This window comes from Flavobacterium adhaerens, from assembly GCF_040045115.1.
GTDB lineage: Bacteria > Bacteroidota > Bacteroidia > Flavobacteriales > Flavobacteriaceae > Flavobacterium > Flavobacterium adhaerens.
On sequence record NZ_JBDLZX010000005.1, the window covers coordinates 1 to 57,671 of the forward strand.

A 57,671-nucleotide genomic window follows, 5' to 3' on the forward strand; every position below is an offset into this window, starting at 1 on the left:
TACACCATCATCATCAATGAATAGGTCACATAAGCATAGATTATTTTTCCTTTTTCATCAAAATCAGGAGTGTAAAAAGTAAGTACCCCAATTATAGCAAAGGGAATGGCAGTCCATAGCAAATAGGGTCTAAATTTTCCCCAACGACTTTGGGTGCGGTCGGCCAAGATTCCCACTATAGGATCGAAACAAGAGTCCCAAATACGGGTAATTAGAAACATAGTTCCAACCACCGCAGGAGCTAAACCGAAGACATCCGTATAAAAAAACATCAGATACATGCTGAATATTTTCCAGAACATAGATGAAGCGGCATCTCCTAATCCGTAGCCTACTTTTTCTTTTAATTTTATTTTCTCTTCCATTATTTTCTTGGGGTTAATAGTCATAGCTTTTTACTTTTTATAAAGATTAAGTTTGGCAGCATCTTTCTCGAAAAGAGTGTTCTTTAGATTGTAAAAATCAACAAAATCCTTTTCGCTTACCTGTCCCTTAAATGGAGCATAGTAATGCATTTTTTGCTCTTTTTCTTGCCATCCGTGATTTCTCCAAACCAAAACATAAGAAAGCTTATAGTCTCCAATTGCTTTGAGCAACGTATCTGTCCACCATTTGGCATAAGGAACACCTTCATAACCTGTCTCGGCAAAAGCAGTGAGTTTGTTATGCTCTTTTGCAATTTGACCCATGATTCCGAATTGTTTTTGACAACTTTCTATAAATGAGTTGTCTTTGGTTGGGTCATTGTATTGGTATTTGTCAAAACTTAATATGTCTGCATAATTATCACCAGGATAATACTCTAAAAACTCTTCTTTAGAATTAAAATCGGCTGTATTGTAAACATATATTAAATTGTGAAGCCCTTTTTTCTTGAAATAATCAACAGTAAATTGCCAAAGTGTTTTAAACTCTTCTGGGCTACCGTTGTTTTTGCACCACCAGAACCAAGTTCCAGTTAGCTCATGGTATGGACGGTATAGAATAGGAATTAAATCTCCATTTTTGTCTTTTAAGGTAAGCATGAATTCGATACCTGTATTTAGCCATTTTATGTATTTTTCATGTTGGGCTCCACCAGGTAATACTGATGCCAATGATTTAGGAGTGGTATCCCAAGCATTTCCGTCGGTAAGCGGATTGTTGATGTGCCAACTTAGTGTGATTACACCACCTCTTTTATGGCCATCAATGATGTATTGTCTCATTTTATCAAAGGGAATGCCATCAATGTTTTTGTCAGATTTGATTTCAAGACCTGCTAAATCCCAACCGTAAACAGCTGGATAATCACCAGTAACCTCTTTTATATCACTTCTACCTGCTTCATACTTCCACTTTACCCCATAAGCAAGGTCATCTTGATGTCCGAATAAAATGCCTTTTTGAGTAGTTTTGGATAAATTTTTATACAACAAATTTGTTAACTCTGTAGATTTTGTATCTGATAATGATAAATTAGTATCATTTGCCTGTGAATACGATGGAGAAAATGCATTAAACGCAAATAAAAGAGTAAGTAGATATTTCGGTTTGGTCATAAATGTTTTTTTAATTGGTGTTGTGATATAAAAATGCAAAATGCTTAAAATTAAGTATTGTTTAATGGTGAATCTGTTTGTTGTTAAATTTTAAATTTTAATAATTTTTCTGATAAAATGATAAAAAAAATATCTGTTTAAAATAATATTTATTTTTTAATTGTATGATTTGTTTGGAAAAAGCAAATACATTTTTCAAAGATATATTAATAACATCTTTTGAATTAATATTATTTTGTCAATATTATATCTTATTATTGCAAATAAAATTTGAATTATGAACGCTTTAAAAAATTTCCATAGAGAGATTGTTCCGCTTGCTGCGCAAGATAGTTTTTTGGTTTTTGATCGAATCAAGGATGAGTTTGATTATCCTATTCATTATCATCCGGAATATGAAATTAATTTTATATTAAACGGGAAAGGTGTAAAGAGAGTGGTGGGTGATAATATAGAAGAGATTGATGATGTGGAACTTGTATTGGTAGGACCTAATTTGTATCATGGTTGGGAACAGTATAAGTGTAAGAATAAAGGTATGCATGAAATAACAATTCAATTTCATCATGATCTTTTTCATGAGTTTCTGTTATCGCGTCGAATTATGACCTCTATTAAGGATATGTTTAATCGCTCTGTGCATGGTATTTTATTTTCAAAACAGATAGCTGAAATACTTACTCCAAGATTAATGAAGCTATCGAAGTTAGATGGGATGGATTATTTTTTAGAGATTGTATCGATATTGTATGATCTTGCTAATTCTCGAAATCAAAGGCTCTTGTCAACTTTTACTGTTGAAAATGATACTTTTGAGGAGTATGACAAAATGAAATTGATTTATGATTATATTCAGAAGAATTTTGCTGAAAAGTTATCGCTAGAAGAAGTGGCTAGTGTGGCCAGTATGACTACAATTTCGTTTAATCGCTTTATCAAAAAACGCACTGGGAAGACTTTTGTCAATTATATTAATGACATCAGGATTGGGTATGCAGCAAGATGGTTAGTAGAAAAAGATTTGAGTATTTCGGAGATTGCTTTTAAATCTGGTTTTAATAATATTGCAAATTTCAATCGTAGTTTTAAGTCGTTTAAAAAGTGTACTCCTACTCAATATCGAGATGATTTTTCAGGTTTAAAAAGGATTTTATGAAAAAAAACAATTAGTTGTAAAAACCCCTTGGAGCTTTGTTCAAGGGGTTTTTTATTTGGTAATTATTCATAGTGTATAAATATTGCTTTTAAAAAACCAATAATTTAAAAAATTAGTATTATAATTTTCTAATATGTAATTTAATTTTTAAAATGAAAATATATTATCAACAAATGATATAATAATACCATTTTGATATAGGCCACTGTTATATTTTTGTTAAAACAAATTACTAATTAATGCCAAAAAGATAGTCTCAACTAATAACCTAGGGGCTATAAAACTTAACTAACAAATTTTTATTATGAAAAAACTAATGTTTAATTTAACACATTGGAACCTCAATCACAGGACAGTTCCTCTGATTTTGTTTTTATTATTATCATGCAATTTTATTGTTGCACAAACCAAAGTGCAAGGTGTGGTGTCTGATGATAAGGGTATGACTATTCCAGGAGCAAACATTCAAGTTGTTGGATCATCAAAAACAGTTTCATCTGATTTTGATGGAAAATACTCTATAGATGTTCCTGCAAATGCTACATTGTCTTTTTCTTTTATAGGTTACACTGTACAAAGAATTCCTGTAGAAGGAAGAACAACCATAAATGTTGTTTTGAGATCTAGTGCCGAAGATTTACGTGAAGTACTAGTAAATGTTGGGTATAGAAGTGTAAAGAAAAAAGATTTGACGGGTGCTATATCTACTGTAGGCGCTAAAGATATTGCTGATTCTCCTCAAGTGGCAGTAGATCAATTATTGCAGGGGCGTGCTGCGGGAGTTCAGGTCACAAATAATTCAGGTCAACCAGGAGGTAGTGTATCGGTTAAGATTCGTGGAACTACGTCTATTTCAGGGACTAATGAACCGTTGTATATCGTAGATGGTATTCCGATATCAGGTGATGCTACCAATACGAATACAGGAGGTTCTATTGTGACAGGATATTTAGGAGCAAATACTGGTAATGTTACGTCAAGTCCTATAGCATTTTTAAATCCAAACGATATTGAAACAATGGACATTTTAAAAGATGCTTCTGCTACAGCAATTTATGGTTCAAGAGCATCGAATGGGGTTGTGATTATAACTACAAAAAGAGGTAAAAAAGGAACGGGTAAAATTACTTATGATTCTTTTTTCTCTGTACAAAATGTGACAAAGTTATTAGATACAATGACTTTGAGTCAGTATGCTGTGCAACAAAATGCTTTAGCTGCTGTATATGGTGTAACGCCTAGAGATGAGTTTGCAGTTCCATCTGTTTTAGGTGATGGAACAAATTGGCAAGATGAGATTTATAAAACAGCCGTAATGAGTAATCATCAGCTTTCTTTTTCTGGTTCAAAAGAAGGTACTAGTTACTATATATCTGGAGGTTATGTAAATCAAGAAGGTATTGTTATTGGTTCAGGTTTTAAAAGGTATAATTTTAAAGCAAATGTAGATTCTAAAATCAAAGATTGGTTAACAGTTGGGGTTTCTATTGGAGCTGGTATAACAAATGAGGATATAACAATCAATGGTGCAAGTAATGGTATTATTAGTACTTCTATTTTATCAACTCCTGATGTAGCGGTAAGAGATACTGACGGAAATTATGCAGGACCACCAGCTGATGGATCAATCGGGGTTTGGATTAATCCAGTTGCTTCAGCTTTGATGAATACAAATGAGTTAAATAAGAAGAATTTCTTAGGAAATTTTTATGCTAATTTTAGATTAGCAAAAGGACTTGAATACAGATTTGATTTTGGTGGATCTACTAATATTGACAATTTTGAATCTTTTGAACCTACTTACACTTGGGGAGCAGCTGTTAGAGAAACGAATCAATTAATTGAGAGAGCTAATAATTGGTACGGAATCAATGTTAAAAACGTTTTGACTTATAAATTAGATTTAGGAGAACATCATTTAAATTTCTTGGCAGGTCAAGAGGCTAACGATAGTCATTGGTTTGGGAATTCACAATCTGTTGCTGATTTATTAAGTAATGATATTCATTCTATTAGTCTGGGTGATCCAGATACGCTTACGGCTTCTGAATATAAAGGAAGTTCAGCATTGTATTCTTTCTTCGGATCTTTCAATTATGATTATAATAATCGATATGGTTTGCAAGCAACTATGAGAGCTGATGGTAGTTCTAATTTTGGTGATGGTGAAAAATGGGGTTATTTTCCTTCATTTTCAGGATATTGGAAACTTTCAAACGAAAGCTTCATGGAAGGCACTAAAAAATATATTGATAATATTAAGTTTAGAGCTGGTTATGGAGAAACCGGAAATCAAAATATTGGAGGAGCAGGTTATATGAGTACTGTTCGTGCAATAAAATCAGCTTTGGGGAATTTCTTTACGGTTAATAATATTGCCAATCCAGGTCTAACATGGGAAACTTCTGCACAAACTAACTTTGGTTTAGATTTTAGCCTTTTTAACTCAAAACTGAATGCAACATTTGATGTGTATAGAAAACAATCAGAAGGATTTTTATTCGTATTACCATTACCATATTATGTAACGGGTACTGATGATTATCAAGGAGGTTTAGGAGCTCCAAAAGTAAATTTAGGAAGTTTAAGAAACCAAGGTTTTGAGATGACCTTAGATTATAATGAAAAGTTTGGAGATAATTTCAGTTGGAAATCAAAAGTAATTTTTGCTACCAATAAAAATAAACTGTTAGAATTGCAAGATAATTTTGATTTAACTAAAGATGTATTGCTTAATGATTATACTACTAAGGCGGTGACTAAAACAATTGTAGGTCAGCCAGTTGGTCAATTCTACGGATACCAAGCTGTTGGAATTATTAGAACTAACGAACAGTTAGCAAATGCTCCTATTCCTTTTACAGGTAATAAAGCTGTTAAAAGTCAATTGGGAGATATTGAGTATGTAGATCAAAATAAAGACGGTCTGATAGATGATAAAGATTTAACTTATATTGGAAATCCACAGCCTAAATTTACTTACGGATTTAATAATACATTTAATTACAAAAATGTTGATTTAGGGATCTTTTTGCAGGGATCTTATGGTAATAAAGTGATGAATCTAACTAGACGAGCTGGTACAAAAAATCAACGTTTATATGAAAACCAATTAGCCGAAGCAGTAGATTTTTGGACTCCAGACAATATTGATGCCAAATATCCAAGACCTGATGGTACAGACGGACATCCAAATATTGCAATTTCTGATCGTTATGTAGAAGATGGATCCTATTTGAGAATCCAACAGATGACTTTAGGTTATAATTTACCTTCAGATGTTATTTCAAAAGCAAGTATGAGTAAACTGAGATTTTATGTAGGTGTTCAAAACCTTTATACGTTTACAAAATATACTGGCTATGACCCAGAGGTAGGATCATACAATCAGGATGCTTTATTGTCTGGAATTGATTCAGGACGTTATCCAACCAACCGTACTTTTACTTTTGGATTGAATTTAGAATTTTAATTACTACTCTTATGAAAAAATATATCAATATAAAAGCCTTAGTTTTATCTTTAACAGTAGGTTTTACAATTACTTCATGTAACGATGACTTCTTAGATCGTCCGTCTGAAGATAGTTATAGCAGTGACGAATTTTATAGTTCTGATGAGCAAGTAGCTCGTACAACTTATGGAATGTACGGTGCAATGTGGGCTCCATATTATACTAAGAACTTTTACGCCTTATCCGAGTTATCTTCAGGGAATTGTTTGGCTTATGCCGATGGTCCAGAGTTAATCCAATTTAAATTAACTTCGGATAGTCCAATATTGTTAGATCCTTGGAGAGCTTGTTATGCTATTGTTGCTCAATCTAATAATTTAATTAATAATATAGAGAGTAATGCAGGAGCAGAAGTAAGTAAAGAGGTAATTAAAAACACCATTGCTGAGGCTCATTTTTTTAGAGCTATTGCTTATTTTTATTTAGTTCGTTTGTATGGCCCTGTGGTGATTGTAGAGGATAATTTGGCATTAGCAAAAGACCCAATGGTAAATACTAATAGAGTTGAAGATATTTATACATTTATTGAGAATGATCTAAAATATGCAGCAGCTAATCTTAAATCAAAAATCAGATCTAGAACCCCAGGGACAGAGAATGTTTTTGTAACAAGAGGTTCTGCCGAAGCCTTTTTGGCCAAAGTATATTTGTATCAAAAGAAATATGCTGAGTCTAAAGCAATGGCTGAGAAAGTAATAAATTCTGGTGAATTTGGATTATTACCAAGTTTTGCTGATTTGTTTTTAACCAGTAAAAATAATAACCACGAGTCTATTTATTCTTGGCAATGGTCTGGAGCTATCAATAGTTACGGAGGAGGAAATTTTTCAAATATTCAATATGGAATGGATGCTTTAAATGATAATGCTTCTTATGGTGCTACTTATATGCCATCAAATGATATTCAAGAGCAGTTTGAGATTGGAGATCTTAGAAGAAAGGAATCTTATATGGTTGACGGCGATAGTTATCCAGAGATGAAAGCGGATGGAGTTGTTGGGTTTGTTATGGATAAAGTTAAGTATCCAAGTCCTTTGGATCAAACAGGTGCTTTAGTGAAGAAATATGTTGTTGGTCAAGCAACTAGTGAAACAGGACCAGCAGATTCTTGGGGAGGAATGAATAATTGTAATTATATTATGCGTTATGCTGACCTTTTATTGATTCATGCGGAGGCAATTATGGCTGGTGCTGCAGAGACAAACAATGCCGCTGCTAAAGCATCTTTTAATTTAGTCAGAAAGAGAGCGGGGTTATCTGAATTAGATACTAATACACCTTTGACTCATGATAAATTATTTCATGAGCGTAGAGTTGAATTCGCTTTTGAGGGAGAATTTTGGTTTGATTTAGGAAGATTGCCACGTCAAGAAGCAATTGAGATAATTTCACAACAAAATAGAGGTTTTGATTCTCAAGGCGAAATACATTATACGCCGACAGCAACTGATTTCACATATCCAAAACCAGATATCGAAGTTAGAAAAAATCCAAAATTGAAAGAGGCACCAGTTCCTTACAATTTTAATTAATTTTTAAAAGTAAATCACTATGAAAAATATAAAAAATAGAATGTTATTGAAGTTGTCTTTTTTGGCTTCGATTTCAATTTTACTGTTTGCTTCTTGTTCTTCAGATGATTCTTCTTCAGGAGGTTCTGGTAAATTAGAGGTGACTAGTATTAGTAAATCTGTAATAGATGACCCATTAGTAGATGGAGATAGACAAGTAGATGTACCAACCGATGTTATTAATGCTGGGAACTATTATATCATTAGAGGATCAGGTTTTAAATCCTTAAAATCGATATCATTTAACGGGTTAGAATCTTATTTTAATCCAACTATGGTAACAGATAATGCTATTGTAATTTTGGTAGATCAAAAAACGCCATATTACAATGAAATGGATCAAATGAAAATCGTTACTAATTCAGGAACATTAAATTATACTGTAGCGATTAGACCACCTTCTCCTAATATTACTGGTTTTCCAATCAATCCAAATCCAGGAGATGTAATAACAATTACAGGTGAATATTTTTTACGTCCAGTAGTGAATTTTGGAGAAACTGCAGTTGAACCAATTTCATCTACTTTAACAGAAATAAAAGTGAAAGTTCCAGATAATATTCAGTTTAAGTATTTGTCTGTTACAAATGTTTCAGGAACTACAGTAGCTGGACAATCTTTAGGTTCTGCTATTTATGACGATGCATTTACTAATATTTGGGGTTGGCAATCGTTGTGGGATGGTACCAATGGTTTTGATAATGCTTATACTAAAGATTTTAGTCAGGGAGCTAAATGTATTGAATGGAAAGCAGGGGAATGGGACGGTTATGTAATTGGTATTAATAATTGGTCTTATCATGATACAGATAAATATAAAGCTGTAAGATTTTCAATTAAAGGAGAAAAAGCTGGGAAAGTAAAGTTCTTTGTTAATGGATCTACTGAAACTAATATTAAAATAGTTGAGTTTAATACTACATGGACTTATGTTGAAATTCCGTATAGTGAAGTTGGTGGGCCAACAGAATTGACTCAAATTGGATTCCAGGAATTCGGCGGTTTTGGAGGAAACAATATGTTGCTGGATGATATCGGATTAGTACTAAAATAATTGAAGTGGATTCTAAGGAATGATTTCAATAATTAATTGAGTTAATTTATTAGAATCCATTATTAAAAACTAAATGAGATTTTATGAAATGAGCATCACTTCAAATTGGTCGAAAAAACCAATAATGATATGCGAATTACATATGACCGATAAAAAACAATAAATATCAACTTATGAAAAATATATATAATAAATTAAAATATATTGCTGTATGTGCTTTTTTGGTAGCTACAGTTTCTTCTTGTGATAATGACATTGAAGATATTGGAGGTGCTGAACAAAACTATAGTACAGCTTACGGATTGCTAGAAGCAAATAGTAATTTAACTGTATTTACAAAAGCTATCGAATTAGCTGGATTGGAATCGACATTAGATACATCTGAAGATTATACCTACTTTGTTCCAAATGATACAGCATTAAATGCTTATTTGGTTGCAAACGGATATGTAAACGAATTGGGGTATCCAGATATTAATCTAGTTCCTGTAGAAGATTTGAAACAACTTGTTTTGAGTCATGTTGTTAAAGGGGTAAAAAAGAGAGTAGGAAAATTGGAAGGTGTAGAAGCAGATTATTTGGAATCGGGCGAATATACTACAATGGCTAACACTGCAAATGCTGATTTGTATTTATTAGGAATTGATGTAAACAATGGTACTTTAAAAGTAAACGGTTCTGACAAAGCAGCTCCAGGATTAGATTATTATGGAACAAACGGATTTGTAAATGTTTTAGATAATGTTATAGAATTAACACCGCCAGCTCCAGTAATTTCAAGCCTTTCTCAGGTTTTTGCTTCACCTGGAGATGTTATTACTATTTCAGGACAAAATTTTGTAAAAGTTCAAAATGTTATGTTTGGTTCAACTGCAGCAACATTTACTGTAGTATCTAAAACCGAAATACAAGCAACTGTTCCTGCTGATTTTGAATCAAGCGCACTTGTTACTGTTGAAACTGAATTTGGAACATCTGCTCCAAGCACTATTGGTGTTAAGTATTTATTATATGCAGATGACACTTCTAAGATTAGTTACCAATGGGATTGGGGAGGAAGTTATGAGATGTTAAATACAGAGCAAGTAAGTAGAGGAACATATTCTATTAAAAAAGTTACAGGTGCTTGGTCTGGTTTTTATATTGGATTTAAAGAAACTTTGAATACAGCCGATTATCAGTTCCTTAAAATGTCTGTGTATGCTACTGAGAGTACTAAAATATTAGTTAGTATTCATAGTAAAGCTAATGAAAATGATGAATTTGGTGTCACCATTCAATTGGTAGCTGGACAATGGAATAATATCTCAATTCCAATGTCTGATTTAAAATTAAATCAAGTTGGAGCTACATTTAATAATGTGTTTATTAAAGAATATTCGGGAATTTCACTGACTCCTGGTAACACTATTTATTATGATGATATTGGATTCTTATAATATTATTTTTTTGAGTTAGTTATTAAATATTCCCTTGTCGTAAGACTTGGGAATATTTTTTTATAAGTGGTGGATCTTTGTGCAAAAGGTATTTTTTAAATACATTTTTGAAAAAAAAGTATCAGTATTTGTGTGGACTATTTGCTAATATTGTGAGTTTGCTTTTTAAATTATCAAAAAAAAAAAAAACAGAATGAAAAAAAATAAATTAATTCCTTCTTTACTATCAATATTTCTTTGCTTTAGCGTTTCAATTTTTTCGCAATCAGCTTATGAAAAATCGTCTCGAGAACGTATTTCGCTTGATAAAGACTGGCGATTTGCTTTTGGCCATCCATCTGATGCTCAAAAAGATTTCAATACAGGAACAGCTTATTTCTCTTATTTAGCTAAAGCTGGATTTGGGGATGGAGCTTCAAAAGGAGATTTTGATGATCGCTCTTGGCGAAAATTAGACTTGCCACACGATTGGGCTGTAGAACAAGGTTTTAGTGAAAAAGCTAGCTTCAGTCATGGTTTTAAAGCTATTGGCAGAAATTTTCCAGACAAAAGCATTGGCTGGTACCGTAAAAAAATAACAATTCCAGAGAGTGATTTCGGCCGTCGAATTCACATTGCTTTCGATGGTGTTTTCCGTAATTCAATTGTTTGGATAAACGGTCATTATTTAGGAAATCAGGATAGTGGGTATCTTGGTTTTGAATATGATATTACTGATTATATTAATTATGGTGGCGAAAATACCATCGCCGTTCGTGTTGATGTAACGATGGAAGAAGGTTGGTTTTATGAAGGAGCCGGGATTTATCGCCATGTTTGGTTGAATAAAACCAATGAATTGCATGTTCCCGCCAATGGTACTTTTGTGCAATCCAAAATAAAAGATAATGCAGCCGAAGTCAATGCTTTGGTAACAGTTGCTAATGATGGTAAAGAAGCAAAATCATTCAAAATCATTCAAACTATTTTGGATGCCAATGATAAAAGCATCGTAGAAAAAACAATAAATTCCTGTAGTTTAAATCCGAGAGAAACCAAAGATTTTACTACCGATTTAACCGTTCAAAACCCAACACTTTGGTCTCTGGAAAATCCGTATTTGTATAGAATGTTGACCTTAGTTTATGAGGGAGAAAACTTAGTGGATCACTTTGAAACAACTTTTGGAATCCGTTCCATTCGTTTTGATGCCAACGAAGGTTTTTTTCTTAACGGTAAACATGTTAAAATCAAAGGAACCAACAATCACCAAGATCATGCTGGTGTTGGATCTGCAATCCCTGATGCCCTTCAGGAATTTCGAATCAAAACTTTAAAATCTTTCGGGAGTAATGCGTATCGTTGTTCTCACAATCCGCCAACTCCAGAGTTGCTGGAAGTATGTGATCGTTTAGGAATGTTGGTTATTGATGAAAACCGTTTGATGGGAAGTACTCAAGTGCAACTGAATGATGTGAAAAAGTTGATTGAGCGCGACAGGAATCATCCTTCAATTATTAGTTGGAGTGTTGGAAACGAAGAATGGGGAATCGAAAATGACATTGTTGGTGCCCGAATTGCCAGTTCGATGCAGTCTTATGTGAAATCGCTTGACGCTTCTAGACCTGCTACATATGCCTTTAGTGGAGGAATTGGCAGTAACGGAATAACAACCGTTATGGATGTATTGGGAATTAATTATATCGTAAATAAAAGCACCGACAAGCAACACGAATTATTTCCAAATCAATGCATTTGGGGAACTGAAGAGGGTAGTACCAATGCCACTCGTGGAGAGTATTATCGAGACAACGAAAAACACTATATGCCAGCTTATGACAAAGCGCCAAGCTCTAGTTTTATCAGTATAGAAAACGGTTGGAAGCATTATAATTCACGTCCGTATTTAGCTGGAATGTTTGTGTGGACAGGTTTTGATTATCGTGGCGAACCAACGCCATTTGGGTATCCTTCAATAGGTTCTTATTTTGGGATGGTAGATCAATGCGGGTTTTATAAAGATTCTGCATGGTACCTCAAAGCTTGGTGGCAAGACGAACCAGTTCTGCATCTTTTGCCACATTGGAATTGGGCAGGGAAAGAAAATCAAAGCATCGAGGTTTGGGCTTACAGCAATTGCGATGAAGTAGAATTGTTCCTAAACAAAAAAAGCTTAGGCAAAAAGAAAATGGAAAAGGACAGTCATCTCGAATGGAATGTCAATTATGTTCCAGGCACTCTTGAAGCGATTGGTTACAAAAACGGAAAGAAAATCTTAACCGAAACAGTGAAAACCACAGGAGAAGCCAAAGTTATAAACTTGAAATCGGATAAAAACACGATAGATGCCTCCAAAAATGATATTGCCATGATTACGGTAAGTGCCAATGATAAATCAGGTTTGGCTGTTCCGATTGCTGATAACGAAGTAACTTTTGCAATCTCAGGTCCTGGAAAAATTTTAGGTGTCGGAAATGGAAGTCCAATTTCTCTTGAACCTGATAAATATCTAGAAAGTATTGCTGTTGTTGACTTGGATTCGTTTAAAGAAAAATATGTGTCTGATCTCAATTCAGTTGAAGAAACAAAAGATATGATTGATATCACTTCTTGGCAAAATGCTTTTTCAGAAGATAGAAATGCTGATTTTGGCAAAAAAGTTAAAGCAATTACATACCGAACCGAATTTGAATTACCAGCTAATTTTGAATCGACTACTATTACTTTGTTTTATAAAAGCCTCGGAAAGCAACAGTCTATTTTCATTAACGGTCAACAAATCGCAACTAATTTGAATGAAAATAAAAATGGGGATACTTTTGTTTTAGACAAAAAAATGCTTCGTTCGGGTAAGAACACCATTGCGGTTGTGGCAGTTCCGTTAACCAAAGTAAATTCTTGGGATGTGCTCAATCAAAGTATAGGAAGTATTCAAATTGTTACCAAAGCCGAAGATTACAAGCGAAAATTATTCAACGGTTTGGCTCAGGTAATCGTTCAGACTACTGGTGAAACAGGAGAAATAAAATTGACTGCTACAAGTAACGGTCTGAAAACTGCAGAGTTAAAAATTGATGTAGTTAAAAAATAGAAACGTATCATCCTAACAGGTTTTCAAAACTTGTTAGGTATTATTATCCAAAGATTCTGAAGATTAAAAAAATAATAAATAATTAATAAAAATGAGAAAATTACTTTTAAGTGTATTGTTAGGTAGCTTGACTTTTCAAGGTTTTTCACAAGGGAATGTGTATAAACAAGAGGCTGTCAAATTTCAAGGATTGGCCACGACGCCACCTATGGGCTGGAATTCATGGAATACTTTTGCAACAGATATTAATGAAAAATTAGTAAAAGAAACGGCCGATATTATGGTGTCATCTGGTATGGCTGCAGCGGGATATAATTACATTGTTCTAGACGATGGATGGATGGCCAAAGAGCGTGATGCGAATGGAGATCTAGTGCCTGACCCAGTGAAATTCCCAAATGGAATGAAAACAGTTGTAGATTATGTGCATAGCAAAGGACTTAAATTCGGTTTGTACAATTGTGCAGGAACCAAAACCTGTGCTGGGTATCCAGGAACTCGTGGGTATGAATACCAAGATGCTCGCCTTTATGCTGGTTTAGGAATCGATTTTTTAAAATATGATTGGTGTAATACACAAGGAATTACTGCCAAAGAGGCTTATAATACGATGAGTAATGCTTTAAAAACGGCTGGTCGTCCAATTTTGTTTAGTATTTGTGAGTGGGGAGATAATCAACCTTGGGAATGGGCAGAGCCTATGGGAAATATGTGGCGTATTTCGGGGGATATTTATCCGTGCTTTGATTGTGAATACAAGCATCCCGAAAATTGGTCGTCTTGGGGTTTTATGAAAATTGCCGATATGCGCAAAGATATTCGTAAATACTCTGGTCCTGATCATTGGAATGATTTTGATATGATGGAAGTTGGTAACGAAATGAATGATATTGAAGACAAAACTCATTTTAGCCTTTGGTGTATGTTGGCTTCGCCATTATTTTCGGGTAATGATTTTAGAAAAATGTCTAAGGAAACTTTAGCTATTTTGACCAATAAAGAGCTCATTGCTGTAAATCAAGATAAGCTAGGAATTCAAGGATTCAAGTATTCTGCCGAAGACGGATTAGAGGTTTGGGTAAAACCACTATCTGATGGGAATTGGGCTGTTACTTTTTTGAATCGTAGTGATGCTGCTAAAAAAATTAATTTCGACTGGAAAAAGAACTCAATCAAAGATGCTGATTTTGGTTATGAAGCCGATTTTAATAAAGCAATTTTCAAAATCAAAGATCTTTGGAAAAACAAAGAGGTTGGTACAACCAAAAAGAATTTCACAGCAGATTTAGCTTCTCACGATGCAATTACATTAAGGTTAATTCCGTAATTGAAATTTGAAATACTTGTCCTAACAGGTTTCTAAAACCTGTTAGGTATTTCTTTTTAGACTTTTTAAATTTTAAAACAAATTGTAAAAATGAATTTCAAATCTCTAACCATATTATTCTTGGCTGTACTTAATTGCAGTTTAGCAAATGCACAATTTGTTAAAAAACACGGTCAGCTCAGCGTAAAAGGAACTCAATTGGTTGATAAAAATTTGACCCCAATTGTTTTACGAGGCGTTAGTTTGGGATGGCATAGTATGTGGCCTCGATTTTATAATTCTAAAGTTGTAGATTGGCTTAACAAAGATTTTAATTGTACTGTTGTAAGAGCTGCAATGGGAATCGAAGCTGGTAAATATGCTTACAAAAAAGACCCTGATTTTTCAAAAAAGAAGATAGAATCCGTCATAAAAGGTGCTATCAAATCGGATATTTATGTAATTGTAGATTGGCACAGTCACAATATTAATTTAGAAGAGGCCAAAGCTTATTTTAATGAGGTATCCAAAAAATACGGCAAATACCCCAATGTAGTTTATGAGGTTTTTAATGAACCTGATCATGAAACGTGGCCTGAAGTAAAGGCTTATGCCGAGGAAGTAATCAGAGTTATTAGAGCTAATGACCCAGATAATATTATTTTGATAGGTAGTCCTAAATGGGATCAAGATGTTCATCTACCGGCCGCTGACCCTATTAAAGGATATGAAAATTTGATGTACACTATGCATTTTTATGCAGCAACTCATAAAAAAGAACTTAGAGACAGAACAGATGAAGCTCTAAAGAGTGGTTTACCAATCTTTGTTTCTGAATCAGCTGGGATGGAAGCCTCAGGAGATGGTCCGATGGATTATTCCGAATGGCAGCGGTACATTGATTGGATGGAAGAAAAAAAGATAAGTTGGATTACTTGGTCGATTTCAGATAAAGTCGAAACCTGTTCGATGTTGTTAAAAACGGCTAACTCTGAAGGTAATTGGAAAGATTCTGATTTAAATGAATCGGGTATAAAAACTAGAGAATTACTTAGAAAATACAATGCAAGGATAAAAGAGTAAGGTGTATATTTCTTTTTAGACACGGAGTTGGTTTTTTTGTGAATTCTAAAAAAGGTTTATATTGCAATATATTTTAACAGAAATTGGATAGAATAAAGGACAACTTATTATTGGTTGGTTTAGAGTTTATTATCGAAAATGATTTAAGTAAAAAACCAACGCAATAAATGATTTAATAAACATCTTACTTGTATGAAGCTAACATTAAAATTGACAACTTATTTTAAATTAGTATTGTTAATTATTGGAATTAGTTCGCTTTTTATATTACTATTTAGTTCTCTATATCTCTACACTGTTCAACAAGAAAAAGATGTTTTCAAAATCAATACTGAGCAATACGAAACCGAAACCAATAGGTTGTTTGATTTTAATTCTAAAACCCAGATTGTTACTATAAATGATCTTACTTACTGGGATGCTTTAGTAAAATTCACAAAAGAGAAAGATATTGAATGGTTTGATAGATACATTGTAAATGAATTTCCTACCTATGAGGTTGATTTTATCTCAGTCTATGATATAGACAAAAAATTCATTACAAGTATAGCAAAACAGAATTTTACTTCTAAAGATTTTATTCCGAGACAAGCAATGGTTAATTTGTACGAAACCAAATTTACTAGGTTTTATATGAAAGTTCCTGAGGGAATTGTTGAGGTTCTTGGTGGAACGATTCATACCTCAAATGACCCAAAAAAAATAAAAACAAGACCATCAGGCTATATGTTTATGGTGCGTTTGTTAGATGAAAAATATTTTAAAAACCTAGAAGATATTTGCAGTTCAAAAATTAGTTTTTTTGACAGTTCAACTACTAAGTTCGATAATAATAAGAATGTTTTGTCTCTTATAGAACTTAGAGATTATAACAATCGAATTATTGAAAAACTATTATTTCAAAGACCTTCATATCTAAACTTCGAAAGAACCAAAGAGTTGCTATTGATTATAGTAGTGGCTACTTTGATTGGTTTGATTGCCTCTATTTATTATTCTAGAAAATGGGTATATAGACCATTGCGGTTGGTGACCAATATATTAGAAACAGATCGTGAAATCTCGATAAAGTTATTAAAACGCGAGCCAGGTGAGTTTGGTCATATTGGCAATTTGTTTGAAGATCATAGAAAAAACAGGTTTCAGTTAGAAAAATCTAAACAAAAAGCAGAGGAAAGTGACAAGCTAAAATCAACCTTTTTGGCAAATCTATCCCACGAAATCAGAACCCCTATGAATGCTATTATTGGATTTTCGGATTTGCTTTTGAATGAAAATCTAAGCGAAGAATTAAAAAGAAAATATTTAAAAATCATCAGTAGTAGCGGGAAAAGTTTGGTTTCTATTATTGAGGATTTAATTGAAATGTCAAAAATTGATGCCAAATTAATAACTCCAAATTACAAAGGTGTCGATATTGATAAATGTGTTAGAGAGTTGTATAATACTCTGAAAGTGACTGTTCCAGAAGATAAAAAGATTGATTTTTATATTCAAAAAAGCAACAACATTTTAGAAGGCGATGTTTTGACCGATGAAGTAAAGCTTAAACAGATTATAGTAAATCTACTTACGAATGCAATAAAATTTACAGATAATGGCCATGTAGTCTTTGGTTACTCTATAACAAAAGACAAGAGATTTTTAGAATTTAGGGTTGAAGATACTGGAATTGGAATCGTAAAAAAAGATTTAAAAGTAGTCTTTGATCGTTTTAGAAGGGTAGATGATGATTATTCTATATCACTTAGTGGATTAGGATTAGGATTGTCTATTTCGAAAGCTTATGTAGAGATGTTAGGTGGAAAAATTCAAGTAAAATCTGTCTATAGAGAAGGTTCTGTGTTTAAATTTACAATTCCATTAATTTACGATAATTCAGAAAACTTTGAAGATAATGTAAATGCCGAAAATTTAAAGGTGTATGATGAAACCAAAGTTATCCTCGTTGCCGAGGATGATAATATCAATTATCTATTATTAAAAACAATTTTAGAACTTAAAAAACACACGGTTTTGAGAGCAAGAAACGGCCAAGAGGTTGTCGAAATTTATGCGGCAAATTCTGCGATTGATTTAGTTTTTATGGATATTAAAATGCCTGTTCTGGACGGATATGAGGCTTTTGAAAGAATCAGAAGAATGAATCCAGAGGCTATTGTAATTGCCCAAACCGCACACTCATCATCTGAAGTGAAAGAAAAAATCATGAATTCTGGTTTTTCTGGATATATAACCAAACCTTTAGATAAAGAAAAAATATACGGACTTCTAAATGAGGTGTTTCAATGCTAGTGATTGTTTACTCCTTAAAACAATTGTGCTGTCAAAGCGTTAGATCATAACTGTGTAAAAAATCTTCTCGAACAAATCCCATCTTTAAATATAATTTTTGTGCAATCATATTGTTCTTAGCGGTTCTTAGTCTTACATCGTTTGCTTTAATCTCTTTAGCAAAATCTATCGTTTTTTGAATAAGTTCTTCACCTACTCCTTTTTTTCTAGCGGAAACATCAACAAAAATATCGTTAAGAATTATTATTTTGTTTAAAGCTAATGATGAAAAAGTTATGTAGTTTAAAACAAAACCATTAAGCTTTTCTGGTTTTTCTTCCTCGTACGAAACAAAAATTACGGCCTCGTTATTCTCTAATCTTTCTTTTAAATAGGAGTAATGTTTTTTAAAGTTTGTAGGTTTTTTATAAAAAACCACATATTGATCAAATAAATTCGTTAGTTGATCTAGATCTTGAATGTCAGCTTTTCGTGTCATATTTAATGGGGGATGTTAATTTGAATAACTAAATATACAAAAAATTGAAACAAAAAAATTTTTTGAACCTCTTTTTACAAGCTACTATTTGTTATAAAGGTACAAGTAAAGGGCTTTTTTTGAATTATAAACATAAATCAGCTTTGTTTTTGTGATTTGTTGAAATTCAGTCATTCAAAAAACACATTTTAGAAAACTTTTACAGCTAAAATTGATTGTAGTGTAGATTGATTTTAATAAGGTACTTCTGAGTTTTAAAATGAATTCTTTGATACAGCTTAAGTTATTTTAAATTGTTATAATGAGACAGAGCTTATTTTTTTTATAAAATAGAATACCCCTATAAAAATATGGGGGTATGTGTTTTTTATTGTTTTATTTTGGATAATTACGGGTTTTTAGTATAACTTTTTTTTATGTTGCATGTTTTTTTAGGGGGTAATATTAAAAAATAGCATTATTAAATTTGTAAAATATTTATCTTAAAATATGAATTTCGATATTATTTTATCTTGATTTTTGAATATTGATAATTCTTTATTGAAACATTCAAAAAAATTTTTATGTTAATCAAAAGTTAATAATTTCGCTAAAAAGAAAGAACAAAAAATAGCCAAAAAGAGGGTGAAATCTCTTGAAGAATTACTAACTAAAAACAAATTTAACATGAAAAAAATCTTAACCATTTTAGTATTAGCGTTGACAACAAGTATTGCATTTGCTCAAGATGATGCGCCTGCATCTACTCCATTAGAAATTTCTGGTTCTGGAGATTTATATTACAAATATGATTTTGCTAAAGTCCCAAATATTACAACTAGTTTTGGAACAGACCAAAATTCGGTTTCATTAGGGATGCTTGATATTGCTTTGAAAAAAACAATCAAAAATGTTTCTTTTGTTGGTGAAATTTCATTTGGTCCTAGAGGACAATATCAATCTCTACCAAATGGAGATGGTGGTTTTGATGGATTAGATACAAATTCATTCCACATTCAAAACTTATATGCTACTTATGCAGTTACAGATAAGTTGAGTTTTACTGCTGGGTATATGGGTACATTTATTGGATATGAGGTGATCTCTCCAGTGGCTAATTTTAACTACTCTACATCTTATTTATTTACAAATGGGCCTTTCCAAAACGCTGGAGTTAAAGCAAATTATGCAATAACTGAAAAGTTTGGAGCAATGATAGGTGTGTTTAATGATTCTTGGAATACTTATAAAGCCAATCCAGTAAAAGGATTAAATGCAATTGGAGGTCAATTGTCTTTTGCAACAGAAGGAGTTAGTGCCTATTTGAATTTTATGGACGGATCTGTTAGTGGTACTATTGTTGATTTGACAGCTACATTCCAAGTTACTGATGCTTTTAAATTAGGTTTTAATGCTGCAGATTTTTCTAATGAAGGCGACGTAGGTTATTCAGGAGCTGCAATATATCCATCTTATGCTTTTAGTGATGCTTTTGCTTTAGGTATTCGTGGTGAATATTTCAAATATAAAGAGGGTTCTGGAGATACATCGGTAACAGCTTTTACTTTATCGGGAAATTATAAAGTAAACGGTTTGACAATAATCCCTGAGTTTAGAATGGATACAAATTCTGATGAAGTTATGTTTGTTGATTCTGATTTAGCGCCTGCAAAGTCTGCCTCTCAAGTATTACTGGCTGTTGTTTACGGTTTCTAATCTAAAATTTTAGATTCAAAATTATTACAAGATATTTTTTTTTTGCTGTCAGAATCCTCAGTGGTTTTGGCAGCTTTTTTTTTGGTAATGTGGTCAAAAAAGAATGATGGTTTTGTTAGATTATTGTAGTAATTTAATAAAAACAGACCTTATTCTCTCCTTGTCTGTATCAGTCAAATTTGAGCTTGAAGGTAGGCTTAGCCCATTTTTAAATAACATTTCGGCAACATTATTTCCATAAAAGGGATACTTTTTATATAAAGGTTGAAGATGCATTGGTTTCCACAATGGTCTGCTTTCTATGTTCGAATCTAATAAGGCAAGTCGTATGGTTTCACGATTAATACCGTTTTTGGTTTTATTGGGATCTATTAGTATAGAAGTTAGCCAATAATTGCAAAAAATGTCTTTGTTGGTTGTAGAAAAAACGGTAATGCCAGGTGTGTTTTCAAAGAGGGTTACATAAAATTGATGCATACTTCTTCGTAATCTAATATGTTCGTCAAGAACTTTCATTTGGCCACGACCAATTCCTGCACAAATGTTACTCATTTGATAATTGTATCCCAATTCGCTATGTTGATAATGGGCTTCATTGTCTTTGGCTTGTGATGCTAAGAATTCAACTTTTTTCTTGAGTTGAAGATTAGGGGTTATAATGGCACCGCCTCCCGAGGTGGTAATGATTTTATTTCCGTTGAATGAAAAAACGCTAATATCTCCAAAAGTACCACACTTTTTACCTTTATATAGGCTTCCCAATGCTTCTGCACTATCTTCAAGAATTGGAATTTTGTATTTGTTGGCAATGCCTCTAATTTCGTCTATTTTATAAGGAACACCATATAAGTGGACTGTTATGATTGCTTTGGGCATTTGTCCTTTTGAAATGGAATCCAAAATTGCTTTTTCTAATGCAATAGGGCATAGATTCCAGGTTTCTAATTCGCTATCAATAAAAATTGGAGTAGCTCCTAAGTATAAAATGGGATTTGCAGATGCAGCAAAGGTTAATGATTGGCAAATGACAACATCATTTTGTTTTACATCCAAAAGAATTAAACCCAAATGTATGGCAGCTGTTGCTGAGTTTAGAGTGGTTACAAAAACAGGGCTTGATAGGTAATTTTCTATATCTTTTTCAAATTCAGTTATGTTTTCCCCGATTGGTGCAATCCAATTAGAGTCGAAAGCATTTTGTATATAGTTAAGTTCACTACCTCCCATATGTGGCGAGGAAAGCCATATTTTGGTATTCGTCATGCTTTGGATGTAACTTTTGTTCTTAATTTATAATCAATTTGTGTGTTTTGTAAATAAAAAATTATAGCGCAGCTACAACTTCAAATTTAATTTAAATTGAGAAAAAAGAAAGTTTAAAATAAGAATTTTGAATATAGTTTTAGAATAAAAAAGAAACGCTTTTTGGATAAGTCAAAAAGCGTTCAAGTATAAGTTGAAAATATTATTTTATATATATAGAATAGATCGTGTTTATTGTTTTTTCATCCAAAACATCATTTACTTCTGTTTGTATATAATGAAGTTTAAATGCGGTAATTGCAGCTGAAAGATTTTTGGTATCATAACCAATTACCTTTAATCCTTGTTCTACATTGAAATCTGATGGTGGACAAGGAAGGACTTCGTCTGGCCATAGTCCAAAACCATTTAGAGCTAATAATTTCCAAGGAAACAAAGCGCTTGGATCTTTTTTTCTAGTTGGAGCAATATCTGCGTGACCAATGAAATTTTGAGTCGGGATATTGTAGTCTTTTTTTAATTTGGTTAATAAGGCCAAAAGAGAATTTATTTGAGTGTCCGAAAATGGTTCGCTCCCGTTATTGTCTAATTCAATCCCGATAGAGCTAGAGTTTAGATCAGTGTTTTTTCCCCAGGATCCGTTTCCTGCATGCCATGCTCTAAGGTAGTCATTGAGCATATGAATTACTTTTCCGTCTCTCGAAATTACATAGTGAGCACTTACATTAGTGTGTTTTAAAGTAAATGTCTTTAAGGTTTGTTGTACAGAATCTTGTGCTGTATGATGAAGAATGATGAAATTTGGTTTCCTTAAATTAAAATTTACTGTACCGACCCATTCTGAAACAATACCATCTTGTAAAAGTTTGCTGTCTATTTTTGAAATTGTGTCTTTATAATTTATCAACTGTTGATTGTAACGATAAGCTACGCTATCAATAACTACTAATGGTTCGTTTTTTAAAGGCTGAGCTTCTTTAGCGGCTATAGTTTCTTTTAAAGTGTTTATTTGTTCGTTGTAAACTTTTTCGTTGGCTTTATTTGGATTTGTACCACAAGAAGTAGCAAAAAGAATAACAATTATATAGTAGAAGTAATTTTTCATTGGTTTTAGTCAAAGTGTTGAGTTACAAAATTTTTATCTTTTTCTTGCTTCCATTTTGCTTTTTCTGTCCTCAATCAAGTTTTTGAATTTTTCTTTTTGATCTTTATTTAGTACTCCGATTATCTCCATTTCGGTCATGTCATTTAGGACTTTGTATTCCTCTTTTTTTTCTTCGTCACTAATTTCTTTTTTCATCAAAATCTCTTCTTTTTTTAGAGATTTCGTATAAATATTTGTTAGCACGACTTCTTGTAAAGCATCTAAGTTGAGTTCTTTTTTGTAGTAAGCTACAATTTTTGCAGCGGTTTCTTCAACAGGAACTGGTTTTGGTGCACTTGGCTGAGATGGCATTTGATTCATTTGGTTTCTGCCATAGCCGTTATTTCCGTAACCATATCCATTGCTATATCCATTTCCGTACCCATTGTAGTATTGAGCGGAAATAGTGTTTGCCGATAAGAATCCAAAAACTATAAATACAATTGTTTTAAATGCTTTCATAAATAAGATCTTGATAAATTAAATTTTAAACTGGTTCTCCGTATAAATCAAATTCTGTGGCTTCTATTATTTTAATCATTGCAAATTCACCTGTTTTTACATAATGTTTTGTTGCGTCTATTAAAACTTCGTTATCTACATCAGGGCTGTCAAACTCTGTTCGACCTACAAAATGCCCTCCTTCTTTTCTGTCAATAATACATCTGTAGGTTTTGCCTACTTTTTCTTGGTTCAAATCCCATGAAATTTGAGATTGTATTTCCATTATTTCGTTAGCTCGATCTTGTTTTACATCGGCAGGAACATCATCTTCGAGTAAAAAAGCATGTGTGTTTTCTTCGTGTGAATAGGCAAAACATCCCATTCGGTCAAATTTCATTTCTTGAACAAAATCTTTTAAGATGTTAAAGTCTTCTTGAGTTTCTCCTGGATAACCAACAATCAAGGTTGTTCTAATTGCAATTCCAGGGACAGCTTCTCTAAAGTCTTTTAAAAGTTTTGTTGTTTTTTCTTGAGTTGTTCCGCGGCGCATTGACTTTAAAACCGAATCAGCAATGTGTTGCAGCGGAATATCGATATACTTGCAAATTTTAGGTTCACGTTTCATGATTTCGAGAACATCCATCGGGAAACCAGTAGGGAAGGCGTAGTGCAAACGAATCCATTCTATACCTTCTACTTTAACCAAGGCTTCTAATAATTCTCCAAGTGCTCTTTTCTTATACAGATCAAGACCGTAATAGGTCAAATCTTGAGCAATTAAGATCAATTCTTTTACACCATCTCTTGCTAATCCTTCAGCTTCTTTTACTAATTTTTCAATAGTTTGCGAAACGTTTTTTCCTCTCATCAAAGGAATGGCACAAAAACTGCAAGGTCTATCGCAACCTTCCGAAATTTTCAAGTAAGCATAATTCTTTGGAGTCGTTGTCATACGTTCTCCAAGTAATTCATGTTTGTAATCGGCTCCTAAAGCTTTTAGTAATGATGGTAATTCAGTCGTGCCAAAAAACTGATCCACATTTGGTATTTCTTTTTCTAAATCTGGCTTGTATCTTTCAGATAAACATCCTGTTACAAAAACTTTATCAACTAGTCCTCTGTCTTTTTTGTCAGCATATTCTAAAATCATATTTACTGATTCTGCTTTGGCATTGTCAATAAATCCACAAGTATTTATAACGATAATGTTTCCTTCATCTTCAGCTTTGGCTTCGTGAGTAACCTCTTTTCCACTCGCACGAAGTTGCCCCATTAGGACTTCGCTATCATACACATTTTTTGAACACCCAAGAGTGATCACGTTTATTTTGTTCTTTTTTAAAGACTTCGTTCTCATAAATATTATATTCCTTATCATTTAGGAATGGGCAAAATTACAATTTTTTGCTGAAACCTTGCCTCTTTCTTTCAAAATGCCTTGTTTTGTTTTTATTTGGAGCAAAAACAATAAGTTTTTTTTGTAAATATGGTTCCCGCTATCCGTTACAATTCCCGATTTAGAAAAAAACTAGACTTTAGTATTATTGTTTTTCTAAATCGGGAGATTTTCACTCCTATCGGGGCTAGGAACAAACATTTGGATTTGTCAGTTATGACATGAAAAAAAAACCATTTCGAATTGCTCAAAAATGGTTTCCTGTTTCTGTAATATTGGTTTTCTTTTACATCTCAAAGGTAAAAGTCATAGTGTAATTGTTTTTGCTGGTGTTGATTCTTGCACTTTCTGTAAAACCTTGTGCAAAAAACTGATCTCGATAGATTAAATGTGCGTGAACATAAGAAAAGTCAAGTTTTATTGCTCCAAAACTATAACCAAAACCACCAGAGAAACTATTTAAATCACCAATCATTGATGTATTTTTATAAGGACTTCCTTCAAATCGATAACCTCCTCTAAGTTTTAAGTTTTGTATTCGGTATTCGCCTCCAATTCTTATTTCGCTCGAACTGCCAAGTGTATTTTGCATGATATCGTTAAGAGATCTAAAATACGGATCGTTTTCTGGTTCAAATTGAGTGCAACTGTAATCTTTATATTTGTAATCAATACTTATTAAACCTGTTTTTCCAAAAACGTAAGCGAAACTTCCGCTTAAGCTGCCAGGGGTGCGCAATTCATAAGGAGCGTAATAATTAATTACAAATGGATCTACAACATCTGGAGGTAGCGAGTTTACGTTATTGCTGCTTATAGATGACAGTCTTTGTGATAATTCATCTCTCAAATTGTACCATGTAGGGGACTCATATGATAATCCTACGCGTACCGCTTGAGTTAATTTTGCAATGGCACCAACTTGAAAAGAAAATCCAGAGCCATAAGTATGTAAACTGTTTGAAAAATTTAAACTTTGAACCTCGTAATTTGTATCTAAGTCATTATTGTTGGATTCGTAAAAGTTTGTATTTTTTATATAATCAGTAAAATGAGAATTTAGGTTAAGTCCTAGAAATAGAAAGTCTTTGATTTGTACACCACTATTAAAAATTAATTTTCCGTTGTAACCACTAGTATATGTGCTGCTGGTTTGGTAATAATTTCCTCCAGACCTTACGTTAGAAGTGTATAAAGTATTGTTTTCGTCCTCTGTTACGGGGTTAATTATGTAAGCTTGATAGCCCAGAAATGCTTGTTGATCTCCATTGTCTAAATCTGCATAATAACCATTTTCTAATAACCCCAATGGGACACCATTTGCGTAACTTATAAAATAACCATCTATTGATTTTAAAGGACTAACGCCAGTTGAAAACAATGAATTATCAAAGTTGTTGGTGTTTTCATAATTGATTGCAAAAGAAATTTTAGTTAATGCGTTGTTGGGATTTCTAGTTTTAAAAACAAAAACACCACCAGCTTGATTGAGATCAAAATTATTTTGGCTTGCAGAACTTGCAGTCTCAAAATAATTAGAGTTGTTTTTAATGTCATAAAATCCCATTGTAGTGGCAAATTGATTGTTGTTGAAAACTGCTGATCCAGCAGGATTTACCTGTAAAGAAGATAAATCTCCTCCTAAAGCTCCAAAAGCGCCACTCATAGAGGTAAAGCGAGCTGTTCCTTGTAAATCGCTTTTGGCATAACGCAAAGCATCTTTGATTTCCTGTGAATGTACGATAGGAGTTATCAGTCCAATTGCTAAAAATAACAAGAGATTTTTTTTCATGGGGGTAAGGCTTAAGGTGAATTAATTATTGATAATTTGAATATCCAGTTTAAATTTGAGACTGAATTGGCTACGTTGTATGTGCTAACGATTTTGATTAGTCGTTAGCACGTTTGGGTTTTAAGAATTTGATATGAATGGTTTGTTGGTAAAAAGGGGGTTATCTTCTTCCTCCACCTCCAGACATTCTTCCACCGCCACCACCACTAGACATTCTTCCGCTAGACATACTACTGCCACTACTTCTATAAGAATTATTGCTTGGGGTGTAACTTCTTTGCGAATTTTGATATGAACTATTTGTTCTGCTTTGAGTGTAACTGCTATTTCTTCTAGATTGGTTGATACTGGAGTTTCTTGAGGTTACGTTGTAGTTTGAAGAACTATTTCTGTTAGTGTAAGTAGGAACTCTTCTGTTTACGATATTATTGGAGCTGTTTCTACTATAAACGCTATTTCTATTTGTGAAACTATTTCTGCTTGTAATATTATTTCTGTTGTAAGCAGTGATTCTAGTGTTGTTGTAACCGCCTCTATATGAAGAGCCTCTTCGGCTATAATTATAAGAGTAAGGTGATACTACTGGATATCCATAACCTGGATAACCCCAACCGTAACCTGGATACCCCCAGCCATAGCCAGGATATCCCCAGCCATAATATGGGTAGCCCCAACCATAGTATGGGTAACCCCATCCGTAATAAGGGTATCCCCAACCAAATCCGAATGACCAATAATTATCAGGATAAACAGTAATTGTGGTTTGTTCAGGAGAGCTTCCCCAAGCAGAATAGCCTGTTGATGGCGCTTGTATAGAATCATTTTCTATATCGTAACCACTATTATAGCTATTTACATCGGTAAATATATCGGTTGAATCTTCTGTAGTTTGTAAGGAATTAAAATATGCTTTGTATTGAATAGAGTTAGCTGAGGGTTGGTTGTCCTTTATAACTACTTTTTCTCCATTTGATGCATAAACACCATCACTGTCATAATAGGAACTGTTTTGATAAGACCCGCAAGAGGACATCATCAAGCCAATTAATCCAATTAGAAAATAAAGCGGGGCTTTTTGACTTATTAATGCATTTGTTTTCATTTCGGTAGATTATTTTATTGTTGGACAATACAAAATTAGTTAGTTTTGCGTAATTATTTAGTTAAATTATTAAGAAACAAATATTATGCCAAATTATTTAAAATGAGCAAGAACCTAACAACAAGAGCAGAAGATTATTCGAAATGGTACAATGAGTTGGTAGTAAAGGCCGATTTAGCAGAAAATTCAGGGGTTAGAGGTTGTATGGTGATAAAACCTTATGGGTATGCTATATGGGAAAAAATGCAAGCAGAACTTGATAAAAAGTTTAAGGAAACAGGACATCAAAATGCTTATTTTCCGTTGTTTGTTCCCAAAAGTATGTTTGAAGCGGAAGAGAAAAATGCTGAAGGATTTGCGAAAGAATGTGCAATTGTAACTCATTATCGTTTGAAAACAGATCCTGATCGAGCAGGAAAGTTAATGGTAGATCCAAATGCTAAGCTTGAAGAGGAATTGATTGTTCGTCCTACTAGTGAAGCTATAATTTGGTCAACATATAAAGGATGGGTGCAATCCTATAGAGATTTACCTTTGTTAATAAATCAATGGGCTAATGTGGTGCGTTGGGAAATGAGAACTAGATTGTTTTTGCGAACAGCTGAGTTTTTATGGCAAGAGGGACATACTGCACATGCTACAAGACAAGAAGCTATAGAAGAATCTGAGAAAATGATGAACGTTTATGCTGATTTTGTAGAGGATTTTATGGCTATTCCTGTTATAAAAGGATTGAAAACAGAAACCGAGCGTTTTGCTGGGGCAGAAGAAACATATTGTATTGAAGCTTTGATGCAAGATGGTAAAGCTTTGCAGGCAGGGACTTCTCATTTTTTAGGGCAAAATTTCGCAAAAGCATTTGATGTGAAATTTGCTAACGCCGAAGGGAAGCAAGAATATGTTTGGGGGACATCTTGGGGGGTTTCTACACGATTAATGGGAGCGTTAGTTATGACGCATTCGGATGATCAAGGATTGGTATTGCCTCCAAATTTAGCTCCGATTCAGGTAGTGATCGTTCCTATATATAAGAGTGATGAGCAATTGGCTTCTATCTCTGCTGAAGTAGATGTTTTGGTTAAAGCTTTGCGAAAATTAAATATTTCCGTAAAATTTGATGATAGAACGACTCAAAAGCCAGGATTTAAATTTGCAGAATGGGAATTAAAAGGGGTTCCTGTTAGAATTGCAGTTGGACCAAAGGATTTAGAAAATGGGACTTTTGAAGTTGCAAGAAGAGATACTTTGACAAAAGAAGTGGTTTCTAAAGATGGTATAACAACATATATTGGTGATTTGTTAGAGCAAATTCAAAAAGATTTGTTCGAAAAAGCATTAAATTATAGAAATACACATATTACAGAAGTTAATAATTTTGATGAGTTTAAAGCTGTTTTAGAAGGCGAAGGGGGCTTTGTATCAGCTCATTGGGATGGGACTGCGGAGACAGAAGAGAAGATTAAGGAGTTGACTAAAGCTACAATTAGATGTATTCCTTTGGACAGAGTAGAACAAGCTGGAAGCTGTGTGTTTACTGGGAAAGCATCGGTTGGGAGAGTGCTTTTTGCTAAAGCATATTAAAAAAATAAAAAAAAATGTGTTTAGCTATTGCGCAAACGAAAAATAGTTGTATTTTTGCATCCGCATTACAGAAGTAGTGTTGTTGAAGAAACAACGGTCCGTTCGTCTATCGGTTAGGACGCCAGGTTTTCATCCTGGTAAGGGGGGTTCGATTCCCCCACGGACTACAAGAAGTATTTAGATTAAAAGTTCTGATAATAAAATAAGAGGTCCGTTCGTCTATCGGTTAGGACGCCAGGTTTTCATCCTGGTAAGGGGGGTTCGATTCCCCCACGGACTACAATTTTTTTGATCTAGAAAGTTCCGAACTTAGAGGGATAATGGTCCGTTCGTCTAGGGGTTAGGACGCCAGAATTTCATTCTGGTAACAGGGGTTCGATTCCCTTACGGACTACAAAAAATGAAATAATTAAGATAAAAAATAATACAATGGCAAATCATAAATCAGCTCTAAAAAGAATTAGAAGTAACGAAAAGAGAAGAGTATTAAATAGATACCAACATAAAACTACTCGTAATGCTATTAAAGCATTAAGAATTGCAACTGATAAAGCTGATGCTACTGCTAAATTATCAAGTGTAATTTCTATGATTGATAAATTGGCTAAGAAAAACATTATTCATGATAACAAAGCTTCAAACTTAAAGTCTAAGTTAACTAAACATGTTGCTAAATTGTAATACATATAAAATTAATCAAAAGCTCCTTTTTTAAAGGAGCTTTTTTTTTGGCTATAATTTAATTTTATTTTTTAAATAGTTTAGCATTTCAATTGTTATGGGTTTGGAAAAAAACTCAATGACATTGGGATATTTTTTAGATTTTTTGATGTCCTCTGGGTCAATTGTTGAAGTTAAAATAATTATTTTGGTATTGTTTAAGCTCTGGTAATGGGAACTGTTGAAAATGTCGAGAAATTCCCAGCCGCTAATTATGGGCATATTGAGATCTAAAAAAATCAACTCGGGTTTTGTTTCAGTTTTACTAATATTGTTTAATACATTAATGGCTTCTTCTCCATTAGAAGCTTCAATTATTTTTTTTGCAAAAGAAGCTTTTTGAGCTATTTTTTTAAAAAGCATAAGTGTTACAGGGTCGTCATCTATGCATATTATTGAGTTTAACATTCTAATTAGATTTAAATGTTAATGAAAATTTTGTTCCTTTTTCAACTTCGCTTTGAATGCTGATATCGCCTCCCATAGTTTTTATTTGTGATTTTACTAAAAATAAGCCTAATCCTTTACTGTCTGGAAGATTGTGGAATCTTTGATAGAGGCCAAAGATTTTATTTTTGTGTTTTTCCAAATCAATTCCGATGCCGTTATCCTGAAAATGAATGGTAACAATTTGATCGGTTATTGAGAGATCAATATTTAAAACTAAAGGTCTATTGTGAGATCTATATTTAAATGAATTGGTAAATAGGTTTAGTAAAATGCTTTCAAGATACGATTTATTTGTATTGACTTTGGTGACATTTCCAAAGTTTATATTTATTTGAGGTTTTATGTTTTCGATTTTAATTGTTAATTGGTTTTGGATGTTTTTAAAAATCTCTCGAATTTCTATTTCTTCATTTTTTATTTGAATGTTGTCTTTTATCGTGATTACTTTGGTAAGATCATTAATTGTTTGATTGAGTTGATTGGTTGAGATTTTGAATCCGCTTAGGATTTCTTTTAACTCAGGATCTTCTATTGCGAAATCGTCGATAAGGTTTAAAAGGCCAGTCAGGTTTGATAGGGGGGCTCTTAAGTTGTGTGAAGTGATATAGGAGAATTGTTTTAAGTCTTTGTTGTTTCGTATTAATTCATTTATAAGGATTTCTTTTTCTTCTTCTGATTTTTTTTCTTCGGTGATGTCTCTTTGTATGGATATCCAGTGTGATAGATTTTGTTCAGTATTGTAAACAGGAATTAATGAGAGTCTAACTTGGTATTCGCTTTTGTTTTTTTTGTACAAAGTGATTTCTAGAGAGCATTCGGACTTGTTTTGGATAGCTTCTCTGATTTTTTTTATTGCTTTTTCGTTTGTTTTCTCTCCTGTAAAATAAATTGGTGATTTCCCTATGATTTCAGAATGTCTATAGCCTGACATTTTGCTAAAAGCGGGATTTGCATACACTATTTTAGGAATTTGATGTACATCTGAAGTGGCTTGAGTAATGAAAATTGAATCTCGGGCTTCTGTAAAGACGGTTTCTAATAATTTTAGTCTATTTTCTTCTTCTTTTTGTTTGGTAATGTCTTGAATTGATCCAATCATTCTGATGGCTTGGTTGTTTTGATCTTTTAAAATAAATCCTCTGTCAAGGACATATTTGTATGTGTTATCAGCACATTTAAAGCGGTATTCGTCTTGCCATTTTTCGGTTTTTTGCTCCAAAAAAGAATACAGTTTTACAGACATTTTGACGCTGTCTTCGGGGTGAATATTACTAAACCACCATTTAGAATTGTTTTCTATCTGATCTTGTTTGTAGCCAAAAATGCCTTTGATTCCTTTGTTCCAGGTAAACTTGTCTTCTTGTATTTTCCAATCCCAAATAGTGTCGCTGGTCGCCTTTGTTACAATATCGTATTTTTCGTTAGATTCCCTTAGTTTATTATTGACTTGTTTTAGGTTGTTGTAGATTTCGTTGTTTCTTTTATCATTTTTGGATAAGATGTATCTAAAAATAAGACCAGTGGTAATTATGAAGATAATGTCTTTGCAAAAAGTGTAATTGTAAAAGTTTAAATTAGGCGAATTTTGTTTGCCCAATTTAAAGCTTATGATAGCTATAAATAGTGCTGATACGATATAAGTTATGGTTATTTGGTCAGATTTTTTTTTCATTAATCAAATATAATTATTTAATGTTAATTTTTTTAAAATCAATTTAAATTTATCCAGATATTGTTGAGAGGTCGAAATTGTAATTATCTAATTGTAAACAAAATAGCAAACAATTGCTCAAAGGTTTTTTATATCAAAATAAAGTGTACCTTTGCACCCATTAAAAATCACAGATGGAAGCTATTAGAAACATTGCAATTATTGCCCACGTCGATCACGGTAAAACCACTTTGGTTGATAAAATTATGTATCACTGTCAATTATTTCGTGACAACGAAAACACAGGTGATTTAATTCTTGATAATAACGATTTAGAGCGTGAAAGAGGTATTACTATTACTTCAAAAAACGTTTCTGTTCAATATAAAGGAACAAAAATCAATATTATTGACACTCCTGGTCACGCCGATTTTGGAGGAGAAGTAGAACGTGTATTGAACATGGCCGATGGTGTATGTTTATTAGTAGATGCTTTTGAAGGGCCGATGCCGCAAACGCGTTTTGTATTGCAAAAAGCAATTGACTTAGGCCTTAAACCGTGTGTGGTTATTAATAAAGTGGATAAAGAAAACTGTACTCCAGAAGAGGTTCACGAAAAAGTTTTTGATTTAATGTTTGAATTGGGAGCTACTGAAGAGCAATTGGATTTTCCAACTGTTTATGGTTCTGCTAAAAACAACTGGATGTCTGAAGATTGGAAAGTTCAAACTCAAAACATCGAACCATTGTTAGACATGGTTATCAAAAATGTTCCTGCTCCTAAAGTTTCTGAGGGGACTCCACAAATGTTAATTACTTCATTGGATTTCTCTTCTTTTACAGGACGTATTGCAATTGGTCGTTTAGAAAGAGGCGTGTTGAAAGAGGGAATGCCTATTTCTTTGGTAAAAAGAGATGGAAAAGTTATCAAATCAAGAATAAAAGAATTACATACTTTTGAAGGTCTTGGACGTAAAAAAGTAGAAGAAGTTGTTGCGGGAGATATTTGTGCGGTTGTAGGTGTTGAAGGTTTTGAAATTGGTGATACAATTGCAGATTTTGAAAATCCTGAAGCTTTGCAAACTATTGCTATTGATGAGCCAACAATGAGTATGTTGTTTACAATTAACGATTCACCATTCTTTGGTAAAGAAGGTAAATTTGTTACTTCTAGACATATTCGTGAGAGATTGACAAAAGAATTAGAAAAAAACCTAGCAATGCGTGTTGCTGATACCGATTCTGCTGATAAATTCATGGTTTTCGGACGTGGAGTATTGCATTTATCTGTTCTTATTGAAACTATGAGAAGAGAAGGTTATGAACTTCAAATTGGTCAACCACAAGTAATCATCAAAGAAGTTGATGGTGTAAAATGTGAGCCAATCGAAGAATTAACTATCGATTTGCCAGAAAACCTTTCAGGTAGAGCGGTTGAGTTTGTAACGATTCGTAAAGGTGAAATGCTTTCTATGGAAGGTAAAGGAGAGCGTATGATTGTTAAATTTAATATCCCATCTCGTGGAATTATCGGTTTAAGAAATCAATTACTTACGGCTACTGCTGGTGAGGCTATCATGGCACACCGTTTCATCGGTTATGAACCATACAAAGGTGAGATTCCTGGACGTAATAATGGTTCTTTAATTTCTATGGAAAACGGAAAAGCAATTCCTTACTCTATTGATAAATTACAAGATCGTGGTAAATTCTTTGTTGATCCTAATGAAGATATTTATGAAGGTCAGGTAATTGGAGAAAACACTCGTTCTGATGATATGACGGTTAACGTTACTAAAACGAAAAAATTAACCAATGTACGTTCATCTGGAGCTGATGATAAGGCACGTATCGTTCCTGCTATTAAATTCTCATTGGAGGAAGCTTTAGAGTATATACAAAAAGACGAATATGTTGAGGTTACTCCAAAATCTTTACGTTTAAGAAAAATTTACTTGAGCGAGAACGACAGAAAGAGATTTAAATTCTAATTTTGTTTGTTATATAGCAAAGAGACTGTCCAATAAGTCTTAAAAGTAAAAATCCCGAAAAAAAAAATTTCGGGATTTTTTATGCCTTTATATCTTCTGTAATAAAACTTGGTTTTGGATGTTTCTTGAGTTGCAAATAAAATCCTAAAAATTGCGTCTTAGTACTTTATGAGGGTGTAATTTTGCAAAATCAGTATAAATAGAAACTTTGCCAAAAAATGCTTTTTAAAGTCTTTTTTACCGGACAATAATAAAAAACTTTCTAAAACCATTTTCATTAAATTTTAAAGCATCAAAAAATGCTGATTTCATCAAAATTGACCAAACTGAACAATTATACCAGATAGCTATTTAAAAAATAAAAATATTACAAACAAAAGAAGCTGTCCTCTTGGGACAGCCTCTTACAAAAAAATAAAAAAAACTAACCTAACAACTCAAAATATTTATTTCTATTTCAAAATAGCATATTGGAATTTTGGATAACCTCTTTCTCCAGTATCACTTAAGCCACTTGTGAATTTAACTTTATATAAGTTTCCTGCAGGATCTTTGACTACAAAAAAGCGATCTAGTTTGATAGCAAAACCAGAAATTGGTTCTCCATTTGCATTTGTTCCTCCTACTGTACTTCTCCAATTCGAACCAATATTTCTTTGGTCATTTGTGAATTTGGCATTGTCAACATTTGCCAAAGTAAAATTATCATATGTAAACTCTGAGGTAAGGACTTGGTATGTTTTTGCTTCACCTTTCAAATTATTTAAAATAAAATCAGGGTAAAAATACGGAACTAATGGTCCTCCCATAGAAGTAGTATTTGTAAAAGAAGTAAAACTCAAATCCCATTTTGCTTTTTGTGGCTCAACAGTTACTGTTTTCTGATCTAACAGACTAAAGAAAGTAAAGTTGTATGCAGCATCTTTAGAAATGGTCGCCTCGTTATGTGTGGTTGCATCAATTGTAGCGTATTGAATTTTGTAACCAGCTCCACTTCTTAATATTCTAATTTTCATCCATCCTCTTGAAGTTCCTCCTCCAGCTCCTTCTTTTCCTACAGTAGGAGTTGTAGTTGCTGGATTACTTCCCATATTAATTAAATAAACTTTATTTTCAGAATCGGTTGCAGAAACCTCTGCAATTGCTGTTTTTGTAATATCACCCGTAACATCATCAATTTGAGATGCTATTCCTTGGCCTTGATTAATAAGCATAGTGTCATCGGCAGCTTGAACTTCATCAATGTTTGTAGTTTCTAATTGTTTGGCAGCCATTCTTACGGTACTATTAATGATTACTCTAAATTCTGTTCCAGTATAAAAACCTAAATCCCAAGAAGTTCTTAAAGTGTTTGTCATCATTCCTGTACTTAGATCTACGAATACTTGATTCGGTTCGTTAGGTCCTCCAACTTCAGGAGCTAAAGCATTACCCAAAGAAGGTGTTTCATTGAAGCTTACTTGAATTGAATTATTTGCGGCAATTTGGATGTTTCCTGAAGCATCCGTTATTTTGAATGTAACGTTTTTTACTTCGCCTTCTATTGCGTCTATTAATTTGTTAAAAATAAATGTGACTGATATTGCATTTTTTTCAAAAGGTATTTTTAATGTGTTTGAAGTTGATGCTACTACTTTTGAAGTTGTTGAAGTTGTAGCTGCTGGAGAAGTTGTAAAATCTATACCATAATTTACACCAGTTGTTGTGAATGTTAGTGTTAGTAATCCAGCTTCAGATGTTGGTTTGTCAAATTTTATGACTACTGGGGTAGTTGCACTTTCGGTACTCAAGTTTATCGAGGGAGCTTCGAGAGCAACTGTAGTTTGCTCAACTGTATCATCGTCATTATTACAAGCTGTGAGAGCTAGTAAAGCAAAAGAAAGGAATAAGATAAATTTGTTTTTCATGTGTATTTATATATTAATTAAAATTTAGGTTATATGTGAGTTTAAGATAATAGGAGCGACCATAGCCTAAGAGCAAATCAGGAGAACCGCTAGAGTGAGCTCCTCCTGTTGCTCCACCCTGTATTTGTTGCACATTGGTAATATCAAATAGGTTGCGAGCTCCAGCTGTTACTTCAAAATTATTTTTAAAAAATGATTTTCTAATCGAGGCATCCATCCAACTGTAAGGATTAATTTCGTTAAGATAAAATTCTGCATTACCACTATCATTTGTTCCAGCTACAAACTGTTGTTGTTTTCCGTTATATTTGTAGTACAATGCCAGTAAAGTATTCCATTTAGGAATGTTATATGTTACACTTGAATTCAATTGTAGAGAGTATAAAAATCTATCATCTGATGAAACATTTAGAGCGGCTAAATCTAATTTTTGAGAAATACCAACCAATGCAGCTCCAAATTTTATATTCCAATTTTTATAACTGTATTGCTCTGTTGTTGAAATATTCCACATTTTGTATTTGTTGATATTGACATATTGATAATTCATCGTTGGTTGTACTTGCGTTAAAACCATATCTATTCGATCATTAACATCTAAAAAAGTTATAGCAAGATTATTTGCTATTTGTGCACCACTGTCAAAATAGCATGAGCGTTTAAAGCTTACCTCATAAGAAGTGCTGTTTTCAGGAATTAAATCTGGATTTCCTTGAATGTTATGATTAGAATCAACAAAATAGGTGTAGAGTTCGTTAAAATTTGGAGTACGATATGATTTTCCCATAGATGCTCTGGTTTCTAAGCCTTTTTTGAATATGTATCTCAAACCTAAAGAGCTTGCATATTGATTATCAAAAACCGTCTGAAATGAATAACGCAATCCAGGTCGAATAGAAAACTTATCTGAGAGATTAATTTCGGCAACGGTAAAAATATCATAATTCTCTAATCTTTTTTCAATGTCTTTTAGTTGATTGTTTTCATTAAAAAAAGCTCCAGAAGTTGCTGACGCATTCCCTAATTCATTATTAAATTCATAACCAATCTGAAAGTCAACTTTTTTATTATCAAAGAAATTACTTAATGTTCCGGTTGAATAGAAAACTTTATTAGATTGGTAGTTTTCTCTTGTTAGATCAAACTCTTCCTGGGTTTCTAATTGGTATTTGAAATTTTCCTGATCTCGTTGTTGTGTTTGATAAGAAACCGAAACATTATAATTTAATTTAGAAAACAATTTTCCATTCGAATTTAAATGGTTATAAAAACGATTGGTTATGAATCGTCTGTCTTTAGTATAATATGTTTCTGGAAAAGGATAATTATCTTGTGGATTCAAAGTTGGATTATAATAATCTACATTCTCGCCATAATAATCGAATTTGTAAAAAATATTAAAATTCTTTTTCTGATAACCAAGCATAGCATTTGCAACTAATTGTTCTTTTGGTAGCCAGCTATAGCCTCTTAGTCCGTCACTTACTGCATAATCTTTGCCTTTTTTGTTGTCATAAAAGCCATTAAAATTATTATGGTTTGCACCTACATTTATAAACCAATTATCATTTATGTTATGTGAAATTTTTATTGATTGAATATGGCGTCCTTTGTCTGATAAATTGTATTCATTTCCTATAGTTTCTTCTTGAACTGTAGCACTAATTTCCCATTTTTTTGCAGCGCTTTTTTTGGTAATAATATTTAAAATTCCACTTACAGCATTGGCACCATGCGTTACTCCCATAGAACCTTCAATAATTTCCAATCGTTCTACATCATCAAGGTTTATTTGTGTTAAATCTATATTGGTTCCCATTCCAGTATCACTTACCAATGGAATGTTATCTACTAATATTTTAAAATATTGAGCATCTAGCCCAAACATCGAAACTGTTGAACGTCCATCGCTACCACTATTTTGTACTGTAATATTTAAATATTGATTTAACACATCAGATAAATTATTTGCTGCTAGATTTTTGATATCCTTATTAGAAATAACTCTAACATTAAAAACTGATTTTTTTATAGATTGCGGGCTAAGTTGTCCTGTCATTACTACTTCTGAAAGCTTATTTACAGCTGTAGAATCTTTCTCTTGAGCAAAAGTAGATTGGTAAAAAAGAAACGCTGCAAATAAGGTAATCTTGTATTTCATTATTTTTATTTAGTCTTAATAATTTCGGCAAATGTAAAATATTATTTTTATTTGTTCTAAATAAAACTATATATTTGTAAAAAAATTTTAAATTAAAAATCAAATGAAGATTACAAAAAAGGCTTATTTATCTGCCGTAATGGCAATTACAACTCTAACAGGATTTAGTCAAGATTCGAAAAAAGAAGACATTAAAGCCATTAAATCTATGTGCGGATGTTATGAAGTGAAATTTAATTTTGTCGAAACGTTCGAATATTCAAAAGATACTGTAAACTATAAACCATCAACAACAAAACATGAATCAGGTTTAGAGTGGGTAGAGTTAGTTGAAGATAAACCAAACAAAATTGTATTGCAACATTTGCTAATTGTTGGAACTGGTGAGAATGATATTGTAAAACACTGGAGACAAGATTGGTTGTATGAGAATACCGATTTGTACTCGTTTTATAAAGACAACACTTGGAAATTCAACAAACTTTCGGCAAAAGATGTAAAAGGGCAGTGGACACAAAAAGTGTTTCAAGTAGATGATAGTCCTAGATATGAAGGAACATCAAGCTGGACTCATATTGATGGAAATAAGTATTGGATGAATACAGCAGATGCGCCTCTACCAAGAAGAGAGCATACCAAAAGAAATGATTATAATGTATTGAATAGAAGAAATATTCACTGGATTACTGCTACTGGGTGGAATCACGAGCAAGACAATAAAAAAATTGTAAGAGATACTAATGGTAAAGATACAGTATTAGCAGAAGAAAAAGGTTTTGATGTTTATACAAAAGTTGACGATAGCAAATGTTTAATCGCTCAAAACTGGTGGAAAATCAACAAAGATCTTTGGTTAAAAGTGAGAACTAAATGGGAAAAAGTATATGGTAACAATAAAGATTTGGCTTTGCAAAATAAAGTAAACAAGAAATCATTATTCTCTGTTTTGTTTGATTTAAAACCAACTGCTACTCAAGTAGAAGTAGATGCTATCATAGATTCTTTTGTTATCAAACAATAAAAAGTTGAGTTATGTGTTCATGCAATCTAAGAATATTAAATAGAACTTCGAATGGCATTTTAATGCATTGCCAGCAAAGAGATATGTATCAATTACTGTTTAATAATTTGACTTTTGATTTGAATAGTGTAGAAATGACAAGCTTTTCTAACTACTTGGAGCAAATTGATATTGATTATTGGGAAACAGAATACAAACATTCTATTTATGAGAAGAAAATTCCAATTCCAACACGGCAATCTAATTTTATTATTTTGCTCAACCGAAAGGAATTAGAGGAATTACGTTTTTTGATTGAATGTGCTAGTTGTTATAAAATTTTGAAACCAGTAGAGATTGATTACAGGGTTATTTTTAATTGAATTAGTTTTAGTTGCAAGACAAAAAAACCGAACTTTTTTATAGAGTTCGGTTTTTTTTATCGCAATATTCTAAACTCTCTTTCAAAGTCATCAGGTTTATCTTTTTAGTTAATTTTTACACTTTTAGTATCAATTTCAATCAAACGTTCTCTTTTGATGGATTATTTGATTTAATATGATTTTGAAAAAATAGTTAAAATGTTAAAAAAATAAATATACATAAAATTTTATTTAAAAATAAAGGCATTGATTTTTTTATTCGTAAAAAAAATACATAATTTTTATCAAATTGATAAATAAATATTTTGTGATTTAAAAAATAGATGATATATTTATACTGTCAAAAGGCAAAATATTTTTATCTGAAATTTAACATAAAAAAATAAAAATTATGAAAACTATTATCACCTTTGCTTTATGCTTAAGTATGTTTGGAGTAACGTATTCACAAGTTAAAAAAACTGAAGCTGTAAAAATTGAAGAATTACCAACAGTTGTAATTTCACAGAATAAGAAATATATTCCGGATAATAATCCTGATCCAGTAGTTAGAAATATTCAAAACGAATTCATTGCATATAAAGTAGATGATGAATGTAAAAATTTCTACGAATATTTAGTGACTTTTGAAAATAAAAAGGGGTATTTAATAGCAACCTACGATGAAAAAGGGGTGTTAATGAATGTTTCTGAAAAATATGTAAATGTAGAGTTACCAAGAGAGGTTAGTAATTCTGTTTATTTGTCATATCCTGAGTGGATAATTATAAAAAGTAAATTTGAATATTCTCAAGAAAAGGGACTAATGTTGAAAAAAACATACAGTCTAAAACTAAAAAAAGGAAATAAAACTCAAATTGTATCGGTTACACCAACAGGTGAAATAACAGGAACAACCAATGAATTAGCAATGAATTAAAATTGCATTTTACAAAAAAAAATAGATTCCTTAAATTGAAAACGACCTCCAATTGGAAGCCGTTTTTTAATTTTATATACCTCCTCTTATTTTACATACGCTCAGGAACATTTATTCCTAGTAAACTAAAAGCATCCGCTATAACATCGGCTACTTTTTTAGAGAGTTGAACTCTGAATATTTTTTTGTCTAAATCAGCTTCTCCTAATATAGAAACGGCTTGATAAAAAGAATTGTACTCACGTACCAAATCATAGGTAAAATTGGCAATTAAAGCTGGACTATGATTGTGAGCTGCATTTTGAATTATTTCTGGAAATAACTCTAATTGTTTTACTAACTCTTTCTCTTTTTCATGGATTTTTTCTAATGGGGCATCGGCTGTAAAATCAAAATCTGCTTTGCGGATGATGGATTGTATTCTGGCATAAGTATATTGTATAAAAGGACCGGTATTTCCAGCAAAATCAACCGATTCTTCTGGGTTAAACAAGATTCGTTTTTTGGGATCAACTTTTAAAATGTAATATTTAAGAGCTCCAAGTCCAATAGTATTGTATAATTTTGATTTCTCTTCTTCAGAATAAGAATCTAATTTTCCTAAATCTTCCGAGATTTTTTGAGCTGTATTGGTCATTTCTTGCATTAAATCATCTGCATCGACCACGGTTCCTTCACGACTTTTCATTTTTCCAGAAGGTAAATCTACCATTCCGTATGATAAATGATATAGATTTGAAGCCCAGTCAAATCCTAGTTTTTTTAATATCAAAAACAATACTTTGAAGTGATAATCTTGTTCGTTTCCAACGGTATAGACCATTCCGCCAACATCTGGCATATCTTTTACACGTTGAATTGCTGTTCCGATATCTTGTGTCATATAAACTGCAGTTCCATCTGAGCGCAACACTAATTTTCTGTCTAAACCTTCGTCTGTCAAGTCAATCCAAACTGAGCCATCAGGATCTTTTTCGAAAGTACCTTTGTCTAATCCAACTTGTACAACATCTTTTCCTAATAAATAGGTGTTACTTTCGTAATAGTATTTGTCAAAATCTACTCCCAAATTTGTGTAAGTAGTTGCAAAACCATCATAAACCCACTGATTCATTGTTTTCCAAAGTGCTATAACTTCAGGTTTTCCATTTTCCCAATCCAAAAGCATTTGTTGTGCTTCTAAAATAATTGGAGCTGTTTTTTTGGCTTCTTCTTCGGTTTTGCCTTCTGATAGTAATTGGTTTATTTCTTCTTTGTAAGCTTTGTCGAAAGCTACATAATAGTTCCCAACTAATTTGTCTCCTTTTAAACCTGTGCTTTCTGGAGTTTCGCCATTACCAAATTTTTGCCAAGCCAACATCGACTTGCAAATATGAATTCCTCTATCGTTGATGATTTGAGTTTTATATACTTTTTTTCCAGAAGCTTTGATGATTTCAGCAACGGAATATCCTAAAAGGTTATTACGAACGTGGCCTAAATGTAATGGTTTGTTGGTGTTTGGCGATGAATATTCGACCATTACAGCCTTATCATTTACCGAAGGTGTAACAAAACCAAAATGTTCACTGTTTCTGATGTTGTTGAAGAAATTTAAATAATAACTGTCAGAAATAACAATATTTAAAAACCCCGAAACCACGTTAAATCGAGCTACTTCAGGAACATTCTCTACCAAATAATCGCCTATTTTATTACCTAATTCGACTGGGTTGCTTTTTACCAATTTCAACAATGGGAAAATGACCATTGTAATGTCTCCTTCAAACTCTTTTCGCGTAGTTTGGAACTCAATTTTATCAACGGTAATATTAAATAAAGCTTGAATAGCTTTCTCTATAGATGGTGTAAGAATATTGGATAATGACATGGATGCTTTTTGTGTTTTAAGTCTGCAAATATAAGGCTTATTCGCCAAATATCGAAAGTGAAAAAAAACAACAATAAAAAACATTGTTTTTTTAATTTTGATTGTTACAAAAAAGCAAATAATGAGACTAATACTTTGACTTGAATGATGATCACTTAATTGTATTTTCTAATTGTATTGAATATAATGATTAAGGAGATTAATTAGTTTTGATAATAAACAAGAAACCCCAGAGAATGCCAACTCTGGGGTTTCTTAATTTAGGAGCCATTGTTACTTATTAAATATCTTAATGAAATATTAATAAAATAACTATTAGGAGCAAAAGTTTTTATTTTTGCGGAGTGTTGCAATCAATTAGAAATAGAAAAGGATTACGATTATTTTGTGCTTTTATGGCACTTTATATACTCAATTGTAGTGTTGATACTTGTGATTTTAATTCTAATTATATTTCTGAAGACTTAACAATTAACGATCAAGAAAGTTTAATAGAAATTATAGTCGAAAAAGTTTTAGGTTATGATGATGTCATTCCTGAAAATGAAGACTGTGATTTAGAAAATATTGTAATTCTTAAGAAGATCATCGTAGTAGATTTTTTTATTCTCCCATCTTTTAATTCATCTTTAAATGAATTCGAAAAAGAACAAGTTTTAGGAAATCGTTTTTTAAACGAATTCAACTTGTTGAAAACGTATTTCGAAATTCATTACCCGCCTCCTGAGGTTTAATTTGTCTTTTATGTTTTATACGATTTGTTTTCTCAAAAGGAAAGCAGAATAAATCTATGTTTAATAAAGTCACAAAAATTAAAATGACAAATAGTTTTTTAAAATTTACTTTCTATCCAATTATTGCAGGATTCATATTTAGTACAGATGCAAAGGCACAAATATCAAATGAACTTCAAAATTCAATAATAGATAGTATTTATATTCAGGAAGTTCAAGATAAAAAAGAGCCTATAAAAGTGTTGCATGCCGAACCGTTATATATTGATTTAATTCGAGATTTGGGAGCTCGCAAAGGGGAAAGAGAATGGAATGTTGGTTTCGGAATTACAGATAATACTACATATGATGAGTATTTAGGTTTGGTAGAGTATGAGTGGGCTCCCCTAAATCGTTTAGGGTTAGAAGTAGAGCTACCTTTTACCTTTTATCCATCAAATAGCAATCAAAATACTCCAGCCAGCAAATTGAATGGGTTGAAATTAGCTGCTCAATATTCCTTTTTTGTTTCCGAGAAAATGAAAACATCTATGGCAATTGGTTATATCAATGAATTTGAACTAACTGATTTTGGTAGTTATAATAGTAGTAAGTTGGTTATTGGGAATATTTATAATCCTTTTTTTGTAGTTGCAAAACGTTGGGGAAGTAATTTTCATACTCTTATCTATACAGGTCCTGCAATTCAGCAACATTTTGAAGATAATTCAGTGCATTCTTCTTGGGAAATCAATAGTAGTTTTCATTATATGATATCAGGTACACGAAATTTTATCGGAATAGAATTTAATCAGGAAGTTGTAAAAAAAGACTTTGATATGGTAATAAGACCACAAATGAGAGTTGGAGTAGCAGAAAATCTTATGATTGGTATTGTTACTGGAATTCCGATTAAACGGGAGAATGAACGTTTTAGTTCTTTCTTAAGATTAATTTACGAACCAAAGCATTGATGTGTTATACTGTTTAAAAAAAACCTCGAAGAGAACTTCGAGGTTTTGATTTTTACCATTTAATAATAGCACTCGCCCAAGTAAATCCACTACCAAAAGCGGCTAAAACAACAGTGTCTCCAGATTTTATTTTTCCTTTTTCCCAAGCCTCGGTTAAAGCAATTGGAATTGAAGCTGCGGTTGTGTTTCCGTATTTCTGAATGTTATTATAGACTTGATCGTCTGTAAGATTAAATTTGTTTTGAATAAATTGAGAAATTCTCAAATTGGCTTGATGGGGAATCAACATATCGATATCGCCAACATTCAAATTATTGGCTTCTAAACCTTCATTGATTACTTCAGCAAAACGAACCACAGCGTTTTTAAATACAAATTGTCCGTTCATGTAAGGGTAATAACTTTCGTCATTCGGGTCATTATCGGCAATAATATCGGTTACCCAACGCGCTCCCATTCCTGGTGCTTGTAATGCCAATTCTTCGGCATGTTGCCCTTCAGAATGCAAATGAGTAGAAAGGATTCCTTTGGTCAAATCTTCTTCTCTACTCAAAACAGCTGCTCCAGCTCCATCTCCAAAAATAACTGAAACACTCCTACCGCGAGTGGTCATGTCTAAACCTGTTGAATGAACTTCGGAACCAATAACCAATATGTTTTTGTACATTCCTGTTTTGATGTATTGATCGGCAACCGAAATAGCATAGACAAAACCCGAACATTGATTTCTTACATCTAAAGCTCCTACGGTTCTCAATCCTAAATCACGTTGTACTAGAACTCCAGGTCCTGGAAAATAATATTCTGGACTTAAAGTAGCAAAAATTACAAAATCTATATCGTCTTTAGAAACACCAGAACGCTCGATTGCAATTTTGGCTGCTTTTACTCCCATTGTTGTGGTGGTATCTTCTCCACGTATAATATGTCTTCTTTCTTGAATTCCTGTTCGCTCTTGAATCCATTCGTCATTTGTATCAATGATTTTAGATAAATCATCATTGGTCACTATGTTTTCTGGGACATAATATCCCAATCCTGCTATTTTTGAATGGTACATATTTGTAGTTTTATTAAAATCGAAGATGCAAATTTAAATATCTTTTAAAACAATCGATTATAAATCATTATTTTTTTGCAATAACAAAAATATCTGCTTTATTTTTTGTTGCTAAAAATAAAGAGTTTGAATGTATAGAGAGTGATATTTTACTTTTAATATGACAATAGATTGTCTTAGATTGCAATTCTAATTAAATGATTTTTAGTAAAACTTCTTGGTTAAAAGCCAATGCTGATTCATGTTCGAAGAAAATAACTCTTCTGTCAAAAACCGCTTTGACCAAAAATCGGCTTCCTTTAAAAAAAGATTCTTTTACAACTACTTTTACGGTACCGTTTGGATCAACTTTTAATTGGTGGGGATACAATAAAATAAGCTCGTCTTCTCCTTCAATAGACATCAATTGCGATAATCTAAGCTCATTTACTTCTCCAAATAAAGAGGCTACGTATTTATTCAGAGGGTACTTGTACACCTCTACAGAAGGTCCTTTTTCTATAATTTGACCTTGATATAAAACGATTGTTTCATCCGAAAACGAAAGTGCATCAGTGCTGTCATGGGTGGCTATAAAACAAGTAATCCCTTTTTTCTTCAAATAGGCAAATAGGTTTCTTCGAAGGGCGTTTTTTCGAAAATTATCAATATGGCTAAAGGGTTCGTCTAGTAATAATACCTCAGGTTCTAAGGCTAAAACTCTAGCCAAAGCTACACGTTGTTGTTGTCCTCCGCTCAAAAATTTTGCTTTTACATTTGCAAATTCAGACATTTCAACCATTTCTAGTAATTCCTGTATGCGTAATTTTTTCAGAGGCAAAAATCCGTTAGAAAGAAACTTACCTACATTTTCGGCAACGGTTTCATAAGGCATCAGATCAAAATCTTGAGCCAAATATTTCATAAAAGGCATTCCGGGGATTAAATTGTATTTGGGGCCTTTAATTTCGGTTTCATTGTAAAAAATTTTCCCTTCATTGAGGTCATACATTCCGTATATTAATTTTAAAAGGGTGCTTTTTCCACAACCGCTTTCCCCGAGGATCGCAATGTTTTGCCCTTTGGAAACGGTGAAAGATATGTTTTTTATAACGGGTTTATCTGTATAAGAAAAAGATATATTTTGAATTTGAAGCATTCTGTTTCATTAAAATTTTGAGACAACAAATATAACTTCTTTACTAAAGAAAATATGTTGATAATTCATTTATATCAAAAAAAAAACTGCTTTATCATAAAGCAGTTTTAGTAAGAGTGAAAGATTTTTTACTGCCCTTTTTTGGCATCTTCGATCATTTTATCATTTGCAGTAATCGCAAATTCTACACGTCTGTTTTGAGATCTACCTTCAGGAGTATCATTAGTAGCAATTGGATCCGCAATCCCGTTGCCATATGTTTTAAAACGACTGGCAACCAACCCTTTTGAAATTAAATAATCACGTACAGATTGGGCTCTTTTTTCAGAAAGAGTCAAATTGTATTCTGGTTTTCCAGTATTATCAGTATAACCAAATATCTGAATGTTGGTATCCGCATACGAATTGAATACAGGTATTAATTTGTCTAGGTTTGCTTTTGCTTGAGAGGTCAGAGTTGCTTTGTTTACATCAAATCGAACTGCATCTTCTTTTAAAGTTAATTTAATTCCTTCTCCAACTCTTTCAACATCGGCACCTGGTAATGCTTGATCTATTTCTCTAGCTTGTTTGTCCATTTTGTTACCAATCAAAGCTCCAGTTCCACCACCAATTGCAGCGCCGATTGCAGCACCACCAGCAGTTCCTATACCAGTATTGTTTCCTATAATAGCTCCAATTACACCTCCAGCAACTGCTCCAATTCCCGCTCCTTTTTGGGTGTTATTAGCGTTTTTTGTTGCTTCACAACTGGTAAAAAGCATACCAATCATTACAATTAGACTTAAGCTTAGAACTTTTATTTTATTGATCGTTATCATAATACTATTAATTTATTTTTTGAAATTGGTAAACTACATCAGTTGGAGTACTTCCTACATTGATTTTATCGATTAATTCAAATGAACTTTCAGTTTGGTTTCTAACAGCAAGGACAAATCCTGTTTTTACTTTTTTAGATTTTAGTCCTTCGTCTAATATTTTCAGTACAAACTGGCCTTCTTTGTTAATGTACCATGTAATTTCGGATGTAAAGGCAGAACAGTTTGAATTGTTTAAAGACATATTCCCTTTGTTGTTGTTTGAAACAAAATGCCAAGTACTTCCGATAAAACATTTGGAATCCGCCAGATTAAAAGAATTTACTTTGATATACTCAGAGCCTGGATAGCTCACATTGGTAATCTGCCAATCGCCTTTAATGGCAACCTGTGAAGATTTGTCTAATTTTGTCATCGGTGCATTAGAAACGGGTTCTGTAGATGTTGTGGAGGCTGATTTACAGGAGGACAGCAAAACAACAATTGCACTCATTAATATAATTTTTCTCATTTTTTGTTAGATTTTAAATTAATGTTCATGCAAAGATACATATCAAAAGGATAATAAAATATACTTTTTAGGTATAATTTACTTACGACAATTTGTCATAATGATGGGAAGTGGTACTTTATTTGAAATGAATATTTTCAAATATTAAAATTATTAAACAATTAAAATAAATTATATAAACTATGACAACAGGTAAAATTAATGTTTCGGTTGAAAACATCTTTCCCTTAATCAAGAAATTCTTATACAGTGATCACGAAATCTTTTTGCGTGAGTTGATTTCTAACGGAACGGATGCAACATTAAAATTAAAGCATCTAACGAGTATTGGAGAAGCTAATGTTGAATATGGTAATCCAATTATTGAAGTTAAAATTGATAAAGAAGGTAAAAAAATCCATATCATCGACCAAGGTTTGGGAATGACTGCTGATGAAGTAGAAAAATATATTAATCAAGTCGCTTTCTCTGGAGCTGAAGAATTTTTAGATAAATACAAAGATTCTGCTAAGGATTCTGGAATAATTGGTCATTTTGGACTTGGTTTTTATTCTGCTTTTATGGTAGCCGAAAAAGTTGAAATCATAACTAAATCATACAAAGACGAACCTGCAGCGCACTGGACATGTGACGGAAGCCCAGAATTCACATTAGAGCCAGCTGATAAAACCAGTAGGGGTACAGAGATTATTTTGCATATTGCCGAAGACTCATTAGAATTCTTAGAAGAATTTAAAATCTCTGGTTTGTTGACTAAGTACAACAAATTTATGCCTATTCCGATTAAATTTGGAACCAAAAAAGAAACTCTTCCTAAACCAGAAAACGCTCCAGATGATTATGTATCTGAGACTATAGAGGTTGATAATATTGTAAATAATCCAAATCCAGCTTGGACTAAACAGCCAACAGAATTATCAGATGAGGATTATAAAAATTTCTATCGTGAAATGTATCCAATGCAGTTCGAAGAACCATTGTTTCACATTCACTTGAATGTTGATTATCCGTTTAACTTAACTGGTATTTTGTATTTCCCAAAATTGGGTTCAGATATGCAAATACAAAGAGATAAGATTCAATTGTACCAAAATCAGGTATTTGTTACAGATAACGTAGAAGGAATTGTTCCTGAATTCTTAATGATGCTTCGCGGTGTGGTAGATTCTCCAGATATTCCTTTGAATGTTTCTCGTTCTGGTCTTCAGGCGGATGGAGCAGTTAAGAAAATTTCAAACTACATCACTCGTAAAGTTGCTGATAAATTGAAAGCTTTATTCAATGAAAACAGAGCAGATTTTGAATCAAAATGGAATGACATTAAAATTGTACTAGAATACGGAATGCTTTCTGAGGATAAATTCTATGAAAAAGCAGGAGCATTTGTATTGTATCCAACAGTTGATGAAACCTATTTTACTCTTGATGAATTGAAAGAGAAAATAAAAGAAAATCAAACAGACAAAGACGGAAAGCTAATTGTTTTATATGCTGGTAATAAAGAAGCGCAACACTCGTATATCGAAATAGCTAAAGACAAAGGATACGAAGTTTTATTGTTAGATTCTCCTATCATTTCTCATTTGATTCAAAAAATAGAAGGGGATAATAGCGGAATGCAATTTGTTCGTGTCGATTCAGATCATATTGATAATTTAATCAAGAAAGAGGAAAACGCTATTTCTAAATTATCCGATGATGAAAAAGCAAGCTTAAAAACGGTATTAGAAAATATTGTTCCAAAACAAACTTATACTGTACAATTGGAAGCTTTAGATAGTGATGCTGCTCCTTTTATTATTACGCAACCTGAGTTTATGCGAAGAATGAAAGAAATGAGTCAAACAGGTGGCGGCGGAATGTTCGGAATGGGGAATATGCCAGAAATGTATAACTTAGTTGTAAATACAAACTCTGATTTGGCAGCTAGTATTTTAAATAATACTGATAAATCAACCCAAGAAAATTTGGTAAAACAAGCATTGGATTTGGCCAAATTGTCTCAAAATCTATTAAAAGGTGAGGCTTTGACAGCTTTTGTAAAAAGAAGTTTTGAATTGATTAAATAACAATTCTTCAAATTAATCACTTACTTAGTGATGTAATAGAAACGAAACCCTGTAAATTACGATTTGCAGGGTTTTTTTATGTAAAGGTCTGAATAATAAGTATGTGATGATGTGAAATAAAGAATAGATTGCTTTTTGTTTTGTTTTTTTGGTTATTTTTAACAGTTTAAGAAAATACAGTTTTTTTATTGCCATCATAATTTTTATTTCGGATTCGATTTAGTACTAATTTAAACCTATCGATTATGATAAATGAGGAAATCAACAGTCAAAATGAAAGTGAATTAGACAAAGAAAAAAATACGGTAAAAGAAGCAGAAACCTCTATTTTGCTCACATTGTACATGGGGCTTTTTTTAGGATTGGTTCCAGTTGTAGGTTTCCCAGTAATGATTCCCGAAATGGGAGGAAAAATTCTTTTCATTGGTATTATTTTAGGTATTGCGTCTTTGGTCAGTTTCTTTTTTTTAGGGACACTTTTTGGAATGCCCAAACGAAATAATAGTGATGAGAATAAATATTCTTTGAACAATAGTTTAGTTGAAATATCAGAATGGTTAACTAAAATTATTGTTGGTTTAGGATTGGTAAATCTGAAGGAAATTCCAGGATTTTTAATTTTTTTAGGTGAATACGTAAGCGCTTCTTCCCAATATGATGGTCAATTATTGAATATTTACAGCATTGGAATCGTAATTTATTTTAGCTTTTTCGGATTGTATATTGGATACAATTATATGCGTCTTGTACTTTCTAATAAATACAAATACGCCGACGATAATTTAATCAGAAAAGAACTTGAAGTTGCCAATGAGATTATCAAAGTGGCAAAAGAAGAAATTAATCAAAAAGAAGAAATGATTAAAAATACGGAACAAGAAAAAGAAAAAATAGTGACCGATTTGACCGAGATGGGGAATAAGCACTTAAAAAATGAAAATGAACAGTACGATAAAAATGAAAAATCGGTTGTTGAAAAAATGCGATCCAATGCTAAACTAAAATTGAATAAAGGGTTGAAAGAAAATAAAGTAGATCCACAAAAAGGGCAATGGGGTTCTATAGCAATTGTCAACGATAGAGAACTCAAAGCAACTGTAAAAGAAGAAATAAAAGGGTTGTATAAAATTGATTTACAAATAGTGTCAACAAATCTGCAAAAACCGTTAATTGATGGAGAATATGTTCTATATGCTTTGCATGACACATTTGGGAAAGAACCATTCAAAGTAGTACGAATCGAAAACCAAGCAGCACCCCTTAATTTTTATAGTTATGGTTCATTTACCGTTGGAGCTTTTGTAGATAATGGAGCAACAGAATTAGAGCTTGATTTGGCAGAACTTCCAGGTGTTTCGGAGTATTTTAAAACCCATTAATTGATTTTTACTTCTTTTAAGAGTTGAAAATAAATTGACTAGCTAAATATTTAACGCTATTATTGTTTGATAATTCATATAAAATAATAATTTTGTCGCCTAATCAAAAAAACTTAACCTAAATAATGAATTTTATGAAAAACAACTTTTTGGTATTAATGGCTATTGCAATTAGTTCATGTTTTACTTCTTGTACAAAAGAAGATCTTTTGGAAGCTACAGATAACAGTGCAGTTGAAGCTTCTGCTTCTATAGAATTAGCTAATGAGTTAGATATTAAAACAGGAAATGAAATCTCACTAGACAATTCTACATCTAAAATAGCAACAGCAAAATCAGCATCTGTTTTGTGTTATACCATAACTTCCGATTCTGAATATTCAGAATTTCCTAGAACATTTTACGTAGATTTTGGTACAGGTTGTACAAATGCCAATGGTATTACACGAAAAGGAAAATTAAAAATAACATTTACAGATTATGTTGATGTTGTTGGAAGTACAATGACTATTGAAAGAGAAAATTATTATGTAAATAATAATAAGATTGAAGGAAAAATTGAATACAAAAACACTACTTTAAATGAAGTTCCACAATGGACTAGAACCGTTACGGGTGGAATCTTTACAGACACAGAAGGAGATGTGTATCTAAATTCAGGTTCTCATACCGTTAGATTAACGGAAGGTGCAGGAACAATTACATTAAATGATAATACGTATGAAATGATCGAAGGGACTCATAGTGTTTCTAAACAAAATGGAGGAAAGATCACTTTAACGGTACAAGAAACATTGGTTAAAAAATTTGATTGTGATTATATCTCAAAAGGTAAATTAAAAGTTGAGAATACTTTGTTTAGCGGAGTTATCGATTATGGTAATGGAGATTGTGATAGTAATGGAGTTTACAAACAAAACGGTATCGAATTTCCTTTTTCAATGTAAAATATAAAACACGAAGAGACTGCTTAAGCAGTCTTTTTTTTTGCTTTAAATAAAAACGATTTTTCAAAAGAAAAAATATTAAATTTGTTAAAAAACGCTTAATATGTACGAGTTAGACGCCAACGATTATCATGCTCCTTTTTTCTTAAAATCAATGTTCGTTAAAGTTTTTCTGATTGCATTTGTATTTAATGCACTTGCTTTTTTGAGTTTTCGAATAACGGTTTCACCAGATAATCTCTCGCCAATCTTTCCAGATGTAGGTTTTGCTTTTGCAGCCGTTCTAATCGTGGGCTACAAATCATTATATGGGGTTTGGTTGGGCTCGTTTATGGCCAATATGTTTTCATTTTGGGATGTTTGCAAAATGTTGGATAAAACATTGTTAGAAACTATACTTTCCTCTTGTACTGTAGCCACAGGAGTTGTTATAGCTGTAGCAGTTAGTGTTTATTTATTGAATATGCTAAACAAAGGGGAGTATCCATTAAAAACAGGATTGTCTGTAATACAATTTTTGACAGTTAGTGTTTTGTATTGCGGATTTTCGTCTTTGTTATGTGTTTTGGCGATTTCTTTTTGGGGCTTAAGTGAACCCAATACTATTATGTCTAACTGGATTACTTTGTGGCAAGGGGATTTGATAGGAACAGTACTTATTTCGCCTTTTATATTGTCTTTATTTTATCGTCATCATATAAAGAAAATTTTGACTTCAATTTTGGAAGCAGTTTTGCTTGTATTGGCAACTATTTTTGTATGCTTATTAATTGCTTTTAATAATCCCAATAGTATATTTTTATTTGTTTTGGTAATGATATGGGCTGCTTTTCGTTTTAGAATAAGAGGCGTTTCAGCCTTGGCTTCCATGTTTGCTCTATTGTCTTCTGTTTACGGATATTTAGGATATGGCTCTTTTGTAGAAATAGACTCCGAAGATTCACTGATATATGTAAATTCTTTTTACGGATTAGTTACCCTTATTGCTTTAATAGCTTCGGGTTATTATTCGGATTATTTACACAAAAAATCAGACATAGAATATTGATTCTGTTTTTGTGTTCAAAATTTACAAAAAAGTATTTTTGTTAAAATAGGTAAAAAAAACAGCTCTTTTGAAGCTGTTTTGATTTTTAGCTGTTTACAAAAAGATTAATTTGTATCTGCAACATTTTCATATTTCATTTTAAAATCTCCTTTGTAAACTTCTGCAATAGATTTTCTAGATAAAGTTGAAACTTCATTTGAAATCATGATTTCATGAGTTACTTTTTTAAGTTTGGTTTCAACTTCTAAATAATAAACTCCTTCAGGAAATTCTTCTAGACTATAGGTTCTTAAAAGTCCGCCTTTTCCTGTAAGTGTTTCGTTATATATCACATTGTGATATTTATCGTAAATCGTAACATTAGCTTTTTGGATATCATTTATCGAAAAACTAATTTCTTTTCCTGCTCCTTTTTTTACGTTAAGTAAAAAATCATCATTGCTAGCAAAAATATTCAAACTAAACATTGCTAGTAATACAACTAAACTTAATTTTAAATTTGTTTTCATGATAAAATCATTTTTAATTAGTAATTATTTCCATAGCTAAAGTAGTATCATAATTTTAATCAGAATGCAACTATATTTTCATATTTAGTTGTTATTTTAACAATACGAAAACGATATATTGATTTTGCTGATAATTCTGTATTGTTTTAGGGTAATTTAACATAGTGTATCAATTGGATAACTTGCCTTATTTTGGTATTCGATGTTTTGCAAGCGATTAAAAATGTCAAAATTGAATTATTTGGATTTTGTAGGATTAGTTTTCTTGGTTTTAGATGTTGTTTTTTGATGTAATTTTTCTATTAATTTCGTTTCAATACTTTAGTGCTTCATGACATTGTTTTAATGCTTCGTGCCATTATGTTGTAGTTTTGTTAAAATTTTAATACTTTTGATAAAGAGAAAGTTAAAAACGGATAAATACCACAAAATCCTAAAAACAACATTTTGGAAAAACAAAAAACTCCCCCCAGTTTTAAAGCTATAACAATACTATTTTGTTTATTAGCTATTCTGTCATTTGGTGTGTTTTATTATTCTAATGGAATGGAAAATAAAACCGAGTCAGAATCAATTAAGAAAGTATTAGGGAATCCTGCCCTGAATGGAAACGCACTAGAAAAAGAAACAATTCTAGTGGAGCTCAAGCTTTTGAAAAAGCATTACGATGAGATTATTTTTGAAAACCAGACCATGTCTTTAGAGTTGATCAAAGAAAGAGATAAGGTTATGGAATTAATGACCGATTTGGTTGATTTAAAAGATACCAAGGTTTCTTTGGATAGGTACAAAAATCAGGTAAAAACATTGCAAAATACACTGACTGATTTGACGGTTGAAAATGGAAAGCTTAAAGAGCAAAATATTTCCATAAAAAAGCAAAATGTAATAATAAAAGAACAAAGAGATATTACTGAAAAGATTTTAAAGGAAACACAAAGCAAAACAGAAGTTTTAAAACGCGATTTGCAAAATACTGTTGAAAAAGGTTCTAAACTTGAGGTTACCGGAGCAACGGTGGTTTCGTACAGATTAAAAAATTCTGGTGAATTGATTGTTACTGATAAAGCTAATAAAGTTGATGGTATCAATATTAGTTTTATGATTACCAAAAACGAAATAGCCAAAGCCGCAGATAAAGTGTATTATATACAAGTGGTGGATAGTAAAAATGTTGTTTTAGGCGATATTAGTGAAGGAGTTCATCAATACAAATCATTGAAGTATAGTATGGCTGTAAATGTGAGTTATGAAAGAAAAACAATTCGTGTTTCGGAAAATTTCTTAGGAAATAAGTATGTAAAAGGAACTTATTATGTCAATATTTATGATAATGAAGAATTGGTAGAGGAATCTACATTTGTGCTAAAATAGTTTTGCCCCCAATAAAACTAGTATGAAAAATGCCAAGATTTTGTTCTTGGCATTTTTTGTTTGAAAAATCGATTAATTTCCTCTTTTTCTAAATCTTGGATCCCCTTTTTTGATGAATTCAGTTCTGTTCTTAGGAGTTGGAGACTTTGGTAAGCTGGCTTCCTCAGTTTTACTAGAAGGTTCAATCAGTTGGTTTAATTCTTTGATTTCGGCATCGGTCAGGTCTCGGTATCGACCTACAGGAATATCGAGTGAAATGTTTATTATTCGGATGCGTTTTAGGGCAGTAACTTCGTAACCGAGGTACTCGCACATTCTACGAATTTGGCGATTGAGACCTTGTGTTAGGATGATTTTGAAAGTGTATTTGCTAATTTGCTCTACTTTACACTTGCGGGTTATGGTATCTAGAATAGGAACACCATTCCCCATTCGTTCAATAAAACGATCTGTTATGGGTTTGTTTACAGTAACGGTGTATTCTTTTTCGTGATTGTTTCTGGCTCTTAAAATTTTGTTTACAATATCACCGTCATCCGTCATGAATATTAAGCCTTCACTGGCTTTGTCTAATCGGCCAATTGGGAAAATACGTTTGGGATAATTGATATAATCTACAATGTTATTACGGACTTCGAGATTCGTAGTACATTCTATCCCGACAGGTTTGTAAAAGGCAAGATATATTGGTTTTTCTGTTTTTTCACGAATCAGTTTTCCGTCTATACGGACTTCATCATCAGGGGCTACTTTTGTCCCTAGTTCTGGTATAGCTCCATTAATCGTTACTCGGCCTTCTTCGATGTATTTATCGGCTTCACGACGCGAACAAAAACCCGTTTCTCCGATAAATTTATTAAGACGTTTTAGATTTTCTTCCATACCACAAAAGTAATGATTTTGAAGAGATGTTTCCAAAAAAGCTTGATGTCTTTCTTTAGCCCCGACAGAAATGACATCTCCCGATTTGGTAAAACAATATTTCTTTCCTTAATTTTCGTAATCGGGAATATAATGGATGGCGGGAACCCATAATAGCCAAAAGGCCTATTGTTTCGCTCCAAATAAATAGTTGTAAATTTCCTGATATAAATAGTCGTCGTGCATAGAATGACCAAGATTCTTGGTGGTTATAAAGCGACTTTTTTTCCAATTTGAGGCTATTTTTTTTCCCTCTTCAAATGCTACTACGCTGTCGTTTTGATCGTGAGCGATGATTCCTTCGATTTTGATTTGTTTTGCCAAAGTCGCAACAGAGAAAGTTTTTATTTTGTTTTTGAAATTTGCTAAATAACGATTTTCTATTAACGAAAACATTTTGCGGCTCAGACTCAACATATTGATATAATTATCGAGTAAGGTTTTTAAATCGGATGGAGAGCCTAAAATGATCATTTTTTGGATGCTGGTTTCCGGGTGCAAGTATTGATGGTACAGACATGCCGAACCGCCAATGGAATGTCCGATAATGATATTGGGTTGGTGCTTTTCTACGGTTTTATGAATGAATTCGACATAAAGAGGAACATTAAATTCTATTCCGCTACTTTGTCCGTGTGCTGGTGCATCAATAGCGATAATGGTGCTTCCTGATTGTTGTAAATAAGGTACAATTTTTGCCCAGCGACCTGAATTGCTTTCCCAGCCGTGAACCAATAGGATTTTGGTGTCATTTCCTTTCCAACAGTAGGTTTGAAAATGATGTTCGTTGTGTTGGATTCTTTCTTTGTGCGTATTTTCTAGAATAGATGGGATGTTTTCTTTGGTGATTCTCCCTTTTTTGGGTTGTGTAAAAAAGCCGTAGGATAAATGTAAAGCTTTTTTAGGGTGAACAATATTGAGGATATTGATGTATTGTCCAACAGATTTTACAACAATAAATCGGATGCTTTTTTTTAGGCTCAAAATTTGGAATACAAAAAAAAGTCCCGATTTAATCGGGACTTGGTTATTTTTAGAATGACGCAAATAATTGTTGCATTTTTTCTCTTTCTTCTTCAGCTAAAACACTGTCAACTAAAATTCTTCCAGAGTGCTCATCGATTAAGATTTTCTTTCTAGCAGCAATTTCTACTTGAGTTTGTGGTGGAATCGTAAAAAATGAACCTGCAGATGCACCTCTTTCGATAGAAACTACAGCCAAACCGTTACGAACACTACTTCTAATTCTTTTGTAAGCTACTAATAAACGCTCTTCGATTAATGCTTCAAATTCTGCTGATTTCTCACTTAAGAAGATTTCTTCTTTTTGAGTTTCGGCCATGATAGCATCTAATTCTGATTTTTTATGTTTTAAGTGAGATGACTTAGATTCTAATTTTTCTTTAGAAGAATTGATTACCTCTTTTTTGTGCTCAATAGAAGCTTTCATTTCTTTGATTTGCTTTTCAGCTAATTGAATTTCTAATTCTTGAAATTCGATTTCTTTTGTCAAAGAGTTGAATTCACGGTTGTTGCGAACGCTTTCTTGTTGTTTGGTGTATTTTTTAACAGCCTCTTTGTGTTCGTCAATTGCATTCTTTTTGTCTTTGATAAGGCTTTCTATTACTTCAAGTTCACCTTTCAATTTCTCTGAACGAGCGCTTAAACCAGCAACTTCATCTTCTAAATCTTCAACTTCCAAAGGTAGTTCACCTCTTACGTTTCTGATTTCGTCAATTCTTGAGTCAATAAGCTGTAAATCATATATTGCTCTTAACTTGTCCTCAACACTTAATTCTTTCGTATTCGCCATATTTTATAAGTACTTAACTGGATTTGTATTTTCTTCTGATAAAATGATTGCAAAATTATGAATTTTTTTTCTAAGATAATCAACAATATACTCTTTTGTATAACGTTCGCTCTCAAAATGTCCAATATCAGCTAATAAAATTTGATTTTCGGCCTCGTAATATTGATGGTATTTTAAATCTGCAGTCAAATAGATGTCGGCACCAGCTGCAATTGCGTTAGGAATAGCAAAACTTCCTGTTCCTCCTAATACGGCTACTTTCTTGATTTTCTTTCCAGTAAAAGCCGAGTGTCTAATGCCTTCTGCCTTCATTTTGTCTTTGGCATACAGTAAAAAATCTTTTTCATCCATCGGCTTTTCTAATTCTCCAATCATTCCTAGGCCAATATGATTAAAAGTGTTTTTCATATTGTAGATT

General features: G+C 32.4%; 46 protein-coding genes and 3 tRNA genes (1 of these 49 running past the window's edge). 26 read left to right on the plus strand and 23 right to left on the minus strand.

Going from position 1 to position 57,671, the window contains the following annotated elements:
* The coding region (locus ABEB18_RS08020; protein ID WP_348798733.1) for an MFS transporter at positions 1–389 on the minus strand (389 nt) is incomplete at its 3' end.
* 6 nt (positions 390–395) lie between these two features.
* Positions 396–1,541: a glycoside hydrolase family 26 protein gene (locus ABEB18_RS08025; RefSeq protein ID WP_348798734.1), complete on the minus strand. Its 1,146-nt coding sequence runs from the start codon at positions 1,539–1,541 to the stop codon at positions 396–398.
* Positions 1,542–1,818: 277 nt separating this feature from the next.
* Between ABEB18_RS08025 and ABEB18_RS08030 the strand changes: the two genes are divergently transcribed.
* The 9 genes from ABEB18_RS08030 (at position 1,819) to ABEB18_RS08070 (ending at position 18,029) form a co-directional block, all read left to right on the plus strand.
* On the plus strand, positions 1,819–2,697 hold the full coding sequence (locus ABEB18_RS08030) for a helix-turn-helix domain-containing protein (RefSeq protein WP_348798735.1): 879 nt from the start codon (positions 1,819–1,821) through the stop codon (positions 2,695–2,697).
* Positions 2,698–3,001: 304 nt separating this feature from the next.
* Entirely contained in the window at positions 3,002–6,169 is a 3,168-nt protein-coding gene (locus tag ABEB18_RS08035; RefSeq protein WP_348798736.1) for a SusC/RagA family TonB-linked outer membrane protein, read from the plus strand.
* A gap of 11 nt (positions 6,170–6,180) precedes the next feature.
* Entirely contained in the window at positions 6,181–7,743 is a 1,563-nt protein-coding gene (locus ABEB18_RS08040; RefSeq protein WP_348798738.1) for a RagB/SusD family nutrient uptake outer membrane protein, read from the plus strand.
* A gap of 19 nt (positions 7,744–7,762) precedes the next feature.
* Positions 7,763–8,836, plus strand: a complete 1,074-nt coding sequence (locus ABEB18_RS08045; RefSeq protein ID WP_348798739.1) for an IPT/TIG domain-containing protein — start codon at positions 7,763–7,765, stop codon at positions 8,834–8,836.
* Positions 8,837–9,009: 173 nt separating this feature from the next.
* Entirely contained in the window at positions 9,010–10,275 is a 1,266-nt protein-coding gene (locus ABEB18_RS08050) for a fasciclin domain-containing protein (RefSeq protein WP_348798740.1), read from the plus strand.
* A 193-nt stretch (positions 10,276–10,468) separates the two neighbouring features.
* Positions 10,469–13,345 (plus strand): beta-galactosidase GalA, encoded by a 2,877-nt coding sequence (gene galA, locus ABEB18_RS08055; RefSeq protein WP_348798741.1) that lies wholly within the window; start codon positions 10,469–10,471, stop codon positions 13,343–13,345.
* A gap of 91 nt (positions 13,346–13,436) precedes the next feature.
* Positions 13,437–14,672 carry a glycoside hydrolase family 27 protein gene (locus ABEB18_RS08060; protein WP_348798742.1) on the plus strand — a complete coding sequence of 412 codons (1,236 nt, stop codon included), beginning with the start codon at positions 13,437–13,439 and terminating at the stop codon, positions 14,670–14,672.
* A 90-nt stretch (positions 14,673–14,762) separates the two neighbouring features.
* Positions 14,763–15,734 carry a glycoside hydrolase family 5 protein gene (locus ABEB18_RS08065; RefSeq protein ID WP_348798743.1) on the plus strand — a complete coding sequence of 324 codons (972 nt, stop codon included), beginning with the start codon at positions 14,763–14,765 and terminating at the stop codon, positions 15,732–15,734.
* 192 nt (positions 15,735–15,926) lie between these two features.
* Complete coding sequence (locus ABEB18_RS08070) at positions 15,927–18,029, plus strand: ATP-binding protein (RefSeq protein ID WP_348798744.1); 2,103 nt, start codon at positions 15,927–15,929, stop codon at positions 18,027–18,029.
* 31 nt (positions 18,030–18,060) lie between these two features.
* Here the strand turns inward: ABEB18_RS08070 and ABEB18_RS08075 are convergent, their stop codons facing one another.
* The gene (locus tag ABEB18_RS08075; RefSeq protein ID WP_348798745.1) at positions 18,061–18,507 is read right to left on the minus strand and encodes a GNAT family N-acetyltransferase; all 447 of its coding nucleotides are present in this window, start codon (positions 18,505–18,507) and stop codon (positions 18,061–18,063) included.
* Positions 18,508–19,173: 666 nt separating this feature from the next.
* Here ABEB18_RS08075 and ABEB18_RS08080 point away from each other — a divergent pair.
* Positions 19,174–20,202: an outer membrane beta-barrel protein gene (locus ABEB18_RS08080; RefSeq protein WP_348798746.1), complete on the plus strand. Its 1,029-nt coding sequence runs from the start codon at positions 19,174–19,176 to the stop codon at positions 20,200–20,202.
* 120 nt (positions 20,203–20,322) lie between these two features.
* Here ABEB18_RS08080 and ABEB18_RS08085 read toward each other — a convergent pair whose 3' ends face one another.
* The 6 genes from ABEB18_RS08085 to ABEB18_RS08110 all read right to left on the minus strand — a co-directional run bounded on the left by ABEB18_RS08085 (position 20,323) and on the right by ABEB18_RS08110 (position 27,343).
* Complete coding sequence (locus ABEB18_RS08085) at positions 20,323–21,465, minus strand: DegT/DnrJ/EryC1/StrS family aminotransferase (protein ID WP_348798747.1); 1,143 nt, start codon at positions 21,463–21,465, stop codon at positions 20,323–20,325.
* A gap of 202 nt (positions 21,466–21,667) precedes the next feature.
* Positions 21,668–22,570: an N-acetylmuramoyl-L-alanine amidase gene (locus ABEB18_RS08090; RefSeq protein WP_348798748.1), complete on the minus strand. Its 903-nt coding sequence runs from the start codon at positions 22,568–22,570 to the stop codon at positions 21,668–21,670.
* Between the two features lie 33 nt (positions 22,571–22,603).
* Entirely contained in the window at positions 22,604–23,071 is a 468-nt protein-coding gene (locus ABEB18_RS08095) for a hypothetical protein (RefSeq protein WP_348798749.1), read from the minus strand.
* A gap of 25 nt (positions 23,072–23,096) precedes the next feature.
* On the minus strand, positions 23,097–24,410 hold the full coding sequence (rimO, locus tag ABEB18_RS08100) for a 30S ribosomal protein S12 methylthiotransferase RimO (RefSeq protein WP_348798750.1): 1,314 nt from the start codon (positions 24,408–24,410) through the stop codon (positions 23,097–23,099).
* A gap of 325 nt (positions 24,411–24,735) precedes the next feature.
* A complete protein-coding gene (locus tag ABEB18_RS08105; RefSeq protein WP_348798751.1) occupies positions 24,736–26,241 on the minus strand; it encodes an OmpP1/FadL family transporter in 1,506 nt (501 codons plus the stop codon).
* A gap of 160 nt (positions 26,242–26,401) precedes the next feature.
* Positions 26,402–27,343 (minus strand): hypothetical protein, encoded by a 942-nt coding sequence (locus ABEB18_RS08110; RefSeq protein ID WP_348798752.1) that lies wholly within the window; start codon positions 27,341–27,343, stop codon positions 26,402–26,404.
* A 102-nt stretch (positions 27,344–27,445) separates the two neighbouring features.
* Here ABEB18_RS08110 and proS point away from each other — a divergent pair, with 102 nt between their 5' ends.
* The 5 genes from proS to rpsT all read left to right on the plus strand — a co-directional run bounded on the left by proS (position 27,446) and on the right by rpsT (position 29,605).
* A complete protein-coding gene (gene proS, locus ABEB18_RS08115) occupies positions 27,446–28,924 on the plus strand; it encodes a proline--tRNA ligase (protein WP_348798753.1) in 1,479 nt (492 codons plus the stop codon).
* A gap of 95 nt (positions 28,925–29,019) precedes the next feature.
* Positions 29,020–29,091 (plus strand) — tRNA-Glu (locus tag ABEB18_RS08120).
* 41 nt (positions 29,092–29,132) lie between these two features.
* Positions 29,133–29,204 (plus strand) — tRNA-Glu (locus ABEB18_RS08125).
* A gap of 42 nt (positions 29,205–29,246) precedes the next feature.
* A tRNA-Glu gene (locus ABEB18_RS08130) sits at positions 29,247–29,318 on the plus strand.
* A 35-nt stretch (positions 29,319–29,353) separates the two neighbouring features.
* On the plus strand, positions 29,354–29,605 hold the full coding sequence (gene rpsT / locus ABEB18_RS08135; RefSeq protein WP_035633930.1) for a 30S ribosomal protein S20: 252 nt from the start codon (positions 29,354–29,356) through the stop codon (positions 29,603–29,605).
* Positions 29,606–29,656: 51 nt separating this feature from the next.
* On the opposite strand, the gene ABEB18_RS08140 is transcribed toward rpsT, so the two are convergent.
* Positions 29,657–30,052 (minus strand): response regulator, encoded by a 396-nt coding sequence (locus tag ABEB18_RS08140; RefSeq protein ID WP_348798754.1) that lies wholly within the window; start codon positions 30,050–30,052, stop codon positions 29,657–29,659.
* Position 30,053: 1 nt separating this feature from the next.
* Positions 30,054–31,766: a PAS domain-containing protein gene (locus ABEB18_RS08145; protein WP_348798755.1), complete on the minus strand. Its 1,713-nt coding sequence runs from the start codon at positions 31,764–31,766 to the stop codon at positions 30,054–30,056.
* Positions 31,767–31,939: 173 nt separating this feature from the next.
* On the opposite strand from ABEB18_RS08145, the gene typA reads away from it, so the two are divergent.
* Complete coding sequence (gene typA, locus ABEB18_RS08150; RefSeq protein ID WP_348798757.1) at positions 31,940–33,736, plus strand: translational GTPase TypA; 1,797 nt, start codon at positions 31,940–31,942, stop codon at positions 33,734–33,736.
* A gap of 452 nt (positions 33,737–34,188) precedes the next feature.
* Here typA and ABEB18_RS08155 read toward each other — a convergent pair whose 3' ends face one another.
* A complete protein-coding gene (locus ABEB18_RS08155; RefSeq protein ID WP_348798758.1) occupies positions 34,189–35,643 on the minus strand; it encodes an HmuY family protein in 1,455 nt (484 codons plus the stop codon).
* 13 nt (positions 35,644–35,656) lie between these two features.
* Positions 35,657–37,804 carry a TonB-dependent receptor plug domain-containing protein gene (locus ABEB18_RS08160; RefSeq protein WP_348798759.1) on the minus strand — a complete coding sequence of 716 codons (2,148 nt, stop codon included), beginning with the start codon at positions 37,802–37,804 and terminating at the stop codon, positions 35,657–35,659.
* A gap of 103 nt (positions 37,805–37,907) precedes the next feature.
* Here ABEB18_RS08160 and ABEB18_RS08165 point away from each other — a divergent pair, with 103 nt between their 5' ends.
* The 3 genes from ABEB18_RS08165 to ABEB18_RS08175 all read left to right on the plus strand — a co-directional run bounded on the left by ABEB18_RS08165 (position 37,908) and on the right by ABEB18_RS08175 (position 40,106).
* Positions 37,908–38,825: a DUF6607 family protein gene (locus tag ABEB18_RS08165; RefSeq protein ID WP_348798760.1), complete on the plus strand. Its 918-nt coding sequence runs from the start codon at positions 37,908–37,910 to the stop codon at positions 38,823–38,825.
* A gap of 11 nt (positions 38,826–38,836) precedes the next feature.
* Positions 38,837–39,187 (plus strand): DUF6686 family protein, encoded by a 351-nt coding sequence (locus ABEB18_RS08170; protein WP_348798761.1) that lies wholly within the window; start codon positions 38,837–38,839, stop codon positions 39,185–39,187.
* Positions 39,188–39,578: 391 nt separating this feature from the next.
* Positions 39,579–40,106, plus strand: coding sequence for a hypothetical protein (locus ABEB18_RS08175; protein WP_348798762.1), 528 nt, complete (start codon positions 39,579–39,581; stop codon positions 40,104–40,106).
* Positions 40,107–40,197: 91 nt separating this feature from the next.
* On the opposite strand, the gene argS is transcribed toward ABEB18_RS08175, so the two are convergent.
* Positions 40,198–41,976, minus strand: coding sequence for an arginine--tRNA ligase (argS, locus tag ABEB18_RS08180; protein WP_348798763.1), 1,779 nt, complete (start codon positions 41,974–41,976; stop codon positions 40,198–40,200).
* Between the two features lie 395 nt (positions 41,977–42,371).
* Between argS and ABEB18_RS08185 the strand changes: the two genes are divergently transcribed.
* Together ABEB18_RS08185 and ABEB18_RS08190 are read left to right on the plus strand one after the other, a co-directional pair.
* Positions 42,372–42,710, plus strand: coding sequence for a hypothetical protein (locus ABEB18_RS08185; protein ID WP_348798765.1), 339 nt, complete (start codon positions 42,372–42,374; stop codon positions 42,708–42,710).
* 83 nt (positions 42,711–42,793) lie between these two features.
* Entirely contained in the window at positions 42,794–43,663 is an 870-nt protein-coding gene (locus ABEB18_RS08190) for an HAEPLYID family protein (protein WP_348798767.1), read from the plus strand.
* Positions 43,664–43,715: 52 nt separating this feature from the next.
* On the opposite strand, the gene ABEB18_RS08195 is transcribed toward ABEB18_RS08190, so the two are convergent.
* The 4 genes from ABEB18_RS08195 to ABEB18_RS08210 form a co-directional block, all read right to left on the minus strand.
* The gene (locus ABEB18_RS08195; RefSeq protein ID WP_348798768.1) at positions 43,716–44,723 is read right to left on the minus strand and encodes a 3-oxoacyl-ACP synthase III family protein; all 1,008 of its coding nucleotides are present in this window, start codon (positions 44,721–44,723) and stop codon (positions 43,716–43,718) included.
* A gap of 193 nt (positions 44,724–44,916) precedes the next feature.
* A complete protein-coding gene (locus tag ABEB18_RS08200; protein ID WP_348798769.1) occupies positions 44,917–45,861 on the minus strand; it encodes an ABC transporter ATP-binding protein in 945 nt (314 codons plus the stop codon).
* Between the two features lie 128 nt (positions 45,862–45,989).
* Positions 45,990–46,673: a YiaD family glycine zipper/OmpA-like lipoprotein gene (locus tag ABEB18_RS08205; RefSeq protein WP_438861442.1), complete on the minus strand. Its 684-nt coding sequence runs from the start codon at positions 46,671–46,673 to the stop codon at positions 45,990–45,992.
* 16 nt (positions 46,674–46,689) lie between these two features.
* A complete protein-coding gene (locus tag ABEB18_RS08210) occupies positions 46,690–47,193 on the minus strand; it encodes a lipocalin family protein (protein ID WP_348798771.1) in 504 nt (167 codons plus the stop codon).
* Positions 47,194–47,375: 182 nt separating this feature from the next.
* Between ABEB18_RS08210 and htpG the strand changes: the two genes are divergently transcribed.
* From htpG to ABEB18_RS08230, 4 genes are all read left to right on the plus strand, one after another.
* Positions 47,376–49,262: a molecular chaperone HtpG gene (gene htpG, locus ABEB18_RS08215; RefSeq protein ID WP_348798772.1), complete on the plus strand. Its 1,887-nt coding sequence runs from the start codon at positions 47,376–47,378 to the stop codon at positions 49,260–49,262.
* A 245-nt stretch (positions 49,263–49,507) separates the two neighbouring features.
* Positions 49,508–50,641, plus strand: coding sequence for a pYEATS domain-containing protein (locus ABEB18_RS08220; protein WP_348798773.1), 1,134 nt, complete (start codon positions 49,508–49,510; stop codon positions 50,639–50,641).
* A 134-nt stretch (positions 50,642–50,775) separates the two neighbouring features.
* Positions 50,776–51,588 carry a hypothetical protein gene (locus ABEB18_RS08225; RefSeq protein ID WP_348798774.1) on the plus strand — a complete coding sequence of 271 codons (813 nt, stop codon included), beginning with the start codon at positions 50,776–50,778 and terminating at the stop codon, positions 51,586–51,588.
* Between the two features lie 103 nt (positions 51,589–51,691).
* Positions 51,692–52,636, plus strand: a complete 945-nt coding sequence (locus tag ABEB18_RS08230) for an MASE1 domain-containing protein (protein WP_348798775.1) — start codon at positions 51,692–51,694, stop codon at positions 52,634–52,636.
* A gap of 104 nt (positions 52,637–52,740) precedes the next feature.
* Here ABEB18_RS08230 and ABEB18_RS08235 read toward each other — a convergent pair whose 3' ends face one another.
* Entirely contained in the window at positions 52,741–53,145 is a 405-nt protein-coding gene (locus tag ABEB18_RS08235) for a T9SS type A sorting domain-containing protein (RefSeq protein WP_348798776.1), read from the minus strand.
* 447 nt (positions 53,146–53,592) lie between these two features.
* Here ABEB18_RS08235 and ABEB18_RS08240 point away from each other — a divergent pair, with 447 nt between their 5' ends.
* The gene (locus ABEB18_RS08240; RefSeq protein WP_348798777.1) at positions 53,593–54,519 is read left to right on the plus strand and encodes a DUF8428 domain-containing protein; all 927 of its coding nucleotides are present in this window, start codon (positions 53,593–53,595) and stop codon (positions 54,517–54,519) included.
* Positions 54,520–54,591: 72 nt separating this feature from the next.
* Here ABEB18_RS08240 and rluF read toward each other — a convergent pair whose 3' ends face one another.
* The 4 genes from rluF to ABEB18_RS08260 form a co-directional block, all read right to left on the minus strand.
* Positions 54,592–55,401, minus strand: a complete 810-nt coding sequence (gene rluF, locus ABEB18_RS08245) for a 23S rRNA pseudouridine(2604) synthase RluF (RefSeq protein WP_348798778.1) — start codon at positions 55,399–55,401, stop codon at positions 54,592–54,594.
* A 165-nt stretch (positions 55,402–55,566) separates the two neighbouring features.
* A complete protein-coding gene (locus ABEB18_RS08250) occupies positions 55,567–56,424 on the minus strand; it encodes an alpha/beta fold hydrolase (RefSeq protein WP_348798779.1) in 858 nt (285 codons plus the stop codon).
* Between the two features lie 49 nt (positions 56,425–56,473).
* Positions 56,474–57,253: a zinc ribbon domain-containing protein gene (locus ABEB18_RS08255; RefSeq protein WP_348798781.1), complete on the minus strand. Its 780-nt coding sequence runs from the start codon at positions 57,251–57,253 to the stop codon at positions 56,474–56,476.
* Positions 57,254–57,256: 3 nt separating this feature from the next.
* On the minus strand, positions 57,257–57,671 hold the 3' portion of the coding sequence (locus tag ABEB18_RS08260) for a Nif3-like dinuclear metal center hexameric protein (protein WP_348798782.1). It continues 683 nt past the right edge of the window; only the last 415 of its 1,098 coding nucleotides appear in the window; its start codon lies off the right edge, out of view; the stop codon is at positions 57,257–57,259.

Coding starts and splice junctions, on each gene's coding strand:
- rimO (WP_348798750.1), bottom strand. CDS start 24,410: ATGAGAACGAAGTCTTTAAAAAAGAACAAAATAAACGTGATCACTCTT.
- ABEB18_RS08070 (WP_348798744.1), top strand. CDS start 15,927: ATGAAGCTAACATTAAAATTGACAACTTATTTTAAATTAGTATTGTTA.
- proS (WP_348798753.1), top strand. CDS start 27,446: ATGAGCAAGAACCTAACAACAAGAGCAGAAGATTATTCGAAATGGTAC.
- ABEB18_RS08105 (WP_348798751.1), bottom strand. CDS start 26,241: ATGAAAAAAAATCTCTTGTTATTTTTAGCAATTGGACTGATAACTCCT.
- htpG (WP_348798772.1), top strand. CDS start 47,376: ATGACAACAGGTAAAATTAATGTTTCGGTTGAAAACATCTTTCCCTTA.
- ABEB18_RS08075 (WP_348798745.1), bottom strand. CDS start 18,507: ATGACACGAAAAGCTGACATTCAAGATCTAGATCAACTAACGAATTTA.
- ABEB18_RS08065 (WP_348798743.1), top strand. CDS start 14,763: ATGAATTTCAAATCTCTAACCATATTATTCTTGGCTGTACTTAATTGC.
- ABEB18_RS08025 (WP_348798734.1), bottom strand. CDS start 1,541: ATGACCAAACCGAAATATCTACTTACTCTTTTATTTGCGTTTAATGCA.
- ABEB18_RS08110 (WP_348798752.1), bottom strand. CDS start 27,343: ATGAAAACAAATGCATTAATAAGTCAAAAAGCCCCGCTTTATTTTCTA.
- ABEB18_RS08230 (WP_348798775.1), top strand. CDS start 51,692: ATGTACGAGTTAGACGCCAACGATTATCATGCTCCTTTTTTCTTAAAA.
- ABEB18_RS08255 (WP_348798781.1), bottom strand. CDS start 57,253: ATGGCGAATACGAAAGAATTAAGTGTTGAGGACAAGTTAAGAGCAATA.
- ABEB18_RS08030 (WP_348798735.1), top strand. CDS start 1,819: ATGAACGCTTTAAAAAATTTCCATAGAGAGATTGTTCCGCTTGCTGCG.
- ABEB18_RS08155 (WP_348798758.1), bottom strand. CDS start 35,643: ATGAAAAACAAATTTATCTTATTCCTTTCTTTTGCTTTACTAGCTCTC.
- ABEB18_RS08190 (WP_348798767.1), top strand. CDS start 42,794: ATGACAAATAGTTTTTTAAAATTTACTTTCTATCCAATTATTGCAGGA.
- ABEB18_RS08060 (WP_348798742.1), top strand. CDS start 13,437: ATGAGAAAATTACTTTTAAGTGTATTGTTAGGTAGCTTGACTTTTCAA.
- ABEB18_RS08170 (WP_348798761.1), top strand. CDS start 38,837: ATGTGTTCATGCAATCTAAGAATATTAAATAGAACTTCGAATGGCATT.
- ABEB18_RS08085 (WP_348798747.1), bottom strand. CDS start 21,465: ATGACGAATACCAAAATATGGCTTTCCTCGCCACATATGGGAGGTAGT.
- ABEB18_RS08080 (WP_348798746.1), top strand. CDS start 19,174: ATGAAAAAAATCTTAACCATTTTAGTATTAGCGTTGACAACAAGTATT.
- ABEB18_RS08040 (WP_348798738.1), top strand. CDS start 6,181: ATGAAAAAATATATCAATATAAAAGCCTTAGTTTTATCTTTAACAGTA.
- ABEB18_RS08160 (WP_348798759.1), bottom strand. CDS start 37,804: ATGAAATACAAGATTACCTTATTTGCAGCGTTTCTTTTTTACCAATCT.
- rluF (WP_348798778.1), bottom strand. CDS start 55,401: ATGGAAGAAAATCTAAAACGTCTTAATAAATTTATCGGAGAAACGGGT.
- ABEB18_RS08175 (WP_348798762.1), top strand. CDS start 39,579: ATGAAAACTATTATCACCTTTGCTTTATGCTTAAGTATGTTTGGAGTA.
- ABEB18_RS08195 (WP_348798768.1), bottom strand. CDS start 44,723: ATGTACCATTCAAAAATAGCAGGATTGGGATATTATGTCCCAGAAAAC.
- ABEB18_RS08210 (WP_348798771.1), bottom strand. CDS start 47,193: ATGAGAAAAATTATATTAATGAGTGCAATTGTTGTTTTGCTGTCCTCC.
- ABEB18_RS08165 (WP_348798760.1), top strand. CDS start 37,908: ATGAAGATTACAAAAAAGGCTTATTTATCTGCCGTAATGGCAATTACA.
- ABEB18_RS08145 (WP_348798755.1), bottom strand. CDS start 31,766: ATGAAAAAAAAATCTGACCAAATAACCATAACTTATATCGTATCAGCA.
- ABEB18_RS08045 (WP_348798739.1), top strand. CDS start 7,763: ATGAAAAATATAAAAAATAGAATGTTATTGAAGTTGTCTTTTTTGGCT.
- argS (WP_348798763.1), bottom strand. CDS start 41,976: ATGTCATTATCCAATATTCTTACACCATCTATAGAGAAAGCTATTCAA.
- ABEB18_RS08200 (WP_348798769.1), bottom strand. CDS start 45,861: ATGCTTCAAATTCAAAATATATCTTTTTCTTATACAGATAAACCCGTT.
- galA (WP_348798741.1), top strand. CDS start 10,469: ATGAAAAAAAATAAATTAATTCCTTCTTTACTATCAATATTTCTTTGC.
- ABEB18_RS08225 (WP_348798774.1), top strand. CDS start 50,776: ATGAAAAACAACTTTTTGGTATTAATGGCTATTGCAATTAGTTCATGT.
- ABEB18_RS08095 (WP_348798749.1), bottom strand. CDS start 23,071: ATGAAAGCATTTAAAACAATTGTATTTATAGTTTTTGGATTCTTATCG.
- ABEB18_RS08090 (WP_348798748.1), bottom strand. CDS start 22,570: ATGAAAAATTACTTCTACTATATAATTGTTATTCTTTTTGCTACTTCT.
- ABEB18_RS08050 (WP_348798740.1), top strand. CDS start 9,010: ATGAAAAATATATATAATAAATTAAAATATATTGCTGTATGTGCTTTT.
- ABEB18_RS08220 (WP_348798773.1), top strand. CDS start 49,508: ATGATAAATGAGGAAATCAACAGTCAAAATGAAAGTGAATTAGACAAA.
- ABEB18_RS08035 (WP_348798736.1), top strand. CDS start 3,002: ATGAAAAAACTAATGTTTAATTTAACACATTGGAACCTCAATCACAGG.
- ABEB18_RS08235 (WP_348798776.1), bottom strand. CDS start 53,145: ATGAAAACAAATTTAAAATTAAGTTTAGTTGTATTACTAGCAATGTTT.
- ABEB18_RS08185 (WP_348798765.1), top strand. CDS start 42,372: ATGGCACTTTATATACTCAATTGTAGTGTTGATACTTGTGATTTTAAT.
- typA (WP_348798757.1), top strand. CDS start 31,940: ATGGAAGCTATTAGAAACATTGCAATTATTGCCCACGTCGATCACGGT.
- ABEB18_RS08140 (WP_348798754.1), bottom strand. CDS start 30,052: ATGTTAAACTCAATAATATGCATAGATGACGACCCTGTAACACTTATG.
- rpsT (WP_035633930.1), top strand. CDS start 29,354: ATGGCAAATCATAAATCAGCTCTAAAAAGAATTAGAAGTAACGAAAAG.